47 protein-coding genes, 1 other RNA gene and 2 pseudogenes are annotated in these 56,847 nt (G+C 68.1%); 17 read left to right on the top strand and 33 right to left on the bottom strand.

Going from position 1 to position 56,847, the window contains the following annotated elements; all coding sequences use genetic code 11:
• Positions 1-963: sensor histidine kinase (locus ACG02S_RS04795; RefSeq protein ID WP_394469304.1), on the bottom strand; the 963-nt coding region annotated here is incomplete at its 3' end.
• A 137-nt stretch (positions 964-1,100) separates the two neighbouring features.
• Between ACG02S_RS04795 and ACG02S_RS04800 the strand changes: the two genes are divergently transcribed.
• From ACG02S_RS04800 to feoB, 5 genes are all read left to right on the top strand, one after another.
• On the top strand, positions 1,101-2,267 hold the full coding sequence (locus tag ACG02S_RS04800) for a hybrid sensor histidine kinase/response regulator (RefSeq protein ID WP_394469305.1): 1,167 nt from the start codon (positions 1,101-1,103) through the stop codon (positions 2,265-2,267).
• A gap of 12 nt (positions 2,268-2,279) precedes the next feature.
• Entirely contained in the window at positions 2,280-3,515 is a 1,236-nt protein-coding gene (locus ACG02S_RS04805) for a transporter substrate-binding protein (RefSeq protein ID WP_394469306.1), read from the top strand.
• Positions 3,512-7,288 (top strand): response regulator, encoded by a 3,777-nt coding sequence (locus ACG02S_RS04810; protein WP_394469307.1) that lies wholly within the window; start codon positions 3,512-3,514, stop codon positions 7,286-7,288. Before ACG02S_RS04805 ends, ACG02S_RS04810 begins: the two co-directional genes overlap by 4 nt.
• 90 nt (positions 7,289-7,378) lie before the next feature.
• Positions 7,379-7,633, top strand: coding sequence for a FeoA family protein (locus tag ACG02S_RS04815; RefSeq protein WP_394469308.1), 255 nt, complete (start codon positions 7,379-7,381; stop codon positions 7,631-7,633).
• Entirely contained in the window at positions 7,630-9,495 is a 1,866-nt protein-coding gene (feoB, locus tag ACG02S_RS04820) for a ferrous iron transporter B (RefSeq protein WP_394469309.1), read from the top strand. Before ACG02S_RS04815 ends, feoB begins: the two co-directional genes overlap by 4 nt.
• On the opposite strand, the gene ACG02S_RS04825 is transcribed toward feoB, so the two are convergent.
• From ACG02S_RS04825 to ACG02S_RS04840, 4 genes are all read right to left on the bottom strand, one after another.
• Positions 9,480-10,448 (bottom strand): peptidylprolyl isomerase, encoded by a 969-nt coding sequence (locus ACG02S_RS04825; RefSeq protein ID WP_394469310.1) that lies wholly within the window; start codon positions 10,446-10,448, stop codon positions 9,480-9,482. The two genes, feoB and ACG02S_RS04825, sit on opposite strands and share 16 nt — an antisense overlap.
• 28 nt (positions 10,449-10,476) lie before the next feature.
• On the bottom strand, positions 10,477-11,373 hold the full coding sequence (locus ACG02S_RS04830; protein WP_394469311.1) for a hypothetical protein: 897 nt from the start codon (positions 11,371-11,373) through the stop codon (positions 10,477-10,479).
• Positions 11,370-12,335, bottom strand: coding sequence for a glycoside hydrolase family 43 protein (locus tag ACG02S_RS04835; RefSeq protein WP_394469312.1), 966 nt, complete (start codon positions 12,333-12,335; stop codon positions 11,370-11,372). Before ACG02S_RS04835 ends, ACG02S_RS04830 begins: the two co-directional genes overlap by 4 nt.
• Before the next feature lie 162 nt (positions 12,336-12,497).
• Positions 12,498-13,625 (bottom strand): HD-GYP domain-containing protein, encoded by a 1,128-nt coding sequence (locus tag ACG02S_RS04840; protein ID WP_394469313.1) that lies wholly within the window; start codon positions 13,623-13,625, stop codon positions 12,498-12,500.
• A 90-nt stretch (positions 13,626-13,715) separates the two neighbouring features.
• Between ACG02S_RS04840 and dnaE the strand changes: the two genes are divergently transcribed.
• From dnaE to ACG02S_RS04855, 3 genes are read left to right on the top strand one after another with little or no spacing between them, the layout of a single operon-like run.
• Positions 13,716-17,270: a DNA polymerase III subunit alpha gene (dnaE, locus tag ACG02S_RS04845; RefSeq protein ID WP_394469314.1), complete on the top strand. Its 3,555-nt coding sequence runs from the start codon at positions 13,716-13,718 to the stop codon at positions 17,268-17,270.
• A 27-nt stretch (positions 17,271-17,297) separates the two neighbouring features.
• Entirely contained in the window at positions 17,298-18,593 is a 1,296-nt protein-coding gene (locus ACG02S_RS04850; RefSeq protein ID WP_394469315.1) for a patatin-like phospholipase family protein, read from the top strand.
• Positions 18,590-19,732 carry a glycoside hydrolase family 5 protein gene (locus ACG02S_RS04855; RefSeq protein ID WP_394469316.1) on the top strand — a complete coding sequence of 381 codons (1,143 nt, stop codon included), beginning with the start codon at positions 18,590-18,592 and terminating at the stop codon, positions 19,730-19,732. The genes ACG02S_RS04850 and ACG02S_RS04855 overlap by 4 nt, the downstream gene beginning before the upstream one ends.
• A gap of 1 nt (position 19,733) precedes the next feature.
• Here the strand turns inward: ACG02S_RS04855 and ACG02S_RS04860 are convergent, their stop codons facing one another.
• From ACG02S_RS04860 to msbA, 3 genes are read right to left on the bottom strand one after another with little or no spacing between them, the layout of a single operon-like run.
• On the bottom strand, positions 19,734-19,865 hold the full coding sequence (locus ACG02S_RS04860; protein ID WP_394469317.1) for a hypothetical protein: 132 nt from the start codon (positions 19,863-19,865) through the stop codon (positions 19,734-19,736).
• The gene (locus ACG02S_RS04865; RefSeq protein ID WP_394469318.1) at positions 19,862-19,996 is read right to left on the bottom strand and encodes a hypothetical protein; all 135 of its coding nucleotides are present in this window, start codon (positions 19,994-19,996) and stop codon (positions 19,862-19,864) included. Before ACG02S_RS04865 ends, ACG02S_RS04860 begins: the two co-directional genes overlap by 4 nt.
• Positions 19,996-21,735: a lipid A export permease/ATP-binding protein MsbA gene (msbA, locus tag ACG02S_RS04870; RefSeq protein WP_394469319.1), complete on the bottom strand. Its 1,740-nt coding sequence runs from the start codon at positions 21,733-21,735 to the stop codon at positions 19,996-19,998. Before msbA ends, ACG02S_RS04865 begins: the two co-directional genes overlap by 1 nt.
• Before the next feature lie 37 nt (positions 21,736-21,772).
• Between msbA and ACG02S_RS04875 the strand changes: the two genes are divergently transcribed.
• Positions 21,773-22,786: a glycosyltransferase gene (locus ACG02S_RS04875; protein WP_394469320.1), complete on the top strand. Its 1,014-nt coding sequence runs from the start codon at positions 21,773-21,775 to the stop codon at positions 22,784-22,786.
• Between the two features lie 263 nt (positions 22,787-23,049).
• Here ACG02S_RS04875 and ACG02S_RS04880 read toward each other — a convergent pair whose 3' ends face one another.
• The 16 genes and pseudogenes from ACG02S_RS04880 to gyrA all read right to left on the bottom strand — a co-directional run bounded on the left by ACG02S_RS04880 (position 23,050) and on the right by gyrA (position 39,625).
• Entirely contained in the window at positions 23,050-23,871 is an 822-nt protein-coding gene (locus tag ACG02S_RS04880) for a DUF707 domain-containing protein (RefSeq protein ID WP_394469321.1), read from the bottom strand.
• Complete coding sequence (gene glf / locus ACG02S_RS04885; RefSeq protein ID WP_394469322.1) at positions 23,868-25,001, bottom strand: UDP-galactopyranose mutase; 1,134 nt, start codon at positions 24,999-25,001, stop codon at positions 23,868-23,870. Before glf ends, ACG02S_RS04880 begins: the two co-directional genes overlap by 4 nt.
• Positions 25,002-25,718, bottom strand: a complete 717-nt coding sequence (locus tag ACG02S_RS04890; protein WP_394469323.1) for a glycosyltransferase family 25 protein — start codon at positions 25,716-25,718, stop codon at positions 25,002-25,004.
• Positions 25,718-25,846 carry a hypothetical protein gene (locus tag ACG02S_RS04895; RefSeq protein ID WP_394469324.1) on the bottom strand — a complete coding sequence of 43 codons (129 nt, stop codon included), beginning with the start codon at positions 25,844-25,846 and terminating at the stop codon, positions 25,718-25,720. The genes ACG02S_RS04890 and ACG02S_RS04895 overlap by 1 nt, the downstream gene beginning before the upstream one ends.
• The gene (locus tag ACG02S_RS04900; protein WP_394469325.1) at positions 25,833-26,798 is read right to left on the bottom strand and encodes a glycosyltransferase family 32 protein; all 966 of its coding nucleotides are present in this window, start codon (positions 26,796-26,798) and stop codon (positions 25,833-25,835) included. The genes ACG02S_RS04895 and ACG02S_RS04900 overlap by 14 nt, the downstream gene beginning before the upstream one ends.
• The gene (locus tag ACG02S_RS04905; protein ID WP_394469326.1) at positions 26,795-27,541 is read right to left on the bottom strand and encodes a glycosyltransferase; all 747 of its coding nucleotides are present in this window, start codon (positions 27,539-27,541) and stop codon (positions 26,795-26,797) included. Before ACG02S_RS04905 ends, ACG02S_RS04900 begins: the two co-directional genes overlap by 4 nt.
• Positions 27,525-28,667, bottom strand: coding sequence for a lipopolysaccharide assembly protein LapB (gene lapB / locus ACG02S_RS04910; RefSeq protein WP_394469327.1), 1,143 nt, complete (start codon positions 28,665-28,667; stop codon positions 27,525-27,527). Before lapB ends, ACG02S_RS04905 begins: the two co-directional genes overlap by 17 nt.
• Positions 28,657-28,956, bottom strand: a complete 300-nt coding sequence (locus ACG02S_RS04915) for a LapA family protein (RefSeq protein WP_394469328.1) — start codon at positions 28,954-28,956, stop codon at positions 28,657-28,659. The genes lapB and ACG02S_RS04915 overlap by 11 nt, the downstream gene beginning before the upstream one ends.
• A gap of 16 nt (positions 28,957-28,972) precedes the next feature.
• Positions 28,973-29,272, bottom strand: coding sequence for an integration host factor subunit beta (locus ACG02S_RS04920; protein WP_056270919.1), 300 nt, complete (start codon positions 29,270-29,272; stop codon positions 28,973-28,975).
• 110 nt (positions 29,273-29,382) lie between these two features.
• Positions 29,383-31,107: pseudogene (gene rpsA / locus ACG02S_RS04925) on the bottom strand (30S ribosomal protein S1); the annotation flags it as partial.
• 189 nt (positions 31,108-31,296) lie between these two features.
• Positions 31,297-33,297, bottom strand: coding sequence for a bifunctional 3-phosphoshikimate 1-carboxyvinyltransferase/cytidylate kinase (locus tag ACG02S_RS04930; RefSeq protein ID WP_394469329.1), 2,001 nt, complete (start codon positions 33,295-33,297; stop codon positions 31,297-31,299).
• Complete coding sequence (locus ACG02S_RS04935; protein WP_394469330.1) at positions 33,297-34,196, bottom strand: prephenate dehydrogenase; 900 nt, start codon at positions 34,194-34,196, stop codon at positions 33,297-33,299. The genes ACG02S_RS04930 and ACG02S_RS04935 overlap by 1 nt, the downstream gene beginning before the upstream one ends.
• Before the next feature lie 12 nt (positions 34,197-34,208).
• A complete protein-coding gene (gene pheA, locus ACG02S_RS04940; RefSeq protein WP_394469331.1) occupies positions 34,209-35,306 on the bottom strand; it encodes a prephenate dehydratase in 1,098 nt (365 codons plus the stop codon).
• Positions 35,299-36,387 carry a 3-phosphoserine/phosphohydroxythreonine transaminase gene (serC, locus tag ACG02S_RS04945; RefSeq protein WP_394469332.1) on the bottom strand — a complete coding sequence of 363 codons (1,089 nt, stop codon included), beginning with the start codon at positions 36,385-36,387 and terminating at the stop codon, positions 35,299-35,301. The genes pheA and serC overlap by 8 nt, the downstream gene beginning before the upstream one ends.
• A 9-nt stretch (positions 36,388-36,396) precedes the next feature.
• On the bottom strand, positions 36,397-36,981 hold the full coding sequence (locus ACG02S_RS04950; RefSeq protein WP_394469333.1) for a DUF2059 domain-containing protein: 585 nt from the start codon (positions 36,979-36,981) through the stop codon (positions 36,397-36,399).
• Between the two features lie 4 nt (positions 36,982-36,985).
• Positions 36,986-39,625, bottom strand: coding sequence for a DNA gyrase subunit A (gene gyrA, locus ACG02S_RS04955; protein WP_394469334.1), 2,640 nt, complete (start codon positions 39,623-39,625; stop codon positions 36,986-36,988).
• A 265-nt stretch (positions 39,626-39,890) separates the two neighbouring features.
• Here gyrA and ompA point away from each other — a divergent pair, with 265 nt between their 5' ends.
• The 5 genes and pseudogenes from ompA to ACG02S_RS04980 form a co-directional block, all read left to right on the top strand.
• Positions 39,891-40,547 carry an outer membrane protein OmpA gene (ompA, locus tag ACG02S_RS04960; protein WP_394469335.1) on the top strand — a complete coding sequence of 219 codons (657 nt, stop codon included), beginning with the start codon at positions 39,891-39,893 and terminating at the stop codon, positions 40,545-40,547.
• Positions 40,548-40,624: 77 nt separating this feature from the next.
• A complete protein-coding gene (gene ubiG / locus ACG02S_RS04965; protein ID WP_394469336.1) occupies positions 40,625-41,329 on the top strand; it encodes a bifunctional 2-polyprenyl-6-hydroxyphenol methylase/3-demethylubiquinol 3-O-methyltransferase UbiG in 705 nt (234 codons plus the stop codon).
• The gene (locus tag ACG02S_RS04970) at positions 41,311-41,997 is read left to right on the top strand and encodes an HAD-IA family hydrolase (RefSeq protein ID WP_394469337.1); all 687 of its coding nucleotides are present in this window, start codon (positions 41,311-41,313) and stop codon (positions 41,995-41,997) included. The genes ubiG and ACG02S_RS04970 overlap by 19 nt, the downstream gene beginning before the upstream one ends.
• Before the next feature lie 13 nt (positions 41,998-42,010).
• Positions 42,011-42,383: a transfer-messenger RNA gene (gene ssrA / locus ACG02S_RS04975) on the top strand.
• 462 nt (positions 42,384-42,845) lie between these two features.
• Positions 42,846-43,418 (top strand): annotated as a pseudogene (locus ACG02S_RS04980) (group II intron maturase-specific domain-containing protein); the annotation flags it as partial.
• Between the two features lie 132 nt (positions 43,419-43,550).
• Here ACG02S_RS04980 and lexA read toward each other — a convergent pair.
• The gene (gene lexA, locus ACG02S_RS04985) at positions 43,551-44,222 is read right to left on the bottom strand and encodes a transcriptional repressor LexA (RefSeq protein ID WP_394469338.1); all 672 of its coding nucleotides are present in this window, start codon (positions 44,220-44,222) and stop codon (positions 43,551-43,553) included.
• A gap of 71 nt (positions 44,223-44,293) precedes the next feature.
• On the opposite strand from lexA, the gene ACG02S_RS04990 reads away from it, so the two are divergent.
• On the top strand, positions 44,294-45,229 hold the full coding sequence (locus tag ACG02S_RS04990; protein ID WP_394469339.1) for an asparaginase: 936 nt from the start codon (positions 44,294-44,296) through the stop codon (positions 45,227-45,229).
• Positions 45,230-45,235: 6 nt separating this feature from the next.
• Here the strand turns inward: ACG02S_RS04990 and ACG02S_RS04995 are convergent, their stop codons facing one another.
• On the bottom strand, positions 45,236-45,670 hold the full coding sequence (locus tag ACG02S_RS04995) for an organic hydroperoxide resistance protein (protein ID WP_394469340.1): 435 nt from the start codon (positions 45,668-45,670) through the stop codon (positions 45,236-45,238).
• A gap of 41 nt (positions 45,671-45,711) precedes the next feature.
• Positions 45,712-46,194: a MarR family winged helix-turn-helix transcriptional regulator gene (locus tag ACG02S_RS05000; RefSeq protein WP_394469341.1), complete on the bottom strand. Its 483-nt coding sequence runs from the start codon at positions 46,192-46,194 to the stop codon at positions 45,712-45,714.
• 120 nt (positions 46,195-46,314) lie between these two features.
• Here ACG02S_RS05000 and ACG02S_RS05005 point away from each other — a divergent pair, with 120 nt between their 5' ends.
• A complete protein-coding gene (locus ACG02S_RS05005) occupies positions 46,315-46,677 on the top strand; it encodes a DUF1304 domain-containing protein (RefSeq protein ID WP_394469342.1) in 363 nt (120 codons plus the stop codon).
• 18 nt (positions 46,678-46,695) lie between these two features.
• On the opposite strand, the gene ACG02S_RS05010 is transcribed toward ACG02S_RS05005, so the two are convergent.
• Genes ACG02S_RS05010 through queF form a run of 6 tightly spaced genes read right to left on the bottom strand, consistent with a single transcriptional unit; the run spans position 46,696 to position 53,115 of the window.
• Positions 46,696-48,630, bottom strand: coding sequence for an ATP-binding cassette domain-containing protein (locus ACG02S_RS05010; protein WP_394469343.1), 1,935 nt, complete (start codon positions 48,628-48,630; stop codon positions 46,696-46,698).
• The gene (gene prmB / locus ACG02S_RS05015; protein ID WP_394469344.1) at positions 48,627-49,487 is read right to left on the bottom strand and encodes a 50S ribosomal protein L3 N(5)-glutamine methyltransferase; all 861 of its coding nucleotides are present in this window, start codon (positions 49,485-49,487) and stop codon (positions 48,627-48,629) included. The genes ACG02S_RS05010 and prmB overlap by 4 nt, the downstream gene beginning before the upstream one ends.
• A complete protein-coding gene (locus ACG02S_RS05020; protein ID WP_394469345.1) occupies positions 49,484-50,647 on the bottom strand; it encodes a PilT/PilU family type 4a pilus ATPase in 1,164 nt (387 codons plus the stop codon). The genes prmB and ACG02S_RS05020 overlap by 4 nt, the downstream gene beginning before the upstream one ends.
• A 1-nt stretch (position 50,648) precedes the next feature.
• Positions 50,649-51,473, bottom strand: a complete 825-nt coding sequence (gene dapD, locus ACG02S_RS05025; RefSeq protein ID WP_394469346.1) for a 2,3,4,5-tetrahydropyridine-2,6-dicarboxylate N-succinyltransferase — start codon at positions 51,471-51,473, stop codon at positions 50,649-50,651.
• An 11-nt stretch (positions 51,474-51,484) separates the two neighbouring features.
• On the bottom strand, positions 51,485-52,675 hold the full coding sequence (dapC, locus tag ACG02S_RS05030; RefSeq protein WP_394469347.1) for a succinyldiaminopimelate transaminase: 1,191 nt from the start codon (positions 52,673-52,675) through the stop codon (positions 51,485-51,487).
• On the bottom strand, positions 52,672-53,115 hold the full coding sequence (gene queF / locus ACG02S_RS05035) for a preQ(1) synthase (protein WP_394470142.1): 444 nt from the start codon (positions 53,113-53,115) through the stop codon (positions 52,672-52,674). Before queF ends, dapC begins: the two co-directional genes overlap by 4 nt.
• A 167-nt stretch (positions 53,116-53,282) precedes the next feature.
• Here queF and smc point away from each other — a divergent pair, with 167 nt between their 5' ends.
• Entirely contained in the window at positions 53,283-56,795 is a 3,513-nt protein-coding gene (gene smc / locus ACG02S_RS05040) for a chromosome segregation protein SMC (protein ID WP_394469348.1), read from the top strand.
• The last annotated feature ends 52 nt before the right edge of the window (positions 56,796-56,847 follow it).

Raw genomic sequence — 56,847 nt, forward strand, 5'->3', positions numbered from 1 at the left:
CCCCCGGCTCGCCCCCCCCCCCTCTGGCGCCCCCGGGACCCGGTGGGCGGGGGGGCGGCCCCCGGGGCCCCGGGCCACCGGCGGGCGGGGGGGGGGGGGGAGGGCGGGCGGAGGCGTGTCGGCCGGTGGCAGCGCCACGTGCAGCTCCAGGCCCTGGCCCGCCCCCATGCGGGGCCGTGCCTGCAGCTGGCCACCCATCAGTTCGACCAACCGGCGGGCCGTGCTGAGCGCCAGGCTCTTGTCCGCCGGCTCCGTGGTGTGTGGGGCCATGCCCGGGTCTTGCACGCCGATCACCAGCGGCACGCGACCCTGGGCATCCGTGGCGCCGCCGGACAGGTGCAGACGCACCGGGCCGACCGGCGCGAACTGCAGTGCGTGCGACAGCAGCTGAACCAGCACCTGGCGCAGGCGCTGCGCATCCCCGCGCAGCTGGCCCCGTGTGCCCAGCAGGTCGGCATGCGCCCAGTCGCAGACCAGTTCGGCCGTCGACTGCGCGCGCAGCGGCCGCACCAGCTCCAGCGCCTGGCTGACGACGTCTTCCAGCCGCAGCGGTGCGCTGTCCAGCTGCACGCGGCCGGCCTCCAGCGCGGCTACGTCGACGACATCGTTGACGAGCCCCAGCAGCGTGCGCGACGCGGCGTCGGTCTGACCCAGCAGTTCGCGCTGCTGCGCGTTCAGCGGCGTCTGCAGCGCCAGCTGCGTCGTGCCCATGATGGTGTTCAGCGGCGTGCGCATCTCGTGGTTGATGCGCGCCAGCAGGCTGTCATCGAGGCGGGGCGGCGTAGGTGTGGGCAGGCGCCGCAGCAGCACGGCCGCGGCGGCCAGCAGCAGCAGCAGCAAGACAGCGACCCCGACGGCCAGGGCAGCGTGCGTGCCGGTCATGGCCATCAGCAATGCCAGCAACCCAGCCGTGGCTGCCAGGGCGAGCCAGAGAAGTGCGGTCAGGACTTTGCGCTGCGCCATGAGGGAGTTCGGATGCGCGTCGATTATGGGTGCCGATGCGTGGCGCCTACGGCCGGTAATGCTCACGCCGGCCCTGGGGAAAGCCCCCGCCCGCCCCCCGCCAGTGCCGCATGACGCTACGGTTATCCTGGCCAGCCATGCCGCTGATCCTCGTTGTCGACGACCAACCCGCCAACATCCACGCGCTATACGAATTGCTCGTGGACGAGTGTGAGGTTGCCATGGCCACCAACGGTGCCGAGGCACTGGCCTTTTGCGCGCAGCAGCTGCCCGACCTGGTGCTGCTGGACGTGCTGATGCCGGAGATGAACGGCTACGAGGTCTGCGGCCAGCTCAAAGCCGACCCCCGCACGCGCGCCATCCCCGTCATCTTCGTCACCGTGCAGGGCAGCGCCGCCGACGAGGCCGAGGGCTTCGCGCACGGCGCGGTGGACTACATCCCCAAGCCCTTCGTCGACGTGGTCGTGAAGGCGCGGGTGCGCACGCAGCTGGCGCTTAAGCTGGCGTCCGAGAGCTTCGCGCGGTCGCAGATCGAGCTGTTCCAGCGCGACAAGCTGGCGTCGGTCGGCCGCACCATCACCGGCATTGCGCAGGAGCTGAGTTCGCCGCTGGGCAACGCGCTGATCTCGGCCTGCACGCTGCAGGACGACCTGAGCCATCTGGGCGGCCTGGCGCAACGCGGGCCGCTGCGGCGCAGCGACCTCGACAAGCACCTGCGCATCAGCGAGGAGAGTGTCGGCCTGGTGCTGTCCAACCTGCAGCGGGCGCTTTCCATCGTCGACTCCTTCATGCAGTCCACGGCCGAGAACTTCGGCGACCAGCGCCGCAGCTTCTCGCTGCTGGAGCTCGTGCACGAGGTCGTCGCCAGCCTGGCCGGCGCGCTGGAGTCGCACCAGGTGCGCTGCGAGCTGGACGCGGCGGACGACCTGCACCTCCTGAGCTTTCGCGGCGCGCTGGCCAAGGTGCTGACGACGCTGATCCAGAACGCCATCAAGCACGCCTACCGCGAGGCCGGCGGCGAGGTGCGCATCCAGGTGCAGGCGCTGGGAACCGACCAGCTGTGCATCAGCGTGCAGGACCACGGCGTGGGCATCCCGCCGGCGCTGCTGGGCCGGGTTTTCGACCCGTTCTTCTCGACGCGCTTCGGCAGCCACCGCAGCGAGCCGGGTCTGTACATCGTCCGCAACCTGGTGACGTTCGCGCTCGGCGGGAAGATCCAGGTCGAGTCCACGCCGGGGCTGGGCACGACGGTGCGGCTGACGCTGCCGTTGATTTCGCCCGAAGCCAGGCGCTCCACCCGCTAGATCGGCAGCGGCATGCGCAGGCAATCGGCGCTGGCATGGGGCGGTGCACTGCTGCTGGTGCTGGCGCTGCTTGCCGTCTGGCTATTGCGACCGGGCGCCCGGGACGCCCGTCTGGCGCCCATCGTCATCGGCCATCTGCAGGACCTCGGCGGCCCGCTGCGCTCGGACGAAGCGCCGCTGCTGGCCGGCGCGCGGCTGGCGGTCGAGGAGATCAACCGCAGCGGTGGCCTGCTGGGCCGGCGCGTGGAGCTGGCGCTGGGCGACACCCGTTCGGATGCCGCCACCGGCGCCGCTGCCGCACAGGCGCTGATCGAGAAGCGCCAGGCGGTCGCGCTGTTCGGCTGCTGGACCACCGCCTGCCGCGACGCAGTGCGGCCGGTGGTCGAGCGGCATCGGCACCTGCTGTTCCATCCGGCGTCGTACGAGGGGCTGGAGCAGTCGCCGCACCTGGTCTACACCGGGGCCACGCCCAACCAGTTCGCGCTGCCCGCCACGGCCTGGGCGCTGCGCCAGTTCGGCCGGCGCGTCTACCTGCTGGGCAGCGAGGGGCCGTATTCGCGCCGGCTGCACGTGCTGCTGGGCGACTTCATCCGGCTGCGCGGCGGCGAGGTCCTCGCGACGCGCTACCTGCCGCGCGACGCCCCCGACGCGGCGTCCGTCGTGCGCGAGCTGCGCGAGCAGCGGCCCGACGTGGTGCTGAACACACTGGGCGGTGCCAGCAACGCCCAGTTGTTCGACGCGCTGGTCGAGGCGGGCATGACCGACCTGCCGATGCTGTCGCTGAAAGCGACGGAACCCGAACTGCGGGCCTTTGGCGGCGGCCGGCTGGCACAGCATTTCATGGCCACCAGCTACCTGCAGTCGCTGCCCGGCCCGGCGAACGCGGCCTTCCTGGCGGCGCTGCGCAGTTCGCAGGGCGAGGCCGCGCAGGCCAGTGACCCCGCCGTGTCGCTGTATATCGCCATCCGTCTTTGGGCGGCGGCGGTGCGCGAGCTGGGCAGTCCGCAGACGGATGCGGTCAACGCGAATGTGCTGCTGCAGGTCGTCGAGGCGCCGCAGGGCTATGCCGCGATGGACCCGCAGACGCGCCACCTGTGGCGACCGCTGCGCGTGGCGCAGGTCGCGCCGGACGGCGGGCTCAAAGAGGTGATGGTGCTGCCGCGCTACGTCAAGCCGGCGCCGTGGCCGGGGTTTCGCTCGGTCGCGTACTGGCAGACCGCTACGGCCGATGTCGGGGTGCGGCCGTGAATCAGGGGGGCGCGCGCGAATCGACCCGCCGGGCCTGGCGCATCGGTCCGGCGCTGCTGCTGGCGTTCGTGCTGCTGTCCACCGTGCCGCTGGGCCTGCTGGGCTGGTGGCAGGTCGCCAGCTTCGAGGCCAGCCTGCGCGAGACGGTGACGGAAGGCCTGGTGGCCATCTCGCGCAAAAAGGTCAACGAGATCGGTGAATACCTGAACGAGGTGGCGGTGGATGCGCGGCTGATGGCGCATGCCGCCGACAGCCACGAGCTGCTGGCGGCACCTGCACCACCGGCAGGCGCGCGGTTGCCCGACACCCGCCGCGTGTTCTACGAGCGGCTCTACGATGGCGGCAAGTACGTGAACCTGTTGCTGGTGCAGCCCGATGGCCGCATCAGCTTTGAGTTGCGCGGGCGTGCCGGCGGCGCGACGCAGCCCGCGCGGCTGGACGAGGGCGCGTTTGCGGGCGGCGCGCTGATGGACGCGCACCGGCGCGCCCTGGAGCACCTGGACGTGCAGCTGACGCCGGCGCTGCGGCCGCGCGGCGAGGCCCGGGCGACCATGTTCCTCGTGCAGGCCGTCGTCGACGGGCCGCGCGTGCTGGGCAGCGTGGTGCTGGAGCTGGACCTGGCGCGGCTGCTCAGCGTGGCCAGCGATCGCTCCGGGCTGGCGCTGCGAGGCGAGACCGTGCTGGTGCAGCGGGACGGCGCACGTGCCGTCTTCGTCAGCCCGTTGAAGCGCACGCCGGACGAGGCGATGACGCGCACGCACGCCCTGGACATGGCGCAGCTGCCGCCCGCGGTGCGCGGCCTGCGCGGCGAGGCTGGCAGCGGCGTGGCGCGCGACTACGCCGGCGTGACGGTTCTGTCCTCCTGGAGCCATCTCCCGGCGCTGGAATGGGGCATCGCCGTGAACCTGGACGCGGCGGAGGCGCTGGCACCGGTGCGCACGCTGCGCGACCGGCTGCTGCTGGCGCTAGCGGTGATGCTGCTGCTGGCGCTGGGGCTGGCGCTGGTGGTGGCGCGCCACATGGTGGCGCCGATACGGCTGCTCCGCGACGCCGTGACACGCATCTCGGGCGGCGGGCTGCAGGAGCGCGCGCCGGTGTGTGGTTTCACCGAGTTCCGTGAACTGGCGCGTGGCTTCAACCACATGACCGAACAGCTGGTGGTAGAGAAGCAACTGCTGGAGGCGCGCGTGGAGCAGCGTACGCGAGCGCTGATCGACAGCGAGCAGCGCTTTCGCGGCGTGTTCGAGCGTGCACAGGTGGGCATTGCGCTGTGCGACGCACACGGCGTCATCCTCGACGTGAACCAGGCCTTGACGGCCATGCTGTGCCGCACCGCCGACGAGTTGCGCGGCGCCAAGCTGGCCGACCTGCCGGACTTCCGCAGCGGCAAGCTATTGGGCGGTGAGCTGACGCGGCTGGCGACGGGGCGGCTGGAGCATGTGCGCTTCGAGCGCGGCTTTGCGTTGCCGGGCGGCGGCGAGCTGTTCATCGATGGCAGCGCCAGCGCCATCCGCGACCGGCGTGGCCGGCTCGTCAACGTCGTGCAGATGCTCATCGACGTGACCGAGCGCCACCGCGCCGAGATCGAGCTGGTGCGTGCGCGTGTCACCGCCGAGTCCGCCAGCCAGGCCAAGAGCGACTTCCTGGCCAACATGAGCCACGAGATCCGCACGCCGATGAGCGGTGCCCTGGGCATGCTGAACCTGCTGCTGCGCACCGAGCTGAGCCCTCGCCAGCACGACTACGCGAGCAAGGCCCGCACGGCCGCGCAGGCGCTGCTGGCCGTCATCAACGACATCCTGGACTTTTCCAAGGTCGAAGCCGGCAAGATGGAGCTGGACGCGCACCGCTTCGAGCTGAGCGAGTTCATGCGCGAGCTGGCGGTCATCCTGTCGGCCAACGTGGGCCACAAGGACATCGAGGTGCTGTTCCGGCTGGACCCGCGGCTGCCGCCCGCGCTGGTGGGCGACACGACGCGGCTGCGCCAGGTGCTGCTGAACCTGGCCGGCAACGCGCTGAAGTTCACCGAGCGGGGCGAAGTGGTGCTGTCGCTGACGCCCGTGGGCGAGTCGGCCGGCAGCGCCCGCATCCGCTTCGAGGTCCGCGACACCGGCATCGGCATCCCGGCGGACAAGCTGGCCCACATCTTCACCGGCTTCAGTCAGGCCGAGCAGAGCACGTCGCGGCGCTACGGCGGCACAGGACTCGGGCTGGCCATCAGCCGCCGGCTGGTGGCGCTGATGGGCGGCGAGCTGGACGTGGACAGCCGCGTCGGCGAGGGCAGCCGCTTCCACTTCGAGCTGCTGCTGCCAGTGGCACCGGCCTGCGAGCTGGATGCGGCGCCTGCGCGGCCGGGGCTCAAGGTGCTCATCGTCGACGACAACCCGATGGCGCGCGAGGTATTGCAGGGCATCGGCGAGAACCTCGGCTGGGACTGCGACCTGGCCAGCAGCGGCGAGCAGGCGCTGGCCTGCGTGCACCAGGCGGCCGAGCGCGGCCAGCCGCGCTACGACCTGATCCTGATGGACTGGCGCATGCCAGGGCTGGATGGCTGGGAGACGTCGCGGCGCTTGCGCGCCAGCCACGAGACGGACGCGCCCGTCATCATCATGGTCACCGCGCACGGCCGCGAACTGCTGGCCGAGCGCAGCGAGCAGGAGGTCGCCAGCCTGGGCGGCTACCTCGTCAAGCCGGTGACGGCCTCGATGCTGCAGGACGCCGTCGCCGAGGCCACCAGCGATGTGCCGCGCACGCGCCGCGCGGAGGGCGGCGAGCAGCGCCTGACGGGCATGCGGCTGCTGGTGGTGGAAGACAACGGATTCAATCAGCAGGTCGTGCAGGAGCTGCTGGAGGACGAGGGCGCCGTCGTCACGCTGGCCGGCGGCGGTGTGCAGGGCGCGCACCTGGCGCTGGTCACGGAGCCACCGTTCGACGCCGTGCTGATGGACCTGCAGATGCCCGACATTGACGGCTTCGAGGCCACGCAGCGCATCCTGCGCAAGCGGCCCGCCACGCTGATCATTGCGATGACAGCCAATGCGATGGAGTCGGACCGCCAGGCCTGCCTGGCCGCCGGCATGCGCGACCACGTCGCCAAGCCCGTCGAGCTGGACCGACTGGTCGCCTGCCTGCGCCGCCATGTCGGCGCGACGGGCGTGGGCACTCCCAGTGCGGCTGCGGTGCCGCAGACGGAGCCGCAACGGCTGGTGGACCGCGACACGGCGCTGCGCCGCCTGGGTGGGCGCCTGCCGCTGTACGAGCGCCTGGTGCGCGCGTTCGCCGGCGATGCCCCGCGTGAACTGCAGGCGCTGGACGACGCCTGGCGCGCCGGGCGGGTTGACGATGCCTTGCGCGGCCTGCACACGTTGCGCGGCCTGGCCGGCGCGGTTGGCGCCGACGCGCTGGCGCAGCTCGCGGGCGCGCAGGAGCAGGGTGTGCGCGCTGCCGTGGGTGGCGACGGCGTCGACATTGCCGCGTTGCGCCGTCTGCTGGCGGACAGCATCGACGCGCTGCAAGCGACCATGACTCACGGCGCGCAAGCGGCCGACGCCGGTCAGCCGGCCACGCCGGTGGCCGACCCGCTGGAGGCGCTGCGTGCGCTGCGCCAGCTGCTGGAAGAGCGCAACATGCGCTCGGTAGCGGCCTGCGAGCAACTGGCCGGCGCCGCGCTGGGGCCAGGCCACGCGGCGCTGTCGGCTGCCGTGGCACGGCTGGACTTCGCGCGGGCGCTGCAAGCCTGCGACGCGCTGATCGCCGAGTTGTCCGCGCGCTGAGGGCTTTCCTGCGGGGATGCGCGGCACAGCCGACGCGCCTGCATATAATGAGAATTATTCTCAACAATGCCAGCCCCGAGCCTGCCGCCCATGTCCGAGCCGCTGCCTTCCAGCCTCGCCGCCGCCCCACCCGGGCTGGCACTGACCGTTCTGCAGGTGAGTGCGCCCGCGCACGCGCCGGAGTGGGCGTCCTGGCTGTCCGACCTGGGCTTCCTGCCGGGCGAGGCGGTGCGCGTGTTGCGCCGCGGCAGCTTCAGCGACGGCAACCTGGTCGTGCGCGTCGGGCAGTCGACGTTCGCGCTGCGCCATGCCGAGGCCCGCTGCATTGACGTGACCCTGCGATGAGCGAGGCGGTCATCCATGTCCACAAGGGTGGGAAGCTGGTCGCACTCGTCGGCAACCCCAACTGCGGCAAGACCGCGCTATTCAACGGCCTGACCGGCAGCCACCAGAAGGTGGCCAACTACGCTGGCGTGACCGTCGAGCGCAAGGAAGGCCGGCTGCTGAGCGCTGCCGGCAAGACGCTGCGGCTGCTGGACCTGCCGGGCACCTACAGCCTGCATCCGCGCTCGCCGGACGAGCGCGTGACCTGCGACGTGCTGGCCGGCCGTGCCCGCGGCGAGAAGCGGCCCGACCTGGTCGTCTGCGTGCTGGACGCCACCAACCTGCGCCGCAACCTGCGCCTGCTGATGGCGGTGCGCCGTCAAGGGCTGCCGGTGGTCGTGGCGCTGAACATGGCCGACCTGGCCGCCAAGCGCGGCATCCATGTGGACCCGGTGAAGCTGGGCGCGGCGCTGGGCGTGCCGGTGGTGCGCACGGTCGCCATCCACAACGAAGGCCTGGACGAACTGCGCGCCGTGCTGGACCGGCCCGACATCTGGCAGGCGGCGCCTCTCAGCGCCGACACGGGCGTGGACGACCAAGCCGCCATCAACACGCTGCTGAGCGGCCTGGGCCTGTCCGACGAACTGCCGCAGCTGCCCAGCGACCGCGTGGACCGCGTGCTGCTCCACCCGGTGGCGGGCTCGCTGATCCTGGCGGTGCTGCTGTTCTTCCTGTTCCAGGCCGTGTTCGCCTGGGCCGAAACGCCGATGGGGCTGATCGAGTCGGCCACCGCGTGGGTGGGTGAACAGGTTGGTAGCCTGCTGCCGGAGGGGCTGCTGCGCAGCTTCCTGGTCGATGGCCTGGTCGCCGGTCTGGGCGGTGTGGTGGTGTTCCTGCCGCAGATCCTGATCCTGTTCTTCTTCATCCTCGTGCTGGAGGAGTCTGGCTACCTGCCGCGCGCCGCGCTGCTGCTGGACCGGTTGATGGGCAGCGTGGGGCTGTCGGGCCGCAGCTTCATTCCGCTGCTGTCCAGTTTCGCCTGCGCCATCCCGGGCATCATGGCGTCGCGCTCCATCGCCAACCCGCGCGACCGGCTGGTCACCATCATGATTGCGCCGCTGATGACATGCTCGGCCCGCCTGCCGGTCTACGCGCTGCTCATCGCGGCCTTCATCCCCAACCGCGAGGTCGGCGGCTTCGAGCTGCAGGGGCTGGTGCTGTTCGGCCTGTATCTGGCTGGCATCGTCGGCGCGCTGGCGGTGGCCTGGGTCATCAAGCGCCTCAGCAGCGCCGGCCGAGAGGTGCGCCCGCTGATGATGGAGCTGCCGGCCTACCACTGGCCGCAGCCGCGCAGCGTGGCCATCGGCCTGTGGCAGCGGGCGGTGATCTTCCTGAAGCGCGTGGGCGGCATCATCCTCGTGATGACCATCGGGTTGTGGCTGCTGTCCAGCTTCCCCGGCCCGCCGGCAGGCGCCACGGGCGCGCCCATCGAGTACAGCATCGCCGGCTATCTGGGGCGTGGTCTTGCCGTCATCTTCGAGCCGCTGGGCTTCAACTGGCAGATCAGCCTGTCGCTGGTGCCGGGCCTGGCGGCCCGCGAGGTGATGGTGAGCGCGCTGGGCACGGTGTACGCGCTGTCGGCCACCGGCGACGACACGGCCGGCGCACTGGCGCCGCTGATCGCGCAGACCTGGAGCCTGGCGACCGCGCTGTCGCTGCTGGCCTGGTTCGTGTTTGCGCCGCAGTGCCTGGCCACGCTGGCCACCATCAAGCGCGAGACCGGCAGCGCCAAGATGGCGGTGGCGGCGGCCGGCTACCTGTTCGCGCTGGCCTATCTGGCGTCGTTCATCACCTACCGCGTGGCACTTTACCTGGGCGCCTGAGCGGGCTCCGGCGGCGTCGGCCGCGTCGGCACGGTCGCGCTGCACACATCGATGTAGCCTGGGCTGTGCACGAACCAGCCGCCGCGGTGGCGGCGCGCGTCCAGCAGCTGGGTCCAGGTGCTGGAGTCGGTCTTCAGCACCTGCAGCGCGGGCCGCTCCGTCGGCGCCACGTTGGCCAGCAGCCGCACGCGCTGGATGCCGGTGCGCTGCTCGGGCTTGTCGTAGAAGCCCATCGCCGCCGTGCCGCGCGGCAGCGCGGCGAGATGCTCCATGCCTTTCAGCACGCGGCCCACGACAGTGATGTTCAGGTCCAGCCCGCGCGGCGCCTGTCCGATGACCGCGTAGAGCTCCGTGCCGTTGCTCGAGTCCGGCGCATCGCTGCGGCCCGCGCCCACCATGCCGTAGCAGTGCGCCAGCCATGCCTTGCCGGCCTTGGGATCGGCGGCCACGGGGAAGCCCTCGGCGAAGCCGGTGCGCGGCGCCCAGCCTTCCTTGTCGGGCAGCCGCGTGAAGCCGGCAGCCTTGCCGATGCGGTCCAGCGGCACGGAGAACTCCGCCGGCAGCTTCGCCTGCGCGCCGGCCGGCAGCGGCCGGGCCTTGGCGGCATCCTCGCCGTCGGGGTCGCCCCATTGGGTGACGAAGTTGTCCTGCACGCGCACGATGGCCAGGCCGTCCCAGTAGCCGGCGCGGGCCAGCGCACGGATGTTGGCCGCGTGCCCGGGCGCGAAGCGCGGGGCGAGTTCGATGATGACCTGGCCGTTCCCCTGCGAGTTCGCCAGCTCCATCAGCAGCGTGTTCTCGGGGTCCAGCCCGCGCCAGTGGCTGGCGGGCGACGCGGCCAGGATCTCCTGGGCCGTCTTCGTCGGTTTGGGTGCCTTGGCTGCCTTCTTGGGGGCAGCCAGTGCCGGGTTCAGCAGGCCGGCGATGGCCAGCGCAAGAGCGAGATGTTTCATGGCCGCGCAGCTTAACGACCCACGCGGCTCACGGCGCGGGCAGGAAGCGATGCAATTCGCGGCCGCGCAATGCGGCGGCGAGCCGCAGCGCGAGGGCCTGTGCTGCGGCGGGCGCCTGTTCGGCGCGTGAGCCGGCGCAGCCGTCGCCGCGAAGGCAGGCCAGCCAGACCTCAGGATCGCGCTCGTCACAGGCGAGGCCGAACTGGCAGGGCAGCAGGCGCACTGCGGCCTGGGCGAGTGCGCGGTCGGCGTCGTTGTCAAAGCGCCGGCCGTCGAAGTACAGCGCCGCCTCGCCGCCGATGCGGCGCAGCAGCAGGCGCTCGCCCAGTTCGTCGAGCAGCAGTGCCTCGGGCCGGGCGAAGACGGGCCGCAGCAGCGCTGCGTCGTCCAGGTCGGACTGCTGCAACGCCAGCAGGGGGTCGTCCGTCGAGATCTCCTCGGCGCCGACGTTGACGACTGCCAGCCACTCTTCAGTCGCGAATTGCGCGCAACCCGCGGCCAGCGCCGCCTGGCGGACGACGGCGCGCTGGTGGCGCGGGTCGTTCGCGTCGGGCCGCTGTTCGGACGCGGGCAGGCCGGCCAGGGCTGCGCAGCGGCGGGCGAGGGCGCGGGCATAGAGCCGTCCGCCGTGGACGCGCGCGGCCAGCGCCGCGTGCACGCTGGCGCGCAGCTGGCCCTCGGGCGCCGTCAGCAGGCCGGCCAGCAGCGGCGTCGCAGCCTGCGCCTGCATCGCGTTGGGCCGAGCGTCTGGCACGGGCGCGGGGCGCGCTGCGGGTACCGGCGCGGCCGGGACCCCCATCGCCGCCATCGCCGCCGTCGCTGAAATCGGCACGCGGGGCGGAGCGACTTCGGTCGGCGCGGGTGCCCACCAGGCCCAGGCCACCAGCGCGACGCCCAGCACCAGCGCCGCGGGCGGCGCAATCACCAGACCGCTTGCGGCCATCCGTCCGAGCCCCAGGTCACGTTGCCGATGAACAGCACCGGCGCGCCGTTGTTCTGCGCGTCGTAGGCATGCCAGGCCATCACCGAGCCGTCGGCGAGCAGCGACTGGCCGCCCGGGCCCTTGAAGCGCGAGCCGCTGGACGCCAGCACGGTGCCGCCGCCGGACATCATCGAGACGCCGGACTTGTCGGCATACGGCCCGGTGATGGCCGTGGAGCGGCCCACGGCGATGCGGTAGGTGCTGTTGGCGCCCTGGCAGCACGCACCCTTGGACACGAACAGGTAGTAGTAGCTGCCCTTCCTGACGACGAAGCCGTTCTCTATGCCGCTGGCGGTGTCCTTGGCGATGTTGACGATGCCGCCCGACGGCGGCTTCAAGTTGACCTTGCTGACGCGTGTGATGTGGATGCCGTTCCAGAACGAGCCGAACACAAGGTAGGGGTCGCCGTTGGCAGCCAGCACGAAGGCGGGGTCGATGGCGTTGTAGCCGTCGCCTGACTTGGACGTCAGCACGGCGCCCTGGTCCACCCACTGGCCGGCTGCAATGCCACCGGCCGAGGTGGCCAGGCCGATGGCGGACTTCTGCGAGCCAAAGCTGGAGACCGCGTAGTAGCAGTAGCCCAGGCCGTTGTACTCGCCGCACCCGGGCGCCCAGACCATCGCGGTTTTGTTGGTGGGCAGGTAGTTCTTCCACCACGCCAGGCCGCTGCTGAAGATGGGGCCGCCCTGCGTCCAGGCGGTGCCGTTGGCGGAGTACTTGACGGCAATGCCGCCGTTGTCGGTGGTCTCGAACAGCCACCAGGTGGAACTGCTCTTGTAGAGGTGCGGATCGTGGGTGCCGATGGCGCCGGTCAGCGTCCACGGCGCAGCCTGGGCCAGGGGCAGGGCGGCGGCGAAAGCGCAGCGAGCGGCCCAGCGCTGCAAGCGCTTCAAGGTGGGGAACATGCGGTTTGTCTCCGGGTTGCGGGCCAGCTCGGACGGATGGCCTCGATGCCGGGTTTGCGGGCCCGGTGCGGAAAATTAAACCTGACTATTTGCGCGCCGTAACCCCGCGGTAACGCCGATTCGACTTTTGGTATCGATTAAAAGTAAGACTTATCGAAACCGTCAGGCCGAGATGAGTTCGGCGATGCGCTCGTCGGACAGCCGCATGGGCAGCGACTGCGGCGACAGCAGTCCGACGACGGCCAGGCCGCCACGGGAGGTGTCGCGGCGCAGCGGCGTCAGACGCGGTTCGCCGCGGGTGTCGGTCAGCGCGGCCACCAGCGGGTGATAGGCCTTGCCGCCGTTGCCCACTACCAGGCCGATCTCGCCCGAGGCCAGCCGCACCAGCGAGCCCGGCGGGAAGATGCCGAAGGCCTTGATCAGCGCCGCTGCCAGCGGGCTGGCGTCGGCCAGCAGGTGCAGCTCGCGGCCCGCCTGCTGGGCCGACATGGCCGGGCGGCTGGCGCGAGCGCTGAGGCGGGCGGTGTAGATGTCGGCAAAGCGCAGCAGCGTGGCCAGCTCGCCCACGGCCGTCACGCCGCCCGGGTAGCCGGTGCCGTCGGGCAGTTCGTGGTGCTGGGCCACGGCCTCCAGCCACAGCGGGTCGTCGATCCCCGCCTGCTCCAGCAGTTCGGCGCTGAGCGCTGGGTGCTGGTGGATGGCTTCGCGCTGCAGCGTGGTGGGCGGTGAGACCTGACCCGCCAGCCGCGCCTGCAGGTCCACCATGGACAGGTTCATCGTCAGTGCGGCCTGGAAGGCACGGCGCTGTTCCTCGGCCGTCCAGCCCATGAAGCGCGCGGCCGCGTGGCAGGCGGTGGCGGCATGGATCGAGTGGTTGACGCCGTAGTGCCCTTCGCCCTGGCGTACCACCTGCGCCAGCGCCACGCCGGGCGCGTGATCAATAAGGCGCAGCAGCTGGTCGGTGGCCGCGTCCACCGCGTTGGCGAGCCGGTCGGGCGAGGTGGCGAACGCGCGGCGCACCTCATCGCTGCGGCTCTGCCATTCGCCCGGCAGCTGGTCGGTGCTCAGCGTGCGCGGCGCGGCGCGGCGCTGCGGCTGCTGGACGGCGCTGGCGAGTTCGCTGATCTCGACCAGTGCGCCGCGCTGGAACAGCTCATCGAGCTGCTCGTTGTCGTAAATGATCTGACCGCGGGCCAGCAGCAACTGGTGCTGTGCGTCGCGCACGCTGAAGGCCAGTGGCTCGCCCAGAACGATGTGAGTCTTGACGGATTGCAGGGAGCACAGGCGCATTGGCGTCGGCGGAGCGGGCAGGCAGTGAAACCAAAAGTTATGCAGCGTAGCCCAAGTCAGGTGGCTCCCAGGGCTTCCTAAAATGCCGGCATGTCCGATGTGAATACCGAACAACAAGAGCTTCCCTTCGTCCACCTGCGCATGCACACCGAGTTCTCGGTGGTGGACGGCACACTGAGGACCGATGACGCCGCCAGCGCCGCGGCGAAGGATGGGCAGGTGGCAGCCGCCATCACCGACCTGGCCAACCTGTTCGGCGGCATCAAGTTCTACTCTGCCGCGCGCAAGAAGGGCGTGCAGCCCATCCTGGGCGCGGACTGCTGGCTGGAGCCCGACGCGACCGACAAGCCGCCGACACGGTTGCTACTGCTGGTGCAGGACAAGCAGGGCTATCTGAACATCAGCGAGCTGCTGTCGCGCGCTTGGATACAGAACGTGCAGCGCAACCAGGCCTGCCTGAAGTGGGAGTGGCTGCAGGAGCTGAACGAGGGGCTCATCTGCCTGAGCGGCGCGCAGCTGGGTGGCCTGGGACAGGCGCTGCTGCAGGGTGACAAGGTGCGCGCGCGGGAGTGGGCGCACAAGCTGTCCGGCATCTTCCGGGACCGCTTCTACATCGAGCTGCAGCGCGCCGGCCTGCCGGGCCAGGAAGCCCTGGTGCAGGCGAGCGTCCCGTTCGCGGCCGAACTGCAGCTGCCGGTCGTGGCCACGCATCCGATCCAGTTCCTCGGCGAAGACGACTTTGGGGCCCACGAGGCGCGGGTCTGCGTGGCCGAGGGCGAGACGCTGGCCAACCCCAAGCGCGTCAAGCGCTTCCTGCCCAGCCAGTATTTCAAGACGCAGGCGCAGATGCGCGAGCTGTTCAAGGACGTGCCCAGCGCAATCCGCAACACCACCGAGATCGCTCGCCGCTGCTCGCTGACGCTGGTGCTGGGCAAGCCGCAGCTGCCCAACTTCCCGACGCCGTTGCTGGCGGACGGCACGCCGATGCCGATGGACCAGTACTTCCGCGAGCTGAGCCACCAAGGCCTGGTGGGCAGGCTGGCGCACCTGTTTCCGAACGAGGCCGAGCGTGAGAAGGAGCGCCCGCGCTACGTGGAGCGGCTGGACTTCGAGCTGAACACCATCATCAAGATGGGCTTTCCCGGCTACTTCCTCATCGTCTCGGATTTCATCCGCTGGGCGAAGGAAAACGGCTGCCCGGTCGGCCCCGGCCGGGGCTCGGGCGCGGGCTCGCTGGTGGCCTACGCGCTGCTGATCACGGACCTGGACCCGCTGAAATACAACCTGCTGTTCGAGCGCTTCCTGAACCCCGAGCGCGTCTCGATGCCCGACTTCGACATCGACTTCTGCCAGGGCAACCGCGAACGTGTCATCGACTACGTCAAGAACAAGTACGGCCTGCCGGCGGTCAGCCAGATCGCGACCTTCGGCACCATGGCCGCCAAGGGTGCCTTGCGTGACATCGGCCGCGTGCTGGGCATGGGCTTCGGCCATGTGGACTCCATCGCCAAGTTGGTGCCGGCGCCGCCGGGCAAGACGGTGACGCTGGCCAAGCTGCCGCCCAACTTTGACCCCGACAAGGCCAAGATGGTCTACGCGCGCCACGAATCGCCGGAGATCGAGGAGCGTGAGAAGGCCGACGAGGAAGTGGCCGGCCTGCTGGAGATGGCCGCGCGCGTGGAGGGCACGGTGCGCTCCATCGGCATGCACGCTGGCGGCGTGCTGATCGCGCCGGGCAAGATCACCGACTTCTGCCCTCAGTACCAGCAGCCAGGCTCGACCTCCGCGGTCAGCCAGTTCGACAAGGACGACGTGGAGGCCATCGGCCTCGTCAAGTTCGACTTCCTGGGGCTCGCCACGCTGACCATCCTGGAGCTGGCCAAAGACTTCATCGTCGCCCGCTACCCGGACCGCAAGGACTTCGACTGGGCCAATGTGCCGTTGGTCGACAAGAAGGTGTTCGACCTGTTCGGCAAGGGCCTGTCGGAAAGCATCTTCCAGTTTGAATCGCCGGGCATGCAGCGACTCTTGAAGGACGCTAAGCCGTCGCGCTTCGAGGACTTGATCGCGCTGGTGTCGCTGTACCGCCCGGGCCCGATGGACCTGATCCCGTCGTTCGTGGCGCGCAAGCATGGCAAGGAGGTCATCGAGTACCCCCACCCGCTGCTGGGCCAAGTTCTGGAAGAGACCTATGGCGTGTTCGTCTACCAGGAGCAGGTGATGCAGTCCGCCCAGGTGCTGGGCGGCTACTCCCTGGGCGGCGCCGACATGCTGCGCCGCGCGATGGGGAAGAAGAAGGCCGACGAGATGGCCGCCCACCGCGCGATGTTCCGCAAGGGCGCCGCAGAAAAGGGCATCAACGAGGAGAAGGCCGACGAGGTCTTCGACCTGATGGAGAAGTTCGCGGGATATGGGTTCAACAAGTCCCATGCTGCCGCATATGCGCTGCTGAGTTACCACACCGCGTGGCTCAAGACGCACTACACGGCCGAGTTCTACGCCGCGAACATGACCATCGAAATGGACGACACCGACAAGCTGAAGGTGTTGCTCAACGACGCGAAGATCTTCGGCATCGAGTTCCAGCCGCCCTGCGTGAACAAGGGTATGTACCGCTTTGAGCCGCTGACCAACCGACTCGTCAACTACGGGCTGGGCGCCATCAAGGGCACGGGGCGCGGGGCCATCGAATCCATCATCGCGGCGCGCGAGGCCGGCGGCCCCTTCCTGAGCTTCTACGACTTCTGCCTGCGCGTGGACCGCAAGGCCGTCAACAAGCGGGTGGTGGAGGCGCTCATCAAGGCCGGCGCCTTCGACAGCATCAACCCCGAGCGCTCCAAGCTGCTGGCCAGCGTCGCCCGCGGCTACACGCATGCCGAGACGACCGAGGCCAACGCCGACCAGGGCGGCCTGTTCGACTTCGGCGACTCGCATGCCTCCAGCACCGCCGAGCCCGACCTGGTCGACGCGCCGCCATGGAGCATCAAGGAACGCCTGTCGCTGGAGAAGACGGCGATCGGCTTTTACCTGTCGGGCCATCTGTTCGACCAGAGCGGCGCCGAGGTGCGGCGGATTGTCAAGCGCCAGGTCGCCGATCTGGCGGACAGCCGTGAGCCGACGATGGTGGCCGGCATCGTCAGCGGCCTTCGCGTCATCAACGGCCAGCGCGGTCGCGTTGCGCTGTTCAAGCTCGACGACAAGAGCGACGCCATCGAGGCCGTGGCCAGTGAGGAGCTGCTGAACGCCAACAAGGAGCTGCTGGCCGAAGACGAGCTCGTCATCGTGCAGGGCACGGTGCGCAACGACCGCTTCTCCGGCGGCCTGCGACTGACCGTGCAGGCCGTGTGGAGCCTGGCCGCGGCGCGCGCTAAGTTCGGCCGCCACCTGCTGCTGGCCAACGCCGGGGCAGCCGGGTTGGTGCACGAGCTGGTGCAGCGCTTCCCGCCGCGCGAGGTGACGACCGAAGAGGGTGGCACACGCAGGCAGGGGCTGCCGGTGCGGGTGTCCATGCTGGCGGAGCCCGTCGGCACCGCCGTTGGCGCACGCTGGCTGGTGGATCTGGGCGAAGCCAGCCGGTTCTGGCCCGCTGACGAGGCGCTGGGCAAACTGGGCACGGCGGCCGAGGTCATTTACGAAGCTGGATGACGCCTGCCATCGGCGATGATTTCGCCGATGCTTCAAGCCGTGCCCAAGCCCGTCACCGGGCCCTCGCGTGCGCAGCCGGTCACGGGACTGATCCTGACCGGCGGCGGCGCCCGTGCGGCCTACCAGGTGGGCGTGCTGGCTGCGCTGGCGCAGCTGCGCCGCGATGCCGGTGCAGCGCAGGGCAACCCGTTCCCCATCATCAGCGGCACCTCGGCCGGTGCCATCAACGCGACGACGCTGGCCTGCCATGCCGACGACTTCGACGCCGCGGTCGACGGCCTGGTGCACCTGTGGCAGGGCCTGCACGTCGAGAGCATCTACCGCGCCGACGTGTTCGAGGCCGTCCGCAGCGGCGCGCGCTGGCTGAGCATGCTGAGCCTGGGCTGGGCCATCGCGCGCTGGACTCGCACGCGCCCCCGCAGCCTGCTGGACAACTCGCCGCTGCGCGAGTTGCTGTCGCGCTACCTGGACATGGACCGGCTGGAGCCCATGCTGGCCGCCGGCCACCTGCGGGCGCTGGCGCTGACCGGCTCCAGCTACACCTCAGGCCAGCACGTGACGTTCTTCCAGACGCACCACCACATCGTGCCCTGGCTGCGCGAGCAGCGCATGGCCGTGCAGGCGCGGCTGACGCTGGGTCATCTGATGGCGTCGGCGGCCATTCCGTTCATCTTTCCGGCTGAGATGCTGCCGTTGGAAGGGCTGGGCGAGTGGTTCGGCGACGGCTCCATGCGCCAGAGCGCGCCCATCTCGCCGGCCGTGCACCTGGGGGCGGACCGCATCCTGGTCATCGGCGCGGGCCGCATGAAAGAGCCTGAAGGCCGGCGCCACCAGGCAGCGGGTGTGCATCCCAGCATGGCGCAGATCGCCGGCCACGCGATGTCCAACATCTTCCTGGATGCGCTGGCGGTGGACGTGGAGCGGCTGCGCCGCATCAACCGCACGCTGGCGCTGCTGCCGCCCGACATGCGCGCGGCAACAGCGCTGCGGCCCATCGAGCTGCTGGTGATCGCGCCCAGCCGTCGGCTGGACGACCTGGCCGGCGAACACCAGGCCAGCCTGCCCAAGTCCGTGCGCGCCATGTTGCGGGCCTTCGGCGTCAGCGGCCGTGGCAACAAGACCAGCGGCTCCGCGCTGATCAGCTACCTGCTGTTCGAACCCAGCTTCATCAACGAGCTGATCAACCTGGGGCTGAGCGATACGCTGGCCAAGCGCGCCGAGGTGCAGCGCTTCTTCGGCTGGCCTGCACGTGCGCCCCAGCTGGACCCGGCGGCGCTTAGGCGCAGCCGCTCGGCCGGCTTCGCGTCGAGCTTGCTGCCATGAAGCGGTGCCTGGCCCTGGCGCTGAGCCTGCTGCTGGCGCTGCCGGCCCCGGCTGCGGACATCGCCTTCTGGGATACACCGCGCCACGGCGGCAACAGCTTTAACGGCCGCCCGCCGGACGAGGCCTGGTTCCGCGCGCTGCGCGCCACCGGGGCGACATGGGCGCGGCTGACGTTCTCCAAGTGGCGGGGCGAGGGCCGCGACTTCCTCATCGGCAATGCCGACGACTACCGCGGCATTCCGGCGGACGACCTGGCGCAGCTGCACCGGGCGATGGATGCCGCGCAGGCTGCCGGCATCCAGCTCGTGCTGGTGCCGCTGTCGCTGCCCGGCAACCGCTGGGTGCAGCACAACGGGGACCGGCCGGACGAGCGGCTGTGGCGCGAACGCCGCTACTGGGACCAGTCTGCCGCCTTCTGGCGCGACCTGGCCCTCGCCGTGAAGGACCATCCGGCGCTGGCCGGCTACAACCTGCTGAACGAGCCCACGCCGGAGAAGGGCCAGGGGCTGGACGAGCAGGCCGCGCCCGAGGCGCGCCGGGCGTGGTACGCGCGCCACCGGGGCACGACGCGCGACCTGCCGGCGTTCTACGCTCAGCTGATCGCGGCCATCCGCACCGTGGACGCCGACACGCCGGTGATGCTGGACGGCGGCTGGTACGCGCATGCGGCCAGCTTCAGCTACTGGACGCCGCTGCCGGACGCGAAAGTGCTGTACGCCTTCCACATGTACGAGCCGTGGAACCTGACGAGTGCGCCGCAGATCCGGCGCCAGCCGCAGCTGCGCTATCCGACCCCGGGCTTCGACCGGCGGGCGCTGCAGCGCTTCCTGTCGCAACCATTCGCCTGGGCGCGGGCCCAGGGCGTGCCGGCCAGCCGCATGGTGGCGGGCGAGTTCGGCTGCGTGCGCGTGTGGGTCGACTGCGCCGCCTACCTCGCCGACGTGCTGGACACGCTGAACGGCCAGGGCGCGCACTGGGCCTTCTACAGCTTCCGCGAAGATGTGTGGGAAGGCATGGACTACGAGATCCCGCCGGCGTTTCCTGCTGGCCGCGTCTACCACCTGCGCGAGCAGGGCAAGGGCGACGCGGTGCCGCTGGACGGCCCGCTGATGCGAGTCATCCAGCGCCGGATGCGCTGAATCAAAGCGGCAGCCCGGCCACGCGCAGGCCGGCGGCGGACACTTTTCGCGCGGTCGCCGTCTTCACGCCTGGCACCCGCTGCATCAGGTCGGCCCAGTCCTTGAACGGGCGCCCGTCCAGCAGCCGCTTCACCAGCGACGCTCCCAGCCCAGGCAGCGATTCCAGCGCGGCGCGTGTCGCCGTGTTGATTCCACCTCCACCTCCACCTGCGGCTGCGCCAGCACCGGCAGCGCGGCCCACAGCAGCAGGCCGCGCCGCTTCATCAGGCCTCGCCGGCCTGGGCCCGCACCATGGCCGCGTAGGCGCCGTCGCGCGCCAGCAGCTCGGCATGCGTGCCTGTCTCGATCAGCTTGCCGGCGCCCATCACGTGGATCGCATCGGCGTCGCGGATGGTGGACAGCCGGTGCGCAATGACGATCAGCGTCTTGCGTCCGCTCCATTGCGCCAACGCCTGTTGCACGGCGCGTTCGCTCTCGGTGTCCAGCGCCGAGGTGGCTTCGTCGAAGATCCAGACCGGTGCGTCCTTGTACAGCGCGCGGGCGATGGCCAGCCGCTGGCGCTGGCCGCCGGACAGCTTGCTGCCGTTGGCGCCGACGTTGGTCTCCACGCCTTCGGGCAGCGTCTGCACGAAGTCCCACAGGTGGGCGGCGCGCAGCACCTGCTCCAGCTTGGCCTCGTCGCGCGTCTGCGCGTAGGCGATGTTGGCGGCCACGGAGTCGTCGAACAGCACGATGTCCTGAGACACGACGGCGAACTGGCGGCGCAGGCTCAGCCGCGTCAGCGCCTCGATGTCGGCGCCGTCGAGCCGAATGTGGCCCGAGTCCGGCCGGCCGAAGCCCAGCAGCAGGTGGATGATGGAGCTCTTGCCGGCACCCGACGCGCCCACCAGCGCGGTGGTCTTGCCGGCCGCGAATCGCAGGTTCAGGCCGTCCAGCGCGGGTTGCCCGGCGCCGGGGTAGGTCAGGCGCACGTCGTCCATGTCGATGTCGCCTCGGGCCGGGCCGGGCAGCTCCTGGGTGCCGGTGTCGGCCTCCTTGGGGGCGTCCATCAGCTCGAAGCAGCCCTTGGCGACGACGCTGGCGCGCGTCAGCGGCGAGGCCAGGTCCGAAAGGTGGCGCAGCTTGGACAGCAGCAGCAGCAGCGCGGCCACGTACTTGACGAAGTCCTGCACGCCGGTGCCGTCGGTGCGTGCCTGCCAGAGCGCCAGGCAGATGATCAGCGACAGGCCCACGCTGGCGACCAGCTGCGAGATCGGCTGCGCCAGCGCGCTGGCGGCGGCGGTCTTCAGGTTGTAGCGCCGCACTTCCTGCGCCGCATCGGTGAAGCGCCCGCGCTCGTAGTCCGCCGCGCCGAACTGACGCACCACGCGCCAGGCCCGCGTGATGTCGTCCACCTTGTTCACCAGCACCAGTTGCGAGTCGTAGGAGCGCGAGGACATCTGGCGGATGCGCCGGTTGACCTGCTTCATCACCACGGCCATCACCGGCGTCACGACCAGGGCCAGCAGCGTGAGCTGCCAGTTCAGGTAGAACAGGTAGACCACGAAGCCGATGGCGGCCAGCCCGTCACGCAACAGCGCGATGCCCACGTCGCCCGTCAGCTGCAGGATCTGCTGCGGATCGTTGACGACCTTGGTGACCGCCGTGCCGGGCTGCATGCGCGTGTAGACCTGGGCGTCCAGCCGCAGCAGCGAGTTGACGAGCGCGGTGCGGAAGTCCAGCACGCTGCGCGTCTGCGTCCAGTGGAAGAGGTACTGCCCGGCAAAGCTCGAAATGCCGCGCACGATGTACAGCCCGATCAGCACCACGGGCACCATCCACAGCGGGTAGGCGTCCTTCGTGAAGCCCTCGGCGTCGAAGGCGTAGCTGATCAACTGCGGCAGCAGCCATTCGGTGCCGGCCAGGCACAGATAGGCCAGGATGGTGCACAGCGCCCCCCAGCGGTAGGGATAGACGTACTGGACCAGTCGGCGGGCGATGGAGGCGTTGGCGTCGGCGGGCATGGAGCGAGATTGTCGTCCGTGTTTCAATGCTGCCCCGATGCGCATCGCCCACCTTCTCTTCACGAAACGCTTTGCCGGCAGCGAGCGCTACGCCATCGAACTGGCCAATGCGCAGAGCCATCACCACGAGGTCTGCTTCGTGCTGGCGAACGCTGCCGCCGAGGACCGCCCCGACGCCTGGGCGCAGCGGCTGGACCCGCGCGTGCAGCAACACCGCCTGACTTTCCCTCGCCTGCTACCGGCCACGCGCGTGGCGCGCTGGGCACGCGACTGGCGGCCCGACGTCTGCCATGCCCACCTCAGCTTTGCGTGCAAGGCGCTGGCCGGCGTGGCCGCGCCGACGGTGCGCGTGGCAACACTGCACATCGCCTACAAGCCGCGCCAGCATGCGCACCTGGACGGCCTCATCGCGATCACACCGCAGCAGCTGGCGCAGATTCCGGCCGACTTCGGTGGCCGCGTGGCGCAGATCAGCAACTGGAGCCAGCCAAAACCGGCTGACCCGGGTGCTCGCGAGCGGTTGCGCGCGGCCTGGGGGGTGGCGCCTGACGACTGGTTGGTGGGCACACTGGGCCGCGGAGAACACAGCAAGGGTTGGGACTTGCTGGTGGAAGCCTTCGAGCGCGCAGCGCTGCCCGGGGCGCGGCTGGTGCTGGTGGGGCAGGGGCCGGACTGGCAGTCAGTCCGGGCGCAGGCGGGCGAGCAGGTTGTCATGCCCGGCTTCACCAACGAGCCCGCCAACTGCCTGGCGGCCTTCGACCTGTTCGTCAGTGCGGCGCGCAGCGAGCCGTTCGGCCTGGTCTTCCTGGAGGCCATGCACGCGGGCCTGCCGATCCTGGCGACGGCCACGGAAGGGGCGCAGCACTTGCAGGCCAGTTTCGAGCCGCTGGTACCAGCAGGCGATGTGGTGGCGCTGGCGGCGGCATTGGTACGGCTGAACGAGGCGCGTCTGGCGGGCGACGTGCTGCGGCGGCTGCATCCCGTCGAGTCTTTCGGCCTGCAGGAGCGGGTGGCCGATATCGAGGGGTTCTATCGCGAGTGCCGCCGATAGGGCCTGTTAACACAACGGGAGCAGGCCGCGTTGAGGCTAAAAAGCCCGCGAGCAAGGCGCAAACCGCAGCCGGGTTTGGTACCCGGCGAGGATTTGCAACGCAGCGCGAGGATTTTTTAGCCTGAACCCGAAGGGAAGGCCTGCCGCCAGGGGCCACTCTGCGTTGCACCGCTTGCCCGCATATCAACGCGGGCTGCGCGCTGCGCCTTGATTGGTCCCTGACGGCGGGCCCTCGCGGCCTACTCCCGTAGTTTTAACAGGCCCTAGGCCTCTGACGCAAGCGCCCGGCGCTTGCGCCGCTCGGTGCGACGCATGCGACGCTGGGCGTTGAGGCGCCTCACCATCAGCGTCAGCTGCTCCCACAAGGTGGGTCTGACACGTGCGATGCCACCGTACAGCAGGTACTTGTTGGCATAACGGTTTCCCCGCGCGCCGTACTGCGCGAGCAGACGCTGTTCGTCGAGTCGCGGATCCATCTCGGGGTTGTTGCGGTACAGGTCGCCGCCGAGCGGGCGAGTGTGCTTGACCGGCGTCGCGTCAAGCACGGCGATCGAATCGCGCCGGCCCCGGCCCGCCAGTTCAGGCCAGACCCAGTCCAGCCCCCAGCCGCTGCGGCTTTCGGTGAAGGTCTTCAGGCAGGCCCGCAGCGAACTCCGGTCGAACAGCGGCGCCATCACTTCCACGAAGGCGACGTGGCGCAGCACGTAGCGCGGGTGCTGCAGCAGCGTGTTCCAGCTGTAGTACGAGTCGCGCGTCAACGCCGGCTGGGCCAGTGCGAGCCCGAAGCCGTGGAAGAGGCCGAACATGCGGTTCAGGGTTTCGGTGGTCGCGGCGAGGTCGTCGTCAGGAAACCAGAACGCGTCGTAGCGATCGATCAGGTGAGGGTGCTCGGCAAGCAGGTCGCCGATACACGACCATTTCGGGCCGCGCCGCATCTCGTAGTGGTCGGCATCGTCCTTGTGCAGATCGGGCTTCTGGCCGTAGTAGCTGATGAAGAGGTCGAAGTCGCGGCCCGGTTCGGCGATCCAGCCGCGATGCAGCGACGCATCGCCCGCACGCAGCACCACCAGGTTCCTGCGGTTCATGCGCGCACCTCCAGCAGATCCTGCGCCGCGGTCAGCGCGGCGGCGACGATCTGGTCCATGTTGTAGTAGCGGTACTGCGCCAGTCGACCCACAAAGCTGACGCCCCGCTGCTGTTCTGCCAGCGCTTCGTAGCGCTTGTACAGCGCCTCGTTCTCGGGCCGCGGGATGGGGTAGTACGGGTCGCCTTCGGCCTGCGGGTACTCACGCACGATGGACGTACCGGTGTGCGGCTCGCCCGTGAGGTGCTTGAACTCGGTGATGCGCGTGTAGTCGTGGTCGTTCGGGTAGTTGACGGTGCCGACCGGCTGGAACTGCGCGACGTCGCCCAGATGCGTGTGATCGAAGCGCAGGCTGCGGTAGGGCAGTGGGCCGTAGCAGTGGTCGAAGAACGCATCGATGGGGCCGGTGTAGATCAGGTGGGCGCCGCCGAATTGCGCCCGAACGTCGCGGAAGTCGCAGCCGGTGCGCACCGTGATGCCAGGATGGTCCAGCATGCGCTCGAACATCCGGGTGTAGCCCTCGGCTGGCATGAACTGGAAGCTGTCGCTGAAGTAGCGGTCGTCGTCGTTGTCGCGGGTCGGGATGCGTGCCGCCACGCCGGCCGACAGCTCACTGAGGTCCAGTCCCCACTGCTTCTTCGTGTAGCCGCGGAAGAACTTCTCACACAGGTCGGGCCCCACCGAGTTCAGCACCACGTCCTCGCTGGTCCTGATTGGATCGCGCGGCTGGCGGACACCATCGAGATAGGCGCGCACCTCATCGCCGTTGAGCGAAAGCCCGTAGAGCTGGTTGATCGTCGTGCGGTTGATCGGGATGGGCAGCAACTGCGCGCCGACCTGGGCCAGCACGCGATGTTCGTAGAAGCGCCAGTGCGTGAAGCGCGACAGGTACTCGAAGACCTTCTTGCTGTTGGTGTGGAAGATGTGCGGCCCGTAGGGGTGGATCAACACGCCGTGCTCATCGACCTTGTCATGGGCGTTGCCGCCGATGTGGTCTCGCCGGTCGATCACCATGACGCGCTTGCCGGCGTCGGCCAATTGCCGCGCGCAGACGGAGCCAGCAAAGCCGGCGCCAACAATCAGGATGTCGAATTCGGTCATGGTGGTGGAGTGGCGCAGGGGCAGGGTCATCTACCGGTGCCGCAGGTTTTGCCAACCGTAATTGGCCTTGTTGATGAACTTGCGCCAGCGGGTGAGCAGGCGGGTCTCGGCGGCTTTCGTTCCGATCGAGCTTTGGAAGCTGGTCTCGTCGAGCCTGATGGCCGCCGGCAGCACGCCGTGGATTTTCAGCCCGTTTTCCCACCAGTGCCTCAGGTCGACGTCGATGGGGCGGCCAAATGGAATGCGGGTTGCCACCAGCTTGGCAGCCCCGCTGCGGCTGACGACGTAGCCGGCGGTGAGACTGGGCACGCGTCGATAGTCGATGAGTTCAGTGCCCTGTACGAGCGCGCGGCGGCGAAGCGGCCGCTCTTTGTCTCTACCGATGAGCTTGATCATGTCCCAGCCAGGCGGCAAGGCTTCAATGGCTTCGATGACACGTCCAAAGTCCGGTTGCAACGCGATGTCGTCCTCCAGCACCACCAGCGCTGCGGCCTCCGAGTCGAGCAGCCATTGCCAGGTGCGCAGGTGGCTCGCATAGCAGCCCTTCTCCCCGTTGACCAGCGGTTTGTGGAACTGCCGTTGGTTCAGGGTCGGCGAGTAGAGCTTCACCTGCTCCTGCTCCGGCAGCGCCGTCCACAGCGTGGCGTCGAAACGCTGCGCGACGATGCCATGTCGGTCGAACTCGGCCTCCAGGCGCTCCCGACGATCAGCGTCGCGGGCCAGATTGACATAGACGATGGGCAGCATCAGGGGTTCCAGTCGCATGCCATGAGGTGGCCTTGGGCGCGCTCCTTCAGCATCCGCTTCACGTCGCCCTCGGCGTTATTGACCGGCATCAGCACGCTCAGCCAGGGGCGGGCGTCAGCGGTGCTCATGCGGCTTTCCCAGCAGCTCGATCAGCGCGCTACCCGCCAGCCAGCGGCGCTTCAGCCAGTGGCGAGCCGTCATCGCGTGTTCGCGGTCGCGCAACGTGACGAGGGCCGGCAGGCGGGTGGGGGCGTGCGTCAGCGCGATCCGCGCGTAGTGGTGGCGCGTGCGCCAGCCCACCGCAGCCAGCCAGGCCTGCGGGCCGTCCTCGGCGCGCAGCAGCGCGAGGCGGTGCGCTTGCGGGGCGCGGTCCAGCTCATCGGCAGCCACGACTTGCAGGAGGTGGTCACCCGCGGCGCCGTTGGCCCGCCCCTGCACGACGGCCGCCAGCCTGCCCTCGTCGCGCAGGCGCTGCAGCAGTACCTCGGCGCCCGCGTCCAGGGCGCGGTCGAAGGCGTCCGCCAGCGCCGTCACGAAGCCGCCACCGGTCACGCTGGCCATCAGGCCGGTGTCGATCAGCGGCAATTCCGGTCGCTTCGTGTCGCGGTCGATGTAGAAGCCCACGTAGTCGGCCTGGCGGTGGGCGCGCAGGTCATGCAGCCAGGCGAGATCGCGGCTCAGCAGCGTCGCCGCGTCCATCCACACGCCGCCATGCCGGGCCAGCAAGCGCACGCGCAGCCACTCGGTCTGCTGCCGGGCCGTCAGCGCGTCGAAGTCCGCGCGCAGTTCGGGCAGCCACGCGGCAATGCTGGCGCGGTCCAGCACGCGCACCTCGTGGTCGGGCACGAAGCGGCGCCAGTTGGCGATGCAGGCCTGCACGAACTGGGTAGGCGGCGTCGGCTGCGCGTAGGTCCAGATGACCCGGGGGATCTGGGCCTTACAGGCTGGCGCGCTGTCGCCGACGAAGACGACACGCGTCTGCGATGGCGCGTGCGCACGTGCCACGGTCGCGAACTCGCGCAGCAGGAGCCCTGCGGCAAGGACGAACAGCGCCAGGAAGATGAACGGAGCGAAGCTCATTCGCGCCAGTGGTCCGCGATCCAGCGCGCTGGACGCGCATGCCGCCAGTTGCCGTTGCTGCGGCCGGCCAATGCATCTGGCGGGTTCATGACGCCGTGAAAGATCAGGATGCGCGCGCCATCCGGGATGAACGGATCACGCCAGTAGCTGGTGGGCCAGGCGGGGATGCAGTGGTACTTATAGCTGGCGCACCAGCACGCATCCCAGTACTGCAGCTTGCCCTGGCGGTGCAGCACTGCGGACAGGAAGGCCTGCTCGTTGCGGAACTCCGCCTTGGCCTTGGCTTGGTCGGTGACGAACTCAGTCAGCACGTCCTGATGCTCGCCCAGCTCCCAGCGGTAGACCGAGGAGTTGCCGGTGATGCGCCAGGGCCGCTTCCAGTCGTGGATGACGAGGAACTCGCCGGGTACCTCGAAGAACGGCGTGATGTCGTCAACGATGACGACGTCCAGGTCCAGGAAGAGGGCGGTGCCGCTCAGACCGTATGCGTTGACGAGCACGGGGCTGAAGGTGGTGAGCTTCTTCCAGCCGCGCTCCGGCTCGCCGTTGGGCAGCGTCAGCTCGGGGATGGGGAAGCACTGGACCTCGGTGCGAATGCCTTCGGTGCGGTCGGTCAGGCAGACGAACTGGAACTCGCCCTGCAGATGCCTGCGCACCATCGCGTACAGCCGGTTCACGTATTCGGGGCCGTACTTGGTGCCCCACTTCATGCAGACGATCGTGCGCTTAGAGTTCTTCGACATGGCGCGGGGGATAGGTGTCCCAATTGAGGCAGCCGGGGCACTGCCAGAAATAGTGCGCGGCTTCGAAACCGCAGGCGGCGCAGCGGTATCGCAGCAGCGGCTTGGTCGCGGTTTCCAAGGCCTTGACCATGGGGGCCGCTTCGTCAGCCGGCAGCGCGCTGGCATTGAGTTTCAGCAGATCCGTGGCGGCGGACAGCGCCGGATGCTCGCGCAGATGGGCGGCCAGCCGCTCGCGCTGCGGTTCGGGCTGCAGGGTCGCCAGCGCGCGCAGCAGGTGCATGCTCGGCGCGCGTTGGTACTGCTCGATCAGCAGCGCAATGGCGCGCTCCGGTCGGCCGAGCTGGGTGGCAGCCGCCGCACAGTCGGCGGCGACCAGATTGAAGGCTGGCGGGTTGACTGCCAGCAGCCTCGTGAACGCGGCCAGTGCCAACTCGGGCTGGCCAGCCTTCAGCAGCACCTGGCCTTGAAGGACGTAGGCGCGCGCGGCTTCGGGTGCACGGCGCTGGGCCTGTTCCAGCAGCGCCGGCGCTAGATCGGCATGGCCCTGGGCCTGCGCCACCAGCGCCTGCTCGCACAGGTAGTGCGCGATGCGACCCGAGAACGAGCCGGTGCCAGCGGCCTCCAGTTCGGCGGCGATGTCGGCGGCCTTGGCCCAGTCGCGCGAGCGCTCGTACAGCGACAGCAGCGCCAGGCGAGCCTCGCGCTCGAACGCGGTGCCACGCAGCTCCGCATACGCCGCTTCGGCGCGGTCGAACAGGCCGGCCTTGAAGAAGTCCTGCGCCAGTTCATGCTGTGCGCGGTCGCGGTCGGCCTTGGTGATGTCGCCGCGGCGGATCAGGTGCTCGTGCACACGCACGGCGCGCTCGGTCTCGCCCCGGCGGCGGAACAGGCTGCCGAGCGCGAAATGCAGCTCGGAGGTGTCCGGGTCGTTCTGGACGGCCTCGATGAAGGCGTCGATGGCCTTGTCCTGCTGCTCGTTCAACAGCAGGTTCAGGCCCTTGAAGTAGGCCTTGGGTGATTCACGCTGTTCGAGCTTCCACTGCCTTGAGTCGAGCTTGGACGCGAGCCAGCCGAGCACGAAGACGATGGGCAGGACGAACAGCAGCCAGCGCGGATCAAACTCCATCTTGATGGGCGGCGTAGGGGGCAGCCGGCGCGTCGGGTGACGCAACCGCAGGAATGGTGACAGGTTCGCTGCGCTGTGCAGCACGGCGGTGGCGCCACCACGTAGGAACCATGGCCAGCACGCCGAAGGCGGCACCGAGGCCGAAGGCCAGCAGCACGATGATGACTTGCGGGGCGCGCCATTCGTGGCCGAAGAACCAGCGCACGACGGCGTCGTGGCTGTTGTTCAGCGCGAAGGCGAACAGCGTGAAGAAGAGCAGGGCTCGCAGGAGCCAGACGAGGGTGCGCATGGCCCCGGATTCTGGCTCAGGCGTCGGTCACCGGCAGGTGTTCATCGACGGCCTCGCGCAAAGCCTTGCCGGGCTTGAAATGCGGCGCCAGCTTCTCGGGGATCATGACCTGCTCGCCGCTGCGCGGATTGCGGCCCACGCGCGGCGGGCGGCGGCTGATGGAGAAGCTCCCAAAGCCTCGAATCTCGATGCGGTGGCCGCGCGCCAGGGCGTCGCTCATCGCGTCCAGGATGGTCTTGACCGCGAACTCGGTGTCGCGCTGGGTCAGTTGACCGAATCTTTCGGCGAGGACGGCGACGAGGTCGGAGCGGGTCATGGCTTGCATTTGGAAAATGAACAGGCTCGCCGGCGGAAGGCCGAGCGAGCCTGTGGGGAGCATACCCGGCCTTCAGCGCAATGCTTCAGGCCGGGCAGATCGACAAGGGCTTAGTTGCCCTGGTTGTCGAGCTTGGCGCGCAGCAGGGCGCCCAGGCTGGTCGTGCCGGCGTTTTCACGCTCGTTGGTCTGGCTGATGCGCTGCATCGCTTCCTGCTGGTCGGCGTTGTCCTTGGCCTTGATCGACAGCTGGATGTTGCGGGTCTTGCGGTCGATGTTGACGATGACGGCGGTGACTTCGTCGCCTTCCTTCAGCACGTTGCGGGCGTCTTCCACGCGGTCGCGGGAGATTTCCGAAGCGCGCAGGTAGGCCATCACACCGTCAGCCAGCTCGATCTCGGCGCCGCGCGGGTCGACGGTCTTGACCTTGCCGGTCACCGAAGCGCCACGGTCGTTGATCGTGGTGAAGGCGGTGAACGGGTCGCTGTCCAGCTGCTTGATGCCCAGCGAGATGCGCTCGCGCTCGACGTCCACAGCCAGCACGACGGCTTCGACTTCCTGGCCCTTCTTGAAGTTGCGAACGGCGGTTTCGCCGGTCTCGTCCCAAGACAGGTCGGACAGGTGCACCAGGCCGTCGATGCCCTGGGCCAGGCCCACGAACACGCCGAAGTCGGTGATGGACTTGACCGGACCCTTGACCTTGTCGCCGCGCTTGACGTTCTCGGCGAACTCTTCCCACGGGTTGGCCTTGCACTGCTTCATGCCCAGGCTGATGCGGCGCTTGTCTTCGTCGATTTCCAGAACCATGACTTCGACTTCGTCGCCCAGCGAGACCAGCTTGCTCGGGGCGATGTTCTTGTTGGTCCAGTCCATCTCGGAGACGTGCACCAGGCCTTCGATGCCCGGCTCGATCTCGACGAACGCGCCGTAGTCGGCGATGTTCGTGACCTTGCCGAACAGGCGGGTGCTGGTCGGGTAGCGGCGAGCAACGCCGAACCACGGGTCGTCGCCCAGCTGCTTGATGCCCAGCGAGACGCGATTCTTCTCGGCGTCGAACTTCAGGACCTTGGCCGTGAGTTCCTGGCCGACCGTCACCACTTCGCTCGGGTGACGGACACGGCGCCAGGCCATGTCGGTGATGTGCAGCAGGCCGTCGATGCCGCCCAGGTCGACGAACGCACCGTATTCGGTGATGTTCTTGACCACGCCGTTGACGATGGCGCCTTCGGACAGCGTTTCCAGCAGCTTGGCGCGCTCTTCACCCATGGAGGCTTCGACCACGGCACGACGCGACAGCACAACGTTGTTGCGCTTGCGGTCGAGCTTGATGACCTTGAATTCCATGGTCTTGCCCTCGAACGGGCTCATGTCCTTCACCGGGCGGGTGTCCAGCAGCGAGCCGGGCAGGAAGGCGCGGATGCCGTTGACGAGGACGGTCAGGCCGCCCTTGACCTTGCCAGAGACGGTGCCGGTCACGAAGTCGCCAGACTCCAGGGCTGTTTCCAGGCTCAGCCACGAGGCCAGGCGCTTGGCCTTGTCGCGCGACAGGATGGTGTCGCCGTAGCCGTTTTCGATGGCGTCGATGGCGACGGACACGAAGTCGCCGACCTGGACTTCAAGCTCGCCCTGGTCGTTCTTGAACTCTTCGATGGGCACGTAGGCTTCGGACTTGAGGCCTGCGTTGACGACGACGAAGTTGTGTTCGACACGAACGACTTCGGCCGAGATCACCTCGCCAGCGCGCATGTCGGAGCGCTGCAGCGACTCCTCGAACATCGCGGCAAAGGATTCCATGCCGGAGGCTTGGGCGGTTTGGGTTTGGGACATGTTGGTGGACCTTGATGCGCCGGATGTCGACGCGGCGGTGCAGGCGAGCCTGCGGGGTTAGGTTGTTGCGATCCGCTGGCCGTGAGCAACGTTGTGCTGCTCCTGCACTCGGGCGGGCGCCCGATGGAGGCCGGCGGGCCTTGGCTTCTCAGGCCTGTGCCGCTCCGACAAATGGCGCCCCTTGCAGGAGTCCCGGTGTCAGAACGGCCGGCGCTGTTGCCACCAATCCAATACCTGCGTCACCGATTCCTCGATGCTCAAGTCGGAGTTGTCCAGCAACAGCGCGTCTTGCGCGGGCTCCAGCGGCGACGCCGAGCGGTTTTTGTCCCGCTCGTCACGCGCCTCCAGATCTTCGCGCAAGCTGGTGATATTAGCTGAAATCCCTTTGGAAATCAATTGCTTATGCCGGCGCTCGGCGCGCGTCGCAGCGCTGGCGGTCAGGAAGACCTTCAGGTCGGCGCCAGGGAAGAGGGCGGTGCCCATGTCGCGGCCGTCCGCAACCAGGCCGGGCAGGCGGCGAAAGCTCAGCTGCAGGTCGTGCAGCGCCTGCCGCACGGGCGGGTGCACGGCGACCTGGGAGGCCAGCAGGCCGGTCGCCTCGGCGCGCAGCCGGGCGCTGACGTCCTCCTCGCCGAGGAACACGTGGCCGTCGCGGAAGCCGAGCTTCAGCGTCGGCACGATGGCGGCAACCGCGTGGCCGTCGTCCAGGTTCAAGCCGGCGCGGCGCGCGGCCAGGCCAGTCACGCGGTACAGCGCGCCGGAGTCCAGCACGGCGAAGCCAAGCGCCTTGGCCGTCTCGTCGGCCAGCGTGCCCTTGCCGGACGCGGTGGGGCCGTCGATGGTGATGACAGGGATGTCCTCGGCGCGCGCTGTGACGACGTCGAACAGCGTCTCGAAGTAGTCCGGAAAGGTCTTGGCGACGCAGTGCGGCTCCAGCACCCGTACTGGCACCGTGCGCTCGGTGACCAGCGCATTGAAGGCTGCCAGCGAGAAGCACATCGCGACGCGGTGGTCGTCGTATGTGTGGATGGACGCGGCCTTCCAGTTCTTCAACGGTTCGACGCTGATCCAGTCCGGGCCTTCCTCGACCGTTGCGCCCAGCTTGCGCAGCTCGGTGGCCATCGCAGCGATGCGGTCGGTCTCTTTCACGCGCCAGCTGGCGATATTGGTCAACGTCGTTGGGCCATCCGCGTACAGCGCCATGACGGACAGCGTCATCGCAGCGTCGGGAATGTGGTTGCAGTCGAGCGTGATGCCGCGCAAAGGCCAGGCGCCGCGGCGGACTTCCAGCCAGTTGGGGCCGGCCTTCACGTCGGCACCCATCGCGGCCGCGGCTTCGATGAAGCGCACGTCGCCCTGCAGCGAGGCACTGCCGACGCCTTCGATCCGGATCGGCGCATCGGCGGCTGCGATGGCGCCCAGGCCGACAAAGTAGGACGCCGACGAGGCGTCGCCTTCAACGAAGATCTCGCCCGGCGACACATAGCGGCTCCCGGCCGGGATGACGAACGCCTCCCAGCCCTCGCGACGCACGGCGATGCCGAAGCGCGCCAGCAGCGCCAGCGTGATCTCGATGTAGGGCTTGGAGATCAGCTCGCCGATGACCTCGATACGTATGTCCTTCTCGGCCACCAGCGGCAGCGCCAGCAACAGCGCGGTCAGAAACTGGCTGGACACGTCGCCGCGCACCTTGACCGGCGCGTCCAGCGCCAGCGGCGACGGGCCGCGCAGGCGCAGCGGCGGGTAGCCGGAGTTGCCGAGGTCGTCGATGGCGCAGCCCAGGCCGCGCAGCGCGTCGACCAGGTCACCGATGGGCCGCTCGTGCATGCGCGCGACCCCCGACACCTCAAAGCTGCCGCCCTGCGTCGCCGCCATGACAGCCAGCGCTGCCGTCAGCGGGCGCATCGCGGTGCCGGCGTTGCCGAGGAACAGATGCGCCTGCTTGGCCAGCAGCTTGCCGCCCAGGCCCACGATGGTGACCGTGTCGCCGTCCTTGGCAACACCGCAGCCCAGTGCGCGCAGCGCGTCCAGCATGACAGCCGTGTCATCGGAAGCCAGCAGGTCGCGTACGACGGTGCGGCCTTCGCTCAAAGCCGCCAGCAGCAGCACGCGGTTGGAGATGCTCTTGGAGCCGGGCAGGCGCACCGTGCCTGCGGCGCCGCGCAGTGGCGGCAGGTCGAGGAAAGGAATCTTGAACATCACTTGCCGGCGGGGCGGCCGGGAGGGACTGCAGGAGAGGAGGGAAGGCTCCACGCGGAGCGGCCTTCGGCGATAGGGCGGATGGCTGCCTCCAGCGCCGCTGCATCGCCGGCTTCGATGAGCGCTTCGAGCTGGTCCAGCATGGTGCGGAAGCGCTTGGACTGCGCCAGCACCTCGTGCTTGTTGGCCAGCAAGATGTCGCGCCAGACCGAGGGCTCGCCGGCGGCAATGCGCGTGAAGTCGCGAAAGCCCGGCCCGGCCAGGCTCAGGTAGTCGCGCGCCGCCGGCTGTTCGGCAATCGCCTGGAAGTAGGCGAAGGCAAGCAGGTGCGGCAGGTGACTGACGGCGGCGAACGCCGCGTCATGGTTGTGCGGCCGCATCTTCAGTACCGTTGTGCCCAGTGCCGACCACACATCGGTGGCGAGTTGCACCAGCTGCGGGTTCGTGAACGGCTGCGGCGTCAGGATGACCTGGCGGCCTTCGTACAGCGTCGCCTCGGCATGTTGCACGCCGCCCGACTCCTTGCCGGCGATGGGGTGGCAGGGCACGAAGCTGGCGGCCTTCTCACCCAGTGCGCGGCGGGCGGCTTCGATGACGTCGCACTTCGTCGAGCCCACGTCCATGAACAGCACACCGGGGTTCACCAGATGGCGGATGGCCTTCAGCGTGGCTTCGGTGGCCGACACCGGCACGGCGATGAGCACGATGTCGGAGCCGGACACCGCCAGAAGCGCCGACTCGGCCGCCACGTCGATGACGCCGAGCTTCTTGGCCTGTTTGGTGGTCGATGGCGACTTGCTGTAGCCGACGACGCGCTTGACCAGGCCGGCCTTCTTCATCGCCAGCGCGAAGCTGCCGCCCATCAGGCCGCAGCCGATGACGCCGAGCTGTTGGAACATGGTCGCGTGGCCTCAGTTCTTGACCGGGTAGGCGCCCAGCATCTTGAAGAAGGCGCAGTTCGCGCGCAGCTCGTCCAGGGCTGCGGCGACGTGGGCCTGGCTGGGGTGGCCGTCCAGGTCGATGTAGAAGTAGTAGTCCCACTGGCCGGTTCGGGCCGGGCGAGACTCCAGCCGTGTCATGGACACGCCGTGCGTCTTCAGCGGCACCAGCAGGTCGTGCATGGCACCCGGCCGGTTCGGCACGGAGACGACGAGGCTGGTGCAGTCGCGACCCGTGGCCGGCGGCGTGGCCATCGTCTGCGGCAGGCAGATGACGGCGAAGCGGGTGCGGTTGTACGCCTCGTCCTGGATGGCGTGCGCGGTGATGTGCAGGCCGAACAGTGTCGACGCGCGTTCGCTGCCCAGCGCAGCCCAAGCCGGGTTAGTCGCGGCCAGGCGCGAGCCCTCGGCGTTGCTGGACACCGCCCGGCGCTCAACCTCAGGCAGGTGCTTGTTCAGCCAGTTCTGGCATTGCGCGAGCGCCTGAGGATGCGCGAGCACCGCCTCGATGCCGTGCATGGACGGCTCCTTGCGCATCAGGTTGTGGCGGATCAGCAGGCTGACCTCGCCGACAACGTGGCAGGGGGTGTGCAGGAACAGGTCCAGCGAGCGCGTGACGACGCCCTCGGTCATGTTCTCGACGCCGACGACCCCGAACTGTGCGCTGCCCGACGCGGTCGCGTGGAAGACCTCGTCGAAATTGGCGCAGTAGGTCATGTCGGCGGCGCCGCCGAAATACTCGATGGCGGCCTGCTCGCAGAAGGTGCCGACGGGGCCCAGCACCGCAACGCGCTGCGGCGACTCCAGTGCCAAGCAGGCGGACATGATCTCGCGCCAAATGGCCGCCACGTGCTCGCCTTTCAGCGGCCCGGGGTTGGCGGCGCGGATCTTGTCGATGACCTGCGCGACGCGGTCGGGGCGGAAAAACGGCGTGCCTTCGGCGCGCTTGATCTCGCCGACCTGCTCGGCGACGCGAGCACGGTCGTTCAGCAACTGAAGCAGCTGCTTGTCCAGACCGTCGATCTGGTCGCGCAGCGCCAGCAGCGCCTGCGAGGCGACGGGTTCAGCCACGGCGCACCTCGAAATCCTTCAGGAACGACACCAGCGCCTGCACGCCTTCCAGCGACATCGCGTTGTATAGCGAGGCACGCATGCCGCCCACCGACTTGTGACCCTTGAGCTGCAGCAGGCCGGCAGCCTTGGCCTCGGCGAGGAAGGCGTCGTTCAGCGTCTCATCCGTCAGGAAGAACGGCACGTTCATGCGCGAGCGGCAATTTGCATCGACACGGTTCTCGTAGAAGCCCGAGCCGTCCAGCGCGCCGTAGAGCAGCGCGGCCTTGTCGATGTTGCGCTGCTCGATCGCGGCCAAGCCACGCTTGCCGGCGTAGTCGAAGCCTTTGAGCCACTGGAACACCAGGCCGGCGACGTAGATCGCGAACGTCGGCGGCGTGTTGTACATGGACTGGTTGTTCGCCACGGTTTCGTAATTGAACGCCGTCGGGCAGATGTCCATCGCGCGGCCCAGCAGGTCCTCGCGCACGAACACCAGCGTCAGGCCCGCCGGGCCGACGTTCTTCTGTGCGCCGCCGAAGGCCAGGCCCACGCGGCGCCAATCGATGGGGCGGGACAGCAGGTGCGACGAGCAGTCGATGACCAGCGGCACCTCGTTGTCGACGTGCGGCAGGTCGTGGAACTCAACGCCGTCGATGGTCTCGTTGGTGCACACGTGCACATAGGCTGCGTCGTCGCGCAGCCGCCAGCCTCGGGGGATCTCGCGGCCACTGCCTTCGGCGGCGATTTGCACGTCGGCGTAGCGGCGCGCCTCGGCCGCACTCTTGCGCGACCAGGAACCAGTGACGACCACGTCCACCTTGCCGCCCCGGCTGAGGTTCAACGGCACGATGGCGTTCTCGCCCAGCCCGCCCCCCTGCATGAACAGGATGCGGAAGTTGGCGGGCACGGCCAGCAACTCCCGCAGGTCGGACTCGGCGGTGGCCAAGATGCTGCCGAACTCCTTGCCGCGATGGCTCATTTCCATGACGCTCATGCCGCTGCCGTGCCAATCCAGCATCTCGGCGGCCACCTGGCGCAGAACAGGTTCGGGCAAAACGGCCGGGCCGGCGGAAAAGTTGAACGGGCGGGATGAGGTCATCAATGAGGATTACTGCTTCTTGGGCGCTGCGGCGGGCTTGGGTGCCGAAGCAGGCGCCGGCGGCTGAATGCCCAGGTGCTTGCCGACGTTGGTCTGCAAGGTCTTCAGTCGGCCTTCCAGCGTCGGTGCGGCCTCGGTCATGACCTTCTGGGCCACGGCCTTCTGCAGCTCGGCGTTGGCGAGGCCGAACTTCTGGCTGACCGGCGATTCTGCCCAGGTGAGGATCTGCTTCAGTTCGTCCTCGTTGAAGCGTTCGTCCAGCAGCGCCGAAGCCGTGCTGGGCGCAGCCTTGGCGGCCTTGTCCTTCAGATAGCCGACGTTCTCGTCGAGGAACTTCTTGATCTCGGCGTCGACGGCTTTGCCAGCGGCTTCGCGTTTGTCGGCCGGCATCTGCATCAGCGCTTGTCGAGCCGCCGTCACCAGTTGCGGCAGCGGACCCTGGATCAGGTTGCCGGCCAGGCCGTCGGCCAGGCCCTGCGTCTGCAGCGCGACGATCTTGTCGATCAAGGCCTTCTTGGCGGGCGAGGGTTGGGCCAGCGCCGCGCCGGCGGTCAGGGCGAGCGCGAGGGCCAGGCCCAGCTTGCGAGAAGTCATGTCGTCAGTCCTTGGAAGCTTCAGGGGAGTCGGTAGTGTCGGGGTCGTTGCCTTCGGTACCGTTCTCCGCCTCGTTGGCGTCGTTCTCGACGATGCGCTGCAGGCCCGACAGCTTGCTGCCGTCGTCCAGCGCGATCAGCGTGACGCCCTGCGTGGCGCGGCCCAACTCGCGGATCTCGGCGACGCGGGTGCGCACCAGCACGCCCTTGTCGGTGATCAGCATGATCTCGTCCTCCGGGCGCACCAGCGTCGCGGCGACCACGCGGCCGTTGCGCTCGCTCTGCTGGATGGCGATCATGCCCTTGGTGCCACGGCCATGCCGCGTGTACTCGACGATGGAGGTGCGCTTGCCGTAGCCGTTCTCTGTCGCCGTCAGCACACTTTGTGACTCGTCCTCCGCCACCAGCATGGCGATCAGGCGCTGGTCGGGCTCAAGCATCATGCCGCGCACGCCGCGGGCGGTGCGGCCCATTGGGCGCACGTCGTCCTCGTCGAAGCGAACGGCCTTGCCGCCGTCGCTGAACAGCATCACGTCGTGATGGCCATCGGTCAGCGCCGCGCCGATCAGGTGGTCACCCTCGTCCAGGTCGACGGCGATGATGCCGGCCTTGCGCGGGTTGCTGAAGTCCTTCAGCGACGTCTTCTTCACAGTACCCAGCGCCGTGGCCATGAAGATAAAGTGGTCCTCGGGGAAGGTGCGGAATTCACCCGTCAGTGGCAGCACCACGGTGATCTTCTCGCCTTGCTGCAACGGGAACATGTTGACGATGGGCTTGCCGCGCGAGTTGCGCGAGCCCTGAGGCACTTCCCAAACCTTCAGCCAGTAGACGCGGCCACGGTCGGAGAAGCACAGGATCCAGTCGTGCGTGTTGGCGATGAAGAGCTGGTCGATCCAGTCGTCGTCCTTCGTCGCCGTGGCCTGCTTGCCGCGGCCGCCGCGGCGCTGCGAGCGGTACTCGCTCAGCGCCTGGCTCTTGATGTAGCCGGTGTGCGAGAGCGTCACGACCATGTCGGTCGGCGTGATCAGGTCTTCGGTGCCCAGCTCCTGCGCGTTGTGTTCGATGACCGAGCGGCGGGCGCCCAGCTTGGTCTGGCCAAACTCGGTCTTCAGCTGGGTCAGCTCGTCTCCGATGATGGTGGTCACGCGCGCCGGCGTGGCGAGGATGTCCAGCAGATCGGCGATCTCGGCCATCACGTCGCGGTACTCGCCGACGATCTTGTCTTGCTCCAGCCCGGTCAGGCGCTGCAGGCGCATCTGCAGGATTTCGCCGGCCTGCGCTTCGGACAGGCGGTACAGGCCATCCGGCTGCATGCCGAACTGGGCTTCCAGGCCTTCCGGCCGGTAGGCCTGCCCGCCGCCGTCGGTGCGGGTCAGCATCTCGCGCACCAGCGACGAGTCCCAGCTCTTGGCCATCAGCGCCGCCTTGGCGACCGGCGGCGTGGGCGAGGTCTTGATGGTCTCGATGAACTCGTCGATGTTGGCCAGCGCAACCGCCAGGCCTTCCAGCACGTGTCCGCGCTCGCGGGCCTTGCGCAGTTCATAGATCGTGCGGCGGGTCACGACCTCGCGGCGGTGCTCCAGGAACACGATGATCATGTCGCGCAGATTGCACAGCTTCGGCTGGCCGTCGACCAGCGCCACCATGTTCATGCCGAAGCTGTCCTGCAGCTGCGTCTGCTTGTAGAGGTTGTTCAGCACCACCTCGGGGACTTCGCCGCGCTTGAGTTCGATGACGACGCGCATGCCCGACTTGTCGGACTCGTCTTGGATGTGGCTGATGCCCTCGATCTTCTTCTCGTGCACCAGCTCGGCGATGCGTTCGAGCAAGGACTTCTTGTTGACCTGATAGGGGATCTCGTCAACGATGATCGCCTGGCGGTTGCCCTTGTCAATGTCCTCGAAGTGCACCTTGGCGCGCATCACGACCCGGCCGCGGCCGGTGCGGTAGCCGTCGCGCACGCCCGCCAGGCCATAGATGATGCCGGCGGTTGGGAAGTCGGGGGCCGGGATGATTTCCATCAGCTCGTCGACTGTGATTTCCGGGTTCTTCAGCGCCACCAGACAGGCGTCGACCACCTCGTTGAGGTTGTGCGGCGGGATATTGGTGGCCATACCCACCGCAATACCCGCCGAGCCATTCACCAACAGATTCGGCAAACGGGTCGGCAGAACCAGAGGTTCCTTATGGCTGCCGTCGTAGTTGGGTCCGAAATCGACGGTTTCCTTGTCGATGTCGGCCAGCATTTCGTGGGCGATCTTGTCCAGGCGGATTTCGGTGTACCGCATCGCCGCGGCGTTATCGCCGTCAATGGAGCCGAAGTTGCCCTGGCCATCAATCAGCATGTGACGCAGGCTGAACGGCTGCGCCATGCGGACGATCGTGTCGTAAATGGCCGAATCGCCATGGGGGTGATATTTACCCATGGTCTCGCCAACCGCCTGCGCACTCTTGCGGTATTTGGCGTTGTACGTGTTGCCCATCTCGTTCATCGCGTACAGCACGCGGCGATGCACCGGCTTGAGGCCGTCGCGGGCATCAGGCAGCGCGCGGCCGACGATCACGCTCATCGCGTAGTCGAGGTAGGAGCGGCGCATCTCCTCCTCAAGGCTGATCGGCAGGGTTTCCTTGGCGAACTGGGTCATGCGTCAGGCTTGCGCTCGCGCCTACGTGGGCGCTGCGTCCTTGGAGGTAGGTGAAAGCCGCGAATTCTAAGCGCCGCGCCTCCCTGTAGCAGCAGCGCAACATCGTCACGGTGCCCATGAACGTAGGCCGCCACAATGCGTAGGTCTCGGTGCCTGCATGGCACAATCGTCGAGTCCCTAGGAGAAACCCTAAAGTCTCTCCTGAGGTTAGAGGTTGAGTACTGACTCTCGCAGGGCAACTGCGGCATTCCTTGAGAGGAGAATCATGAAGAAATTGAATCGCGTGGCGTCGCTGTTTGCGATGGCTGCGATCGCCGCCGCGACTTCGTCGGCATCTGCGCAAACCATCGACAACTGGCGCGCGACCGACGGTACGGTCTGGAAGAACGGCACTAACGAATATTGCTGGCGCAACAACTTCTGGACGCCTGCCACGGCAGCTCCGGGTTGCGACGGCGAAATCAAGGCCGCGCCGAAGGTCGAGCCGGTCGCTCCGGTTGCTCCCCCGCCGCCGTCGCCTCCGCCGGCTCCCCCGAAGGTCGTGACGCCGCCGCCGCCGCCGGTCAGCGAGAAGGTCACCTTCGCCGCCGACGCTTTCTTTGACTTCGACAAGGCCACGCTGAAGCCCGAAGCCACCGCCAAGCTGGATGACCTGGTCAGCAAGACCAAGGGCATCAACCTGGAAGTCATCATCGCCGTGGGCCACACCGACTCGGTGGGCAGCGATGCTTACAACCAGAAGCTGTCGATCCGCCGCTCGGAAGCCGTCAAGGCCTACCTGGTGAGCAAGGGCGTCGAGCCGAATCGCGTCTACACCGAAGGCAAGGGCGAGAAGCAGCCCGTGGCTGACAACAAGACTGCCGAAGGCCGTGCGAAGAACCGCCGCACCGAGATCGAAGTCGTCGGTACGCGCAACAAGTAAGCTCTGCGCCCTCGGGCGCTTGGCTCCAAAGCCCCGCACGGCCCGCCCGTCCGGGGCTTTTCTATTTTCAGACCGTCATGACGATCAACGCCGATCCTCAAGAGCTCGCCAAATTCGGCGAACTGGCCCACCGCTGGTGGGACCCTGAGAGCGACTTCAAGCCGCTGCATCAGATCAATCCATTGCGACTGAGCTGGATCCAGCAGCTCTGCCCGCTGTCCGGCAAGCGCGTCGTCGACGTGGGCTGTGGCGGCGGCATCCTGAGCGACTCCATGGCGCGGGCAGGAGCGCAGGTGTTGGGCATCGATCTGTCGACCAAGCCGCTGCGTGTGGCGGAGTTGCATGCGATGGAGGCGGGCACCGAGGGCGTCGAGTACCGCGAGATCGCAGTGGAGGCACTGGCCGTCGAGCAGCCAGGCGGCTTCGATGTGGTCACGTGCATGGAGATGCTGGAACACGTACCGGACCCCGGGTCGGTCGTGCGCGCCTGTGCCACGCTGGTGAAGCCGGGCGGCTGGGTGTTCCTGTCCACGCTGAACCGCAACGCCAAGTCCTTCCTGCTGGCCATTGTCGGCGCGGAGTATGTGTTGAACATGCTGCCCAAGGGCACGCACGAGTACGCGCGCTTCCTGAAGCCATCGGAACTGGCCCAGTTCTGCCGCGACGCCGGCCTGGATGTGCAGTCCAGCCGCGGCCTGACCTACAACCCGTTGACGCAGCGTTATGCGCTCGGCACCGACACGGACGTCAACTACCTGATCGCTTGCCGCCGCCCGTTGTGATCGCGTCTCGTTGGTGTCATTTGCAGGCAGTGCTGTTCGATCTGGACGGTACGCTCGTCGACAGCGCCGAGGACTTGGCTCGCGCAGCCAATGCGATGCGTGTCGACCGCGGCCTCGCGCCGCTGCCGCTGGCACAGTACCGCCCGCATGGCGGCTCCGGTGCGCGCGGCATGCTCGCGCAGGCCTTTGACGTGGGGCCGGGCCAGGCGGGCTACGACGAATTGAAGCGGGACTTCCTTGATCGCTACGAAGGCTTGATGTTCGACAGCACGCAGCCATTCGCTGGCGTGATGGAGGAACTGCAAGGACTGAATACTGCCGGTCTGGCCTGGGGCATCGTGACCAACAAGGCCGAGCGTTTTGCATTGCCGCTGGTTGCAGCGCTGGGGCTGCGCGCGGCCGTCGTCGTCGGGGGTGACACGACTGCGCACACGAAGCCCCACCCGGCGCCGCTTCTGGAGGCCGCAAGACGCCTGTCCCTGCCGCCCGAGGTCTGCCTGTACGTGGGAGACGACGAGCGTGACATCCTCGCCGGGCGCGCCGCCGGCATGGCAACGGCGGCCGCTGCGTGGGGCTACCTGGGCGCGCGTGGCGAATTTGCGCACTGGGAGGCCGATCTGGCGCTGCATGCGCCTGGCGATCTCTTGAAAGCGCTGGGAGTGGCCTAAACTACGGAGCTCTGGGGCCGACCTGGTTTCGACGTGGGTGCGGATCCGGAGTAGGGCATGCCGAGCACCAGTCCGCTCGTAAAACCACTGGAAACAAAGTAACTGCAAACGACTCTACGTTCGCACTCGCCGCTTAATTGCGGATGAGCTTCTCAACGGCAGGCCGATGGGCCGGGCTGAGTTCCGCAAGGGGCAAGGCTGAGAAGTCACTCACATCGGCTGGCGTCCGACCGGGTCACTCGGTAGGGCGTGAGATCAAGTGACTGGCGGGAAAGCTAGCGTGCCACTGCGCGAGTTGACCGTGAGATTCAAATCAGCCGGCTAAGCATGTAGATCTGCCCGGTGATGGCTTGCGGACGGGGGTTCAATTCCCCCCGGCTCCACCATCCAGAGCGAAAAGGCCCGTGTCGGTGACACGGGCCTTTTTCATGTGCGCCCAGCATGGGCGCACTCTTACGGGTGCAAGTCCCGTCGTAAGTTGATCACGACGAACGAAGCGAAGCGCAACTGCGTGAGGGCGACCGAGCGTGGGAAGGAAGCGTGGAGCGTAAATCGCGAGCCGATGAACAAGAACCGCATAGAAGGCGCTGCCGAGCAGGGCGAGTGGGCATGATTCCACGAAGCTCTCGTGATCAAGGCGAAGCGGCGCGGCGGTTGTGCGATGAAGGAGTGCGTTCTTACCTGGGGACGCCTCGTCTTGTGCCTGAAAGGGCGACGGCCATGCCGGAGCGGGTCTCAGCAGAGGTCGTAGTAGCCGGGTACCCTGCTGGAGGCGGCGCTGACGAGAGAGAACCTGCAAGCGGCTTGGAAGCGGGTCAAGGCCAACAAGGGCGCGGCGGGCGTGGACGGCCGCCGACAGCAACGTCTATGTGGGCAGCCGACGAGCCGGCGAGCGGGTGATGGCGTGGCTCAGGACGCTGTACGGCAAGCTGAGGCTTCAGATCAATGAAGCCAAGAGTGCCGTGTGCAGCGCCTTCGGGCGCAAATTCCTGGGCTACGAGCTGTGGGTATCCAAGGGGCGCGAAGTGAAATGCGCCGTGGCCCACAAGGCGCTGGACAACTTCAAGGCGCGCATCCGGGAACTCACGGGCCGCTCAGGCGGACGCAGCATGGCGCAAGTGGTGCAGGCGCTGCGACCCTACATGCTGGGCTGGAAGGCGTACTTCGGGTTGGCACAGACACCGAGTGTCTGGCGCAAGCTAGACCAGTGGCTGCGGCACCGGTTGCGGGCCATCCAGCTCAAACACTGGCGTGGGTCGCACGCGATCTACCGGGCGCTCAAAGCTCTTGGCGCCACGGACACTGCGGCAAAGCGGGTGGCGAGCAACAGCCGATGCTGGTGGAGAAACAGCGACGGGCAACTCAAGACGGTCCTGACCATCAGCTACTTCGACCGGCTGGGGCTTCCCCGGCTCTCTTGACCTCAAACTCTCGAACCGCCCGGTGCGGACCCGCATGCCGGGTGGTGTGGGAGGGGCTCGGTCAGAATGTCTGACCGCCCCTTTCCCGATTTCGATGGCACCGGGGGAAATTGAACCCCGCCCGGGGGGATGTCAGTTGAATCCCTGGCCGCGGATCAATCCCACGGCCAGCCCTTCGATGCTGAATTCGCCCCCGTGTTCGGTGACGGCGATGGGTTCGAATTCAGCGTTCTCGGGCAGCAACTGGATGCCGTCCCGCCCGCGCTGGAAGCGCTTCACGGTGACTTCCTCGCCGACCCGGGCGACGACGATCTGGCCGCTGCGGGCCTCGCGGGCCGTTTGCACGGCTAGCAGGTCGCCGTCGAGGATGCCTATGTCCTTCATGCTCATGCCCTTGACCTTCAGCAGGTAGTCGGGCTTCTTGCTGAACAGGCTGGGCTCGACGGTGTAGGTCTGTTCCACATGCTCCTGCGCCAGAATGGGCGCGCCGGCGGCGACGCGGCCGATCAGCGGCAGCGTCAGCTGCGCGAGGCTGGGGATGGGCAGGCTGAACTGGCGCGCGCGGTTGACAGCACTCAGTGCATCGGACTTCAGGCGGATGCCCCGCGAGGTGCCGCCGACGAGCTCCAGCATGCCTTTTCGGGCTAGCGCTTGCAAATGCTCCTCCGCCGCATTGGCGGATTTGAAGCCCAGCTCGGCGGCGATTTCGGCGCGCGTGGGTGGTGCGCCGGTGCTTTCGATCGCGTTGCGGACCAGGTCGAAGATCTGCTGCTGGCGGGCGGTAAGCTTGGGTCGGTCTTGCACGGGCGGCCTTTGGTGAAGTGAATGCGCTGGTTGTGCATCCAGTATCTGTATTTTTATCCAGGAATCGAAAATTGCAAACCCTTGAGCCCTTGATCGTCATTCTCGGCACGGGCGGCACCATTGCCGGCACGGCGCGCAGCAGCTGTGACGGTGTCGGCTACACGGCGGCGCAGTTGCGAGTGGACGATCTGCTGGCTGCCGTACCGGCGCTGGCCGGACGGCGGTTGGAGGCGCATCAGGTGGCGCAGCTGGACAGCAAGGACATGGACATTGCGACCTGGCAGCGGCTGGCCATCGCGGTGGACGAGCAGCTGGCGCGGCCGGAGGTGGCGGGTGTGGTCGTCACACATGGCACCGACACGTTGGAGGAAACGGCCTACTTCCTGCATCGGGTGCTGGCGCCCAACAAGCCGGTCGTATTGACGGCGGCGATGCGGCCGGCCACGGCGTTGGTGCCGGACGGTCCGCAAAACCTCTTCGATGCGGTGCAGGTCGCGGCGAAGCCGGGCGCGGCGGGTGTGGTGGTCGCGTTTGCGGGCCGGGTGCATGACGCCACGCAGGTGCGCAAGGCACACAGCTACCGCGTGGATGCGTTCGAGTCGGCGGACGGCGCGTTGGTGGCGCGCGTGGAGGAGGGCGCCGTGCGCCTGCTTGGGCGTTGGCCTGCGGGCGAGGCATTGGGGCTGGCGCGCATCGCGGCACCTGCCGGGAGCTGGCCGCGGGTCGACATCGTCATGAACCACGCGGGCGCGGACGGGCGCATCGTGCGGGCGCTGCTGGCGGCAGGCGTCGACGGCATCGTGGCCGCGGGCACGGGGAATGGCACGCTCGGCGTTGATCTGGAGCACGCCTTGCGCGAGGCCGAGTCGCGCGGCGTACGCATCGTGCGGAGCACGCGTTGCGATGCCGGGCCGGTCATGGACCTGCCCGGACTGTTGCCGTCGGCCGGCGTGTTGAGCCCGGTCAAGACCAGGATCGAGCTGATCCTGGCCCTGCTGGCGCGCTGAGCGTCTTCAGACGACGGTCAGCGTGACGTCGACGTTGCCGCGCGTGGCGTTGGAGTAGGGGCAGACCTCGTGGGCGGTGGCGACCAGCGCTTCGAGCGCGGCGCGATCCATGCCCGGCACCGAGATCTTCATGTCGACCTGGATGCCGAAGGCGCCCGGCTTGTTGGCGTGCGGGCCGATGGCGACGTCGCTGGTGATGGACACCTCGGCGGGCAGGGCGATCTTCTGCTTGCCAGCAACGGCCTTCATCGCGCCGATGAAGCAGGCGCTGTAACCGGCCGCGAACAGCTGCTCGGGGTTGGTGCCGGGGCCGCCGGCGCCGCCCAGTTCCTTGGGCGTAGACAGCGTCACGTCGATGGCGCCGTCGGACGACTTCGCGGTGCCGGCGCGGCCGCCGGTGGCGGTGGCGGTGGCGGTGTAGAGGGCTTTTTCGATGGCCATGGTGGGCTCCTTGGTGGGGGCGGGGTGGTGGGGAAAGTGATTCACTCGCCGGCTGCTTGCAGGAAGCCGCTGCGCAGTTCGTGCAGGCGACGCGTCAGCGTCGTCAGTTCATCCAGGTCGCAATTGCTGGCGCAGGCCAGTTGACCCGGAATGTCCAGTGCCTGGGCGCGCAGCCTGCGGCCGGCCGGCGTCAGGAAGATGTCCACGCGGCGCTCGTCGTCCTGCGCGCGGCGACGCTCCAGCAGGGCCTGCTGCTCCAGCCGCTTCAGCAGCGGCGTCAGCGTGCCGGAATCCAGCGACAGGCGCTGGCCCAGTTGGCTGACGCTGAGGCCGTCCAGCTCCCAGAGCACCAGCATGACGAGGTACTGCGGATACGTCAGGCCCAGGGGCGCCAGGAGCGGCTTGTACAGCCTGGTCATCGCCAGCGAGCTGCTATATAGCGCGAAGCACAGTTGGCGGTCGAGATGCAGCCACTGCACGCGCAGGTCGGCGGCTTGATTTGTGGCGGGCTTGCTGCGTGGCATGCGAATTAATATAGCTGACAATTGAATTGCGCACCATTTAAATGGTCTTTTTGGAGGCACCGACCGTAGGGCGATCTGCGAGGATGCGCCACCCCCAACAAAGCAAGACGAGGAGAGGCAATGCTGATCGTGGCGACCGTGCTGGCGGCCCTGGTGGCCCTGCTGCACCTGTACATCCTGGTGCTGGAGATGTTCTTCTGGACCAAGCCGTTGGGCCGCAAGGCCTTCGGGCTGAAGGCGGACTTCGCAGAGCAGAGCAAGGCGCTGGCCGCCAACCAGGGGCTCTACAACGGTTTCCTGGCGGCTGGCCTGATCTACGGGCTGATGCTCGGCACCGCAGGCGCTGGCAAGCCGTGGCTGGTGTTCTTCCTGGGCTGCGTGGTCGTGGCCGGGGCGTTCGGCGCGGCGACGGCCTCGAAGAAGATTCTGTTCGTGCAGGCGTTGCCGGGCGCCATCGCACTGGCGGCCGTGCTCGCCGTCTGACGAGGAGAACCGGCGGGGTCAGGCGGCGGTCATCGCCTCGATCTGCTCGCCCAGCTCCAGCCAGCGCATTTCGTCGGCTTCGAGCTGGTCATGAATCGCCTTCAGGCGCTTGCCCATCTCGGCGATGGCCGACGCAGCGGCGCCTTCGGCGAGCTGAGCCTCGATGCCGGCGCGCTCCTCGGCCAGCGCATGCATGCGCTTGTCGATGGTTTCCATCTCCTTGCGCAGCGGGCGGGTCTGCTCGGCGACTTTCGCGCGCGCCTGGCCTGAGGCCTTGCGGTCCACGGGGGCCGAAGGCGCCGGTGTGGGCGCTGCGACGACTTTCGGCGCCGGAGCAGCCGACTGCTTCTTGGCGGCGCGGGCGGCTTCCTTGCTCTGCTCCAGCAGCCACTTTTGGTAGTCGTCCAGGTCGCCATCGAACGGCTTGACGACACCGTCTGCCACCAGCCAGAACTCGTCGCAGACCTCGCGCAGCAATGCGCGGTCGTGGCTGACCAGCATGACGGTGCCTTCGAACTCGTTCAACGCCATCGACAGCGCCTCGCGGGTGTTCAGGTCCAGGTGGTTGGTCGGCTCGTCCAGCAGCAGCAGGTTGGGGCGCTGCCACACCAGCATCGCGAGCACCAGGCGCGCCTTCTCGCCGCCGGACAGGCTGCCTACGGCCTGGTTGACCATGTCGCCGGTGAAGCGGAACTGGCCGAGGAAGTCTCGCAGTTCCTGCTCACGGCCTTGCGGGCCAACCTCGCGGGCCAGGCGCACCATGTGCTCCAGCGCGCCCTCGTCCAGGCGCAGCACGTCCAGCTCCTGCTGGGCGAAGTAGCCGATGGACAGGCCCTTGCCCTGCGTCATGCGACCCGACAGCGGCAGCTGCGTGCCCGCGATGGTCTTCACCAGCGTGGACTTGCCCTGGCCGTTGGCGCCGAGGATGCCGATGCGCTGTCCGGCGAGCACCGAGCGGTCAATGTTGCGCACGATGGTGGTGGTGCCGTAGCCCGCCGCCATCTCATCGAACATCAGCATCGGGTTGGGCAGGTTCAGCGGCTCTCGGAACTCGAAGTTGAAGTCGGCGGACGCCAGCACCGGTGCCAGCTTCTCCATGCGCTCCAGCGCCTTCACGCGACTCTGCGCCTGCTTGGCCTTGCTGGCCTTGGCCTTGAAGCGGTCGATGAACTTCTGCAGGTGGGCGACGCGGTCCTGCTGTTTGGCGAACGCCGCCTGTTGCAAGACCATGCGCTCGGCGCGCTGGGTCTCGAAGCTGGTGTAGTTGCCGCCGTAGCGGATCAGCTTGCCTTCGTCGAGGTGCAGCGTGACCTTGGTGATCGCGTCGAGAAATTCGCGATCATGGCTGATGACGATCATGGTGCCGTCGTAGCGCAGCAGCCAGGCTTCCAGCCAGACCAGCGCGTCCAGGTCCAAGTGGTTGGTGGGCTCGTCCAGTAGCATCAGCTCGGCCGGGCACATCAGCGCACGGGCCAGTTGCAGGCGCATGCGCCAGCCGCCGGAGAAGCTGTTGACCGGAGCGTCCAGCTGTTCGTTCCTGAACCCCAGGCCCATCAGCAGTGCCTGAGCTCGGGCGCGAGCGTCGAAGGCGCCGGCATCGGCCAGCGCGGCGTGCGCGTCGGCCATCGCGTGGCCGTCTTCGGCGGCTTCTGCCTCGGCCAAAGCGATGCGCGCGGCCACCAGCGGCAGGTCGCCCTGCAGCACGAAGTCGGTCGCACCGTCCTCGGTCTCGGGCATGTCCTGCGCCACTTCGGAACGGCGCCAGTGCTTGGGCACCTCGACCTCGCCCTTGTCGTTGCCCAGGCGGTTCGTTAGCAGCGCGAACAGGCTGGACTTGCCGGCGCCGTTGCGGCCGACGAGGCCGATCTTTTCGCCGGGTTGCAGCGTGGCGGACGCATCGTCCAGCACGACCTTCACGCCGCGGCGTAGCGTGATGTTGCGAAGGGTAATCACAGCAAGTTCTCTTTCGTCACCAGCAGCACCTGATCGGCGCCTGATGAGGTTTCCATCCACACGACTTCCAGCGTCGGGAACGCGGCTTCAAAATTTTCACGCTCGTTGCCGATCTCCAGCACGAGCACGCCGTCGTCGTTCAACGCCGCAGGCGCGGCGCGCAGCAGCTCGCGGATGAAGTCCATGCCGTCGCTTCCGCCGGCCAGCGCCACCTCCGGCTCGGCCAGGTACTCGGCGGGCAGGGTGGCCATGCTCTGGCTGTTCACGTAGGGGGGGTTGCACAGGATCAGGTCGTAGCTGCCGTCGGCGCCCTTCAAACCATCGCCTTGCAGCAGCCGCACGCGCAGTGCCAGGTCGTGACGCTCGACGTTCAGCTTCGCCACGGCCAGCGCGTCAAAGTCGATGTCCAGCGCGTCCACGGCCACCTCTGGCCAGGCCATCGCGGCCAGCACGGCCAGGCTGCCGTTGCCGGTGCACAGGTCCAGCACGCGGCGGCTTTCCGGGTGCAGCCAGGGATCGATGCTGGCGTCGCCGATCAACTCGGCGATGAAGCTGCGCGGCACGATGGCGCGCTCGTCGATGGTGAACGGCACGCCCTGCAGCCACGCCTCGCCGGTTAGGTAGGCCGCTGGCTTGCGCGTGGCGATGCGCTCGTCGATCAACGCGGCGATGGACGCGATCTCCGCGCCGGTCAGCTCGCGTTCCTCGTGCTCGTCCAGCGCATCCAGCGGTAGCCCCAAGCGCCACAGTGCCAGCCACACGGCCTCGTCGAACGCGTTCTTCGTGCCATGGCCAAAAAACAAGCCCGCCTGGGCGAGGCGGGCGGCTTGGGTGTCAATGCAATCGATCAGCTTCAAGTGCCGCGGACGTCCAGGGTGATTTCGGTGAAGCTGGCCTCGTCGCTCGCCTTCTCCTCCTTGCGCGGCGCGGTCGCCAGACGGGCGCCTGGCGCCTCGTTCTGCAGACGCCACAGCAGGTTGGTCGGCGAATCGGCGAAGGCCAGGCCTTCCTCGCGGGTGATAGTGCCGTCGGTGATGAGCTTGGCGAAGTGCTCTTCGTAGGTCTGCGAGCCTTCGGCGATCGACTTTTCCATCGCCTCCTTCACGCCGGCGAAGTCGCCTTGCTCGATCAGCTCCGAGATGAGCTTGGTGTTCAGCAGGATTTCCAGCACCGGCACGCGGCCGCCGGCGGTAGCACGCACCAGGCGCTGCGAGATGACTGCCTTCAGTCCCGCGGCCAGGTCGTTCAGCAGCGCGGGGCGGGACTCGGGCGTGTAGAACGACAGGATGCGGTTCAGCGCGTGGTAGGTGTTGTTGCCGTGCAGCGTGGCCAGCACCAGGTGGCCCGACAGCGAGTAGCTGATCGCCGCCGTCATGGTCTCGCGGTCGCGGATCTCGCCGATCAAGATGCAGTCCGGCGCCTGGCGCAGCGCGTTCTTCAGCGCAATCTGCAGCGACGCCGTGTCGCGGCCGATCTCGCGCTGGTTGACCACCGAGCGCTTGTTGCTGAACAGGTATTCGATCGGGTCCTCGATGGTGAGGATATGCCCGGTCATGGTCTGGTTGCGCAGCTCCAGCATGGACGCGAGCGTGGTGCTCTTGCCCGTGCCGGTAGCGCCCACCATCAGGATCAGGCCGCGCTTCTCCTTGATCATCTGGCCCAGCACGGGCGGGATGCCCAGGCTCTCCATCGTCGGGATGTTGTGCGGGATGTGGCGGAACACGCCGGCAATCGACCCGCGCTGGCGAAAACCGGACAAGCGGAAGCTGCCCACACCGCTGACCGACACAGCCATGTTCAGCTCGCCAGAGTTGTCCAGCTCGGCCAGGCTGGCCGGGTCGATGACCTCGGAGATCAGTTGGCGCGGCTGCGGCGGCGTCAGGAGCTGGTCCGACAGCTGCACGGTCTGTCCGTTGATGCGGATCAGCACCGGCATGTTGGCCGACAGGTAGCAGTCCGATGCACCCTTATCGGCCATCAGCCGCAGGATGCGCTCCATGTTGCCGCCGGTGGCCATATCAGGCGCGCAGCAGTTCGTTGATGCTGGTCTTGGAGCGCGTCTGCGCGTCGACCCGCTTCACGATGATGGCCGCGTACAGCGAGTAGCGGCCGCCGTCCTTGGGCAGCGAGCCCGAGATGACGACCGAGCCGGCCGGCACGCGGCCGTAGCTGACGCTGTCGGTCGCGCGGTCGTAGATCGGCGTGCTCTGGCCGATGTATACGCCCATCGAGATGACCGAGTTCTCTTCGACGATGACGCCTTCCACCACCTCGGAGCGGGCGCCGATGAAGCAGTTGTCCTCGATGATGGTCGGGTTGGCCTGCAGCGGCTCCAGCACGCCGCCGATGCCGACGCCGCCGCTCAGGTGCACGTTCTTGCCGATCTGGGCGCAGGAGCCGACCGTGGCCCAGGTGTCGACCATCGCGCCTTCGTCCACGTAGGCGCCGATGTTCACGTACGACGGCATCAGCACGACGTTCTTGGCTTGGAAGCTGCCGCGGCGCGCGACGGCCGGCGGCACCACGCGCACGCCGGTGGCGCGCAACTGCTCGTCGCTCCAGCCGGCGTACTTTGTGGGCACCTTGTCGAAGAAGGTCAGGTCCTTGTCGCCCATCAGGCGGTTGTCGTTCAGGCGGAACGACAGCAGCACGGCCTTCTTGATCCACTGGTGCACCGCCCACTGGCCGACGCTCTCGCGCGTGGCCACGCGCAGTCGGCCCGCGTCCAGCTCGGCGATGACGTGGTCGACGGCCTGGCGGACCTCAGGCGCGTTGACGGGGTCCAGCGCCGCGCGGTTGTCCCAGGCGAGGTCGATCGTGCTTTGCAGTTCAGCAGTGTTCATGAGCGGAGAGATCAGCGAGATTGCGTGAAGGAGACGATGCGGCGGGCTGCTTCGAGGCATTCGGCCTCGTCGGCCACCAGGGCCAGGCGGATGCGCCCGGCGCCCGGATTGCTGCCGTGTGCACTGCGGGCCAGGAGGCTGCCTGGCAAAACGGTCAGATTGTATTGAGCGAGCAGTCCCTGGGCGAAGGCGACATCGTTACCACCTGGTACGGCGGCCCAGAGGTAGAAACCCGCATCCGGCAGCGCCACGTCCAGCACGTTGGCGAGCAGCGGCGTGACCTCGGCGAACTTCCGGCGATAGCGAGCGCGGTTCTCGATGACGTGCGCCTCGTCGCTCCAGGCGGCGATGCTGGCGGCCTGTACCAGCGGGCTCATCGCGCTGCCGTGATACGTGCGGTAGAGCAGGAACTTCTTCAGCAGTGCGCCGTCGCCTGCCACGAAGCCGGAACGCAGGCCGGGCACGTTGGAGCGCTTGGACAGCGACGTGAACGAAATGAGGTTCCTGAAGTCGCTGCGGCCCAGCTTGGCGGCGGCTTCGAGGCCGCCCAGCGGCGCTTCGTCACGGAAGTAGATTTCCGAGTAGCACTCGTCCGAGGCGATAACGAAACCGTGGCGGTCGCTCAGCTCGAACAGCTCCTGCCATTCAACCAGCGGCATCACCGCGCCGCTGGGGTTGCCGGGCGAGCAGATATAGATCAACTGCGTGCGCGCCCAGGTCGCGTCATCGATCTGCGACCAGTCCACGGCGAAGTTGCGCGCCGGGTCGGAATTGGCGAAGGCTACCTCGGCGCCGGCCAGCAACGCGGCGCCTTCGTAGATCTGATAGAACGGGTTGGGGCAGACGACCGTAGCGCCCGGCCGCGTCGCATCGACCACCGTCTGCGCGATGGCGAACAGCGCCTCGCGCGAGCCGTTGACCGGCAGCAATTGCGTGGCCGGGTCCAGCGTCAGGGCGTAGCGGCGCGTGATCCAGGCGGCGATGGCCTCGCGCAGCGCGGGTGCGCCGGCCGTGGCGGGGTAGCCGGACAGGCCTTGCATCGCGCCCTTGATGGCGTCCTCGATCAGCGTCGGTGCCGCATGGCGCGGCTCGCCGATGCCCAACGAGATGGGCGCGAAGTCGGCGCTGGGCGAGATGTCGGCGTTCAGCGCCTTCAGGCGCTCGAAGGGATACGGCTGCAGCCGGTCCAGCAGGCGATTCATGCGCCGAGCATCCCCGACTCGAAGCCATGCGCCGGCAGGTCCACGCGCGGCGCCGGTGTCCAGCCGGCCTTACGGTGCTCGGCGACGACGTTGGTGTAGATGCCGCCGCGCACGTACCACTTGGCCGTGATGCGGATGAAGCGCGGATCGGTCGCCGCGACGATGTCGTCGAGGATCTTGTTCGTCACTTTCTCGTGGAACGAGCCCTCGTCGCGGTAGCTCCAGAAGTACATCTTCAGGCTCTTCAGCTCCACGCACAGCTCATCGGCAATCATGTCGATGGTGAAGTGCGCGAAGTCGGGCTGGCCGGTCAGCGGGCAGTGGCACGTGAACTCTGGCACCTGGAACTGGATGACGTAGTCGCGCTCCGGATTCGGGTTCGGAAAGACCAGGATGTCCTTGCTGGGCTTGCTCGGCGGGTTCGGGGGCACCTCGCGCATCTTGGGCTTGTTCTTCTTGGCGGGGGCGGCGGACTTCTTGGTGGCCATGACAGTGGTCTTTCTGAGAGGGTGCGAATGCTATCATCCGGCCCCGTCGAAGCGCCCGTGGAAGGCGCTTTTCTTTAGCCAAATCAAGGGCTTACCTCGCCCTCGTCCATGCGACATTCATGCGGCTGAACTCGATCAAGCTCGCCGGCTTCAAGTCCTTTGCCGAACCCACTACCTTCCAGCTGCCCGGTCAGCTTGTGGGCGTGGTGGGGCCCAATGGCTGCGGCAAGTCCAACATCATGGACGCCGTGCGCTGGGTGCTGGGCGAGAGCAAGGCCAGCGAGCTGCGCGGCGAGTCCATGCAGGACGTCATCTTCAACGGCAGCGGCAACCGCAAGCCGGCGGGGCGTTCCAGCGTTGAGCTGGTGTTCGACAACAGCAGTGCCCGCGCCGGCGGACCGTGGAACCAATTCACCGAGATCGCCGTCAAGCGCGTGCTGACGCGCGACGGCACCAGCAGCTACTTCATCAACAACCAGCCGGTGCGCCGGCGCGACGTGCAGGACGTGTTCCTGGGCACCGGCCTCGGCCCGCGTGCTTACGCCATCATTGGCCAGGGCACCATCTCCCGCATCATCGAAAGCAAGCCCGAAGAGCTGCGGCTGTTCCTGGAAGAAGCGGCCGGCGTGTCCAAGTACAAGGAACGCCGCCGCGAGACCGAGAACCGGCTGAAGGACACCCGCGAGAACCTGACCCGCGTTGACGACATCCTGCGCGAGCTGAACGCGAATCTGGACAAGCTGGAGCGTCAGGCCGAGGTGGCGGCGAGCTATCGCAGCTTGCAGGACAGCGGCACGCTGAAGCTGCACCAGTTGTGGTTCCTCAAGGCGCGCGACGCCGGCAACGAAGCCGCGCGCGTGAAGACGGCGCATGCTGAAGCCGTCAATGCGCTGGAGTCACGCACCGCCGAGCTGCGAGCCGTGGAAGCCTCGCTCGAAGAAGTACGGCAGGCGCACTACGCCGCAGGTGATGAGCTGCATGCATCACAAGGCCGCTTTGCCGAGGCGCAGCTGGAAGTGAGCCGGCTGGAAGAGCGCATCCGCTTCGTCGTCGAAAGCCGCAACCGCGCGCAGCAACGGCTGGCCGAGCTGCATGCGCAAGACCAGCAATGGCGCGAGCGTGTCGAGCAGTCCGCCGCCGAGCTGGAGGGCATCGCCGAGCAGATTGCCGGCGCCGACGAGCAGAGCGAGATCCTGGCCGCGCAGGCGGAAGAGCAGCAGACCCAGTTGCCCAACAGCGAAGACGCGCTGCGCGCCGCGCAGGCGCGCGCCAGCGAGCAGCGCACACTGGTGACGCAGGTGCAGCAGCAGATCCAGGTGCTGGCCGCCGAGAGTCGCAGCGTGGACGAGCAGGCGAGGGCGCTGCGCCAGCGCGAGGACAAGCTGACGGCCGAATCGCGCGCACTCGGGGCGCCGGACCAGGAAGCACTGGATGCGCTGCGAGAACGCAGCGCCGCGGCCGACGAGGCGCGGGACCTGGCCGATGCCCGCCTGCATGAGCTGGCCGAGCAGCTGCCGGTGCTGGAAGAGCAGCGCCGCACCGCGCAGCAGGACGCCAACGCGCAGCTCGCTAAGCAGTCCGACCTGACCGCGCGGCTGGAGGCGCTGAAGGCGCTGCAGGAAAAGGTACAAACCGAAGGCAAGCTCAAGCCGTGGCTGGCCAGGCATGGGCTGGATGGCCTGCAAGGCTTGTGGACCAAACTGCACATCCAGCAAGGCTGGGAGAACGCGCTGGAGGCCGCGCTGCGCGAGCGCATGGGCGCACTGAGCGTCGGCCGGCTGGACACTGTGCGCGCGTTCGAGGGCGACGCGCCGCCGGCCCGCCTGGCCTTTTACTCAACCCCGGCCGGTGCCATCGCCAACACGCACGAGACGCTCCCCACGCTGACGTCCCTGCTGAAGCTGCAAGACGCCGGACTCGTGGCGCTGCTGAACGACTGGCTGGAAGGCGTCTACACGGCGTCGACGCTGGACGCCGCGCTGGCCGCGCGCGACAAGTTGACGCACGGTGAGCTGATCCTGACGCCGGCCGGCCATGCCGTCGGCCAATTCTCCGTCACGTTCTACGCTCCCGACTCCGAGCAGGCCGGCCTGCTGGCCCGCGGGCAGGAGATCGAGCAACTTTCGACCGCGCAACGCGTGCAGAACCTGATCGCCGACGAAGCGCGCCTGACGCTGACCCGCATCGAGCACCAGTTCAACGATGCCAACGGGCGGCTCACGACGCTGCGGCGTGAGGCGAGCGAGGCGCAGACGCGCGCGCACCAGATTCATGTCGAGTTGCTGCGCCTGAACAGCCAGGCCGAGGCCAGCCAGCAGCGCCGCAGCGCGCTCGATGCGGAACTCGCCGAGATTGCTGAACAGCAGGAGGTGCTGCAGGAGCGCCGCGCCGTGGGTGAGGCGCGCTTTGAGGAACTGGATATCCAGCTGGGCGACGCGCAGCAGCGGCACGCCGAGTTGGAAGACGGCTCCATCGCCGCCGAGCGCAAGCTGGCCGACGCCCGTGAGCAGCTGCGCACGCTGGAGCGCCGCGCGCAGGAAGCCCGCTTCGCGACGCAGACGCTGGCCGCCCGCCGCGGCGAGCTGCAGCGCGGCATCGAGACGGCGCAGGCGCAGATCGCGCAGGTCGCGACCTCAGCCGCCAGCCTGCAGACCGAGCTTGACGGCTTCAACGATGCGGCGGCGCAAGCTGGCCTGCAGGACGCGCTGGCCCTCAAGGTCGAGCGCGAAGAGGCCCTGGTCGCCGTGCGCACGAACTACGACGACCTCTCGCTGCGCCTGCGCAAGGCCGATGAGCAGCGCCTGACCTTCGAGCGCAGCCTGGACCCGCTGCGCGAGGCCATCACCAAGCTGCAGCTGGAAGAGCAGGCTGCGCAGCTGGGCGGCGCGCAGTACCGTGAGCAGCTGGAAGCCGCCGAGGTAGACCAGGAAGCGCTGGCGAAGTCGATCGAAGACAATGGCGTCAAGCTGTACGGCCTGCAGGGCGAGATCGACCGCATCAACCGCGAGATCGCGGCCCTAGGCGCCGTCAACCTGGCCGCGCTGGACGAGCTGACCGCAGCCCGCGAGCGCAAGACCTTCCTCGATTCGCAATGCGCTGACCTGAACTCGGCCATCCAGACGCTGGAAGACGCGATACACAAGATCGACCTCGAGACGCGCGACCTTCTCAGCTCGACCTTCAACCAGGTCAACGAACATTTCGGCCGCATGTTCCCGGAGCTGTTCGGCGGCGGGCAGGCGAAGCTGGTGATGACGGGCGACGAGATTCTGGATGCCGGCGTGCAGGTGATGGCTCAGCCGCCGGGCAAGAAGAACTCCACCATCCACCTGCTCTCGGGTGGCGAGAAGGCGCTGACGGCCATTGCGCTGGTGTTCGCGATCTTCCAGCTCAACCCCGCGCCGTTCTGCCTGCTGGACGAAGTGGACGCGCCGCTGGACGACGCCAACACCGAGCGCTATGCCAAGCTGGTGTCGCAGATGAGCCGCATCACGCAATTCCTCTTCATCTCGCACAACAAGATCGCGATGGAGATGGCGGAACAACTGATCGGCGTCACGATGCAGGAGCAGGGCGTGTCCCGCATCGTGGCCGTCGACATGGACAAGGCGCTGGCGATGGCCGAGATGTGATGCCCCTCGTCGGGTCCCGCCGCGCTGAACGCCGGCGAGTCCAGCCGGTGCC

It is taken from the genome of Pelomonas dachongensis (assembly GCF_043555865.1).
GTDB classification, from domain to species: Bacteria; Pseudomonadota; Gammaproteobacteria; order Burkholderiales; family Burkholderiaceae_C; genus Pelomonas; species Pelomonas dachongensis.

What these genes read in the sequence shown, in the direction of transcription:
- ACG02S_RS04815 (WP_394469308.1), top strand. Translation starts at nt 7,379, where the DNA reads ATGTCCGAGCCGCTGCCTTCCAGCCTCGCCGCCGCCCCACCCGGGCTG.
- dapC (WP_394469347.1), bottom strand. Translation starts at nt 52,675, where the DNA reads ATGAATCGCCTGCTGGACCGGCTGCAGCCGTATCCCTTCGAGCGCCTG.
- serC (WP_394469332.1), bottom strand. Translation starts at nt 36,387, where the DNA reads ATGACCTCATCCCGCCCGTTCAACTTTTCCGCCGGCCCGGCCGTTTTG.
- glf (WP_394469322.1), bottom strand. Translation starts at nt 25,001, where the DNA reads ATGACCCTGCCCCTGCGCCACTCCACCACCATGACCGAATTCGACATC.
- gyrA (WP_394469334.1), bottom strand. Translation starts at nt 39,625, where the DNA reads ATGACCCAGTTCGCCAAGGAAACCCTGCCGATCAGCCTTGAGGAGGAG.
- ACG02S_RS04935 (WP_394469330.1), bottom strand. Translation starts at nt 34,196, where the DNA reads ATGTTCCAACAGCTCGGCGTCATCGGCTGCGGCCTGATGGGCGGCAGC.
- ACG02S_RS04895 (WP_394469324.1), bottom strand. Translation starts at nt 25,846, where the DNA reads ATGAGCACCGCTGACGCCCGCCCCTGGCTGAGCGTGCTGATGCCGGTC.
- smc (WP_394469348.1), top strand. Translation starts at nt 53,283, where the DNA reads ATGCGGCTGAACTCGATCAAGCTCGCCGGCTTCAAGTCCTTTGCCGAA.
- ACG02S_RS04930 (WP_394469329.1), bottom strand. Translation starts at nt 33,297, where the DNA reads ATGTTCAAGATTCCTTTCCTCGACCTGCCGCCACTGCGCGGCGCCGCA.
- ACG02S_RS04825 (WP_394469310.1), bottom strand. Translation starts at nt 10,448, where the DNA reads ATGAAACATCTCGCTCTTGCGCTGGCCATCGCCGGCCTGCTGAACCCG.
- ACG02S_RS04915 (WP_394469328.1), bottom strand. Translation starts at nt 28,956, where the DNA reads ATGCGCACCCTCGTCTGGCTCCTGCGAGCCCTGCTCTTCTTCACGCTG.
- queF (WP_394470142.1), bottom strand. Translation starts at nt 53,115, where the DNA reads ATGCGCGAGGTGCCCCCGAACCCGCCGAGCAAGCCCAGCAAGGACATC.
- ACG02S_RS04800 (WP_394469305.1), top strand. Translation starts at nt 1,101, where the DNA reads ATGCCGCTGATCCTCGTTGTCGACGACCAACCCGCCAACATCCACGCG.
- ACG02S_RS04875 (WP_394469320.1), top strand. Translation starts at nt 21,773, where the DNA reads ATGCGCATCGCCCACCTTCTCTTCACGAAACGCTTTGCCGGCAGCGAG.
- msbA (WP_394469319.1), bottom strand. Translation starts at nt 21,735, where the DNA reads ATGCCCGCCGACGCCAACGCCTCCATCGCCCGCCGACTGGTCCAGTAC.
- ACG02S_RS05000 (WP_394469341.1), bottom strand. Translation starts at nt 46,194, where the DNA reads ATGCCACGCAGCAAGCCCGCCACAAATCAAGCCGCCGACCTGCGCGTG.
- ubiG (WP_394469336.1), top strand. Translation starts at nt 40,625, where the DNA reads ATGACGATCAACGCCGATCCTCAAGAGCTCGCCAAATTCGGCGAACTG.
- ACG02S_RS04855 (WP_394469316.1), top strand. Translation starts at nt 18,590, where the DNA reads ATGAAGCGGTGCCTGGCCCTGGCGCTGAGCCTGCTGCTGGCGCTGCCG.
- ACG02S_RS05020 (WP_394469345.1), bottom strand. Translation starts at nt 50,647, where the DNA reads ATGGCCACCGGCGGCAACATGGAGCGCATCCTGCGGCTGATGGCCGAT.
- ACG02S_RS04835 (WP_394469312.1), bottom strand. Translation starts at nt 12,335, where the DNA reads ATGTTCCCCACCTTGAAGCGCTTGCAGCGCTGGGCCGCTCGCTGCGCT.
- ACG02S_RS04950 (WP_394469333.1), bottom strand. Translation starts at nt 36,981, where the DNA reads ATGACTTCTCGCAAGCTGGGCCTGGCCCTCGCGCTCGCCCTGACCGCC.
- dapD (WP_394469346.1), bottom strand. Translation starts at nt 51,473, where the DNA reads ATGAACACTGCTGAACTGCAAAGCACGATCGACCTCGCCTGGGACAAC.
- ompA (WP_394469335.1), top strand. Translation starts at nt 39,891, where the DNA reads ATGAAGAAATTGAATCGCGTGGCGTCGCTGTTTGCGATGGCTGCGATC.
- ACG02S_RS05005 (WP_394469342.1), top strand. Translation starts at nt 46,315, where the DNA reads ATGCTGATCGTGGCGACCGTGCTGGCGGCCCTGGTGGCCCTGCTGCAC.
- ACG02S_RS04805 (WP_394469306.1), top strand. Translation starts at nt 2,280, where the DNA reads ATGCGCAGGCAATCGGCGCTGGCATGGGGCGGTGCACTGCTGCTGGTG.
- ACG02S_RS04840 (WP_394469313.1), bottom strand. Translation starts at nt 13,625, where the DNA reads ATGCGCCTGTGCTCCCTGCAATCCGTCAAGACTCACATCGTTCTGGGC.
- dnaE (WP_394469314.1), top strand. Translation starts at nt 13,716, where the DNA reads ATGTCCGATGTGAATACCGAACAACAAGAGCTTCCCTTCGTCCACCTG.
- ACG02S_RS04890 (WP_394469323.1), bottom strand. Translation starts at nt 25,718, where the DNA reads ATGCTGCCCATCGTCTATGTCAATCTGGCCCGCGACGCTGATCGTCGG.
- ACG02S_RS04905 (WP_394469326.1), bottom strand. Translation starts at nt 27,541, where the DNA reads ATGTCGAAGAACTCTAAGCGCACGATCGTCTGCATGAAGTGGGGCACC.
- ACG02S_RS04900 (WP_394469325.1), bottom strand. Translation starts at nt 26,798, where the DNA reads ATGAGCTTCGCTCCGTTCATCTTCCTGGCGCTGTTCGTCCTTGCCGCA.
- lapB (WP_394469327.1), bottom strand. Translation starts at nt 28,667, where the DNA reads ATGGAGTTTGATCCGCGCTGGCTGCTGTTCGTCCTGCCCATCGTCTTC.
- ACG02S_RS04865 (WP_394469318.1), bottom strand. Translation starts at nt 19,996, where the DNA reads ATGAAGCGGCGCGGCCTGCTGCTGTGGGCCGCGCTGCCGGTGCTGGCG.
- ACG02S_RS04995 (WP_394469340.1), bottom strand. Translation starts at nt 45,670, where the DNA reads ATGGCCATCGAAAAAGCCCTCTACACCGCCACCGCCACCGCCACCGGC.
- ACG02S_RS04880 (WP_394469321.1), bottom strand. Translation starts at nt 23,871, where the DNA reads ATGAACCGCAGGAACCTGGTGGTGCTGCGTGCGGGCGATGCGTCGCTG.
- ACG02S_RS04850 (WP_394469315.1), top strand. Translation starts at nt 17,298, where the DNA reads ATGCTTCAAGCCGTGCCCAAGCCCGTCACCGGGCCCTCGCGTGCGCAG.
- feoB (WP_394469309.1), top strand. Translation starts at nt 7,630, where the DNA reads ATGAGCGAGGCGGTCATCCATGTCCACAAGGGTGGGAAGCTGGTCGCA.
- ACG02S_RS04920 (WP_056270919.1), bottom strand. Translation starts at nt 29,272, where the DNA reads ATGACCCGCTCCGACCTCGTCGCCGTCCTCGCCGAAAGATTCGGTCAA.